This window comes from Pseudomonas sp. BBP2017 (genome assembly GCF_003024385.1).
GTDB lineage: Bacteria > Pseudomonadota > Gammaproteobacteria > Pseudomonadales > Pseudomonadaceae > Aquipseudomonas.
In genome coordinates this window covers 509,201-564,868 of record NZ_PVZN01000002.1, presented here as the reverse complement: position 1 = coordinate 564,868, position 55,668 = coordinate 509,201, and the positions used below count along the sequence as shown (strand labels likewise).

The window sequence follows — 55,668 nt, the reverse complement described above, 5'->3', positions numbered from 1 at the left end:
CGTCGTACAGCACTCCGCCCGCAGTTGCACCAATCGTGATAGCCAACTGGATCACCGCGACCATCAAGCCACCACCGGCTTCCGCATCTTGCGGCAACGCTTTGGCCAACCAGGTGAACCAACCCACTGGAGCGCAGGTGGCGACCAGCCCCCAGACTCCAAGTAGAACGGCTACAGAAACAACCCAAGTGCCAGCCGCGATCACTGCAAAGGCGATGGCAGCCATTATCAGCGGAATAACCACCAGAGTCCGGTCAAGATTTCGGGTGGCCAGCGAGCCAACCAGCATTGTTCCCACCAGCCCAGCAGCGCCGATGATCAGCAACAGCAGCGAGAGCGTTGACACATCGACATGCGTCACCGTTTCCAGAAAAGGCCGTAGATACGTGAACAGCGTGAACTGCCCCATGAAGAGGAATGCAACCGCTGCCATGCCGAGAGCGACATAGCCGTTCGCTAGCAAGCGCAGCGAGCCTGTCGCAGAAACCGAGGTGCGCTCGCTCGGCATCGCCGGCAGAGTGAACACCTGCCAGATGAGCGCTATTGCGGCCAGCGGCACGACGCAGAAGAAGGCCCCCCTCCAGCCAATTGTGCCGCCTAGATAGCTTCCAACAGGTGCCGCGATTGCCGTGGCCAAGGCAGTGCCGCCCTGCATCACGGCAATGGCCTTCGGTACGAGCGCTTCAGGGGCAATGCGCATCATCACTGCAGTGGACATCGACCAGTAACCTCCAATGGCAATTCCAAGCACTGCTCGGCCCACCATCATCGTCGGGTAGTTCGGGGCAAACGCCACCAGCCCAGCGGATACCAGCATGAGTGCAGTGGTGGCTAACAGGACAGGTTTACGGTCAATCCCCTGCGTCATGGAGAACAACAAGAGACTGGTCACAACGGCGAAGAATCCCGAGATGGATATGGCCTGGCCGGCCTGGCCTTCGGTCAACGACAAGTCGGTGGCAATCGGCGTGAGTAGACTCACCGGTAGAAACTCAGAAGCCACCAAGGCGAAGGCACAGAGTGACATCGCAAAGACGGCACTCCAGACCTGTCGGCTTGTATGTTGAAGGGGTATTACAGAGCTGGTCATGGCGTTTCTCGGGTTGCTGTACAAAAGCGCACATGCCCAAGCCCGGCTCGTATGGGCCGGGCTTGGGCAGTTCTGCAGGTGTTACTTGAGGTTTTCGCGGAAGAACGTAGTCAGCTTTGAGAAGGGAATCAGGTCGGCGCGGTCGTAAAGATCCACATGGCCGGCCCCCGGCACGATCACCAATTCTTTGGGCTGGCCTGCGAGCCGATTGGCCTCTTCACTGAACTCCCTGGAGTGGGCGTTTTCACCCGCGATGAACAGCATCGGACGTGGGGAGATCGTCCCGATGTCATTGAACGGATAGAAGTTCATGAACCTGACATTGCTGCTCAGCGTCGGGTGCGTAGTCAGGAGCGGTGATTGGCCCTCAGGCGTGAACTCACCTCGGGGAGTACGGTAGAAGTCGTAGAACTCCCGCTCAATGGGACTTGATTTATCAGTCAACTGATCGACCGTGCCGCTGGTGTACCTGGTTTCTCCACCCGCAAACTCGACATCCCGCTGAGCCGCCGCTTCGCCGATGACCTGCTTGCGTTGCTCGACCGTGACGGCATGCCTCAGGCCATTGCGGTTGGCAGCTCCCATGTCATACATACTGACCGTCGCAATCGCTTTCATGCGAGGGTCGATCTTCGCCGCGCTGATGGCGAAACTGCCGCTGCCGCAGATGCCCAGCACGCCGATCCGGTTGCGATCAACAAAGCCTTGAGTGCCGAGATAATCAACAGCCGCACTGAAGTCTTCGGCATAGATGTCCGGCGACACCAAATTGCGTGGACGACCGTCACTTTCGCCCCAGAACGACAGATCGATAGCCAAGGTCACGAAGCCCTGTTCAGCCAGCTTCTGTGCGTAGAGGTTTGAGCTTTGCTCCTTCACGGCGCCCATTGGGTGCCCGACGATGATGGCGGGAAATTTAGTGTTGTGGTTCAAGTTTTTCGGAACAAACAGATTGCCGACCGTATTCATCTGGATCTGGTTTTTGAAGGTGACCCGTTCGAGTGAGACCTGTTCGCTCTTGTAAAAATTGCTGGATCCATGGGACATATCGGCGGCTTCAGCAGTGAGTGAGCTGGCCATCAAGGCCAACGCTACGATCAGAGGCTTCATGGACATCTTCCTGTCTGTTCGGAATGGAAATGGTATGAGGTGCTGTAGAGGCAATGCATCCTAGGCATCTCTTATTGGCGCCCATCTTCCTCGGGGAGACCGGAACATCAGTAGAGCAAACGCGTAGTTTTCTTGCCTGATTCTCCAGAGCCTGCCGGGCAGGCGTGGACAGCTGAGGCGCTCCAGGCGTAGTGTTTTTGACGACATGATCGGAATCCTTCCTATGACCCCAACCTTGCCATCGCTCCCAGTCGCCTCCCCCATGGTCACCCTATGCAGGGTCATCGCCGCCTACGCCTCCACCCCTGGAGACTTCGGGACATCCATCGGAGACCTCGGTGTCTACCGGCGCAATGAGCCTGCCCCACCGATCACTTGCATCGTCGAGCCGAGCATTGTGTTAGTCGTGCAAGGGGCCAAGGAAATGGTCATCGGCGGTGACGTCCATCCCTACGATACGACTCGCTTCTTAGTCACCTCGCTGAACATCCCGGCCAACTCGGCAGTGACAATGGCCAGCGAAGCCGCACCCTGTCTCGGCCTGGTATTCAAACTCGACCTACGCACGCTGGCCGAGCTGATCGCGCAAGATGGTCGTCTACCTATCAGCAGTCAGCCTGTTCATGGAAGCGCTGGAGTGGGTGCATTGAGCCCAAAGCTGCTGGAGAGCTTTACCCGCCTGATTGAGCTCCTGGAGGAGCCCGATGCGATACCGGTACTCTGGCCCCTGATTCAGCGAGAGATCCACTATCGGCTGCTGTTGAGCGACCAGGCGCCGCTTCTCCGGCACATCGCCTCAGTGGGCAGCAAGGGACATCGTATTGCGAAGGCCATCGACTGGATGAAGCTGAACTACGCCGCACCGTTGCGGGTAGACGAATTGGCAAACCAGGTTCAGATGGGACTCTCAACCTTCCATCACCACTTCCGGCAGCTCACCGCAATGAGTCCTCTGCAGTACCAGAAGTGGTTGAGGTTGAATGAGGCAAAACGGTTGATGCTGAACGAGCACCTGGATGCCGCCACTGCTGCATTCAAGGTCGGTTATGAGAGTCCCTCGCAATTCAGCCGAGAGTATGGGCGGCAGTTTGGCACGCCGCCGAAACGTGACATCACCGAATTGCGCCAGGGTGCTGAAAGATCAGAAGCCTCGGCGCGTAGTTTGCCTTGAGCATTAAGTGCCCACCAAAACACCGAAGCCGCCCCGCCTGTTCGCATCAAGACCGGCTCTATCAGTGGGCTGAGTCGCAGCTACGGTTGTCCGCTCGCCCAGGCATTTAGGCGTTTTCTCCTACTGTCAGAGGGCGCGAAGCAGGTGTACCAGCGGGGCTCGAACACATCCTTCTCCATGCGCTGGGTGGCGGGGCGGAAATACTCCTCGCTTTCGACAATCGCTGGCTGTGGGCCGCTATTGCCCTGGGCAATGGCTTGCAAATTGGCCACTCCACAACCGGGCGTTCAGCACTGCACCCCTGACAATCAAGCAATGGCTGATATGCTTCGCCATGAGCAGCCTGGTGCTGTGGTTCAGCGAACTGCGCAAGTTTTTCCTGCGTGCCATAGACCGACGTCAAAAACCGTCAACGCACATTCACTATCATGAACACTCGGCGTCTAACGCTAAGGATTGAGGACTCCCCATGGAACTGGTACTCCAGCTGCTCAATGGCGGGGCCGGCAGTCTGGCCTCATACTTGGCGGCCCACGTGCTGCTCTGTTTACTGCCTGCATTCTTCATCGCCGGCGCCATGGCGGCCCTCATTCCCAAAGCCAGCATCACCCACTGGCTGGGCCGACATGCACCGGTCTACGTTTCTTACCCGGCGGCGGCACTGGCGGGATCACTGATTGCCGTTTGCTCGTGCACCATTGTGCCGTTGTTCGCGGGCGTCTATCGCAAAGGCGCGGGTATCGGCCCGGCGATCACCTTTCTGTTTTTTGCGCCGGCAGGCAACATCATGGCCCTGGCCTATACCGGCAGTATCCTGGGGGCGGACTTTGCAATCGCCCGTTTGATTCTTTGCCTGGTGTTCGGCATCGGCATCGGCTTGCTGATGGTCACCATTTTCTGGAAGGACGACCAGACCCACGACGCACAGTCCGATGCCCTGTTCGCCGAGAAAGCCAGTGTTTCTCGGCCTGCATTGGGCGTACTCCTGTCTTTGGTGGCCCTGCTGATTGCCGGCACCCTGAAGCTCTGGCCCCTGACCGCAGACCTGTTCAGCATCTACATCCCGCTGTCCTGGGCCCAGGCGTGGCAGGACGCCCTGTTTGGCTGGGTGCCATTCGACGCCAGCAAGGGCGAGGAAGGTGTCAGCTTCCAGGGCTCCGTGCTCATCGCCCTGCTCCTGATGATCGCCGCCACGGCCAAGCGCGGCCTGGATAACATCACCGAAGGGGCCAATAGCTGGACATGGATTGCGCTGGGCCTGGCCGCCAGTACCTTGCTGATTGCCTCGATGCGCCTGACGCCAGAGCCCGGCACCTTGACCTTTACCTTCACTGGCCGTGTATTTGCCGTTGCAACGACCATACTTTTTGTCTGGTACTTTGCCCGCCAGCTGCCCGCCGAAGATTGGCAAGGTTGGCTGTGGGAAGCCTGGCGCTTCGTTAAGCAGATTTTCGTGGTACTGGTGCTGGGTGTATTCATCGTCGGCATGGTGCGCCAGGTCATTCAGCCTGAGTGGATTGAAACCCTTGCAGGCAGCAACTCCGTACTGGCCAATGCCGTGGCCGTTGGCTTCGGTGTTTTCATGTACTTTCCGACCCTGGTGGAAGTACCGGTAGCCAAGATGTTCCTGGATCTGGGCATGCACCCTGGCCCGCTCCTGGCCTACCTGATGGCCGATCCTGAACTGAGCTTGCAGAGCATGCTGATGGTGGCCGCCGTGATTGGTCGCAAGAAGACCGCCGCTTACGTCGGGTTGGTCGCCTCATTCAGCATCGTCGCAGGCCTGCTCTTTGGTGCCTGGGTCAATGGCACCGGCTGGCTAACACTCGGCACAGGGATGGCGGCCTGGCTGGTCGTAATCGCCACCCTCTATCTGTTGATCCGCCGCCTCCGCACACAAACAGCAAGCTGACCAACACACGAAGGAGTTTTACATGCTAAACGTCAAAATCCTCGGATCGGGCTGCGCCAACTGCAAGAAACTGGAAGCCTTAGCCCGCGAAGCCGCCCATAACCTGAACATCCAGGCCGAGGTCGAAAAGATCACCGACATGGGCAAAATGATGACTTACGACATCCTCGCCACGCCTGCTCTGGTGATCAACGAGAAGGTAGTCAGCAGCGGAAAGATTCCGACTGTTGCGGATATCCAGGGCTGGATTTCGGCGGCGCAGTGACGGCTATGGTCAAACCCAAGATGTCCAAGACACCACCATTGCTTGCGCATGCAATCCTTGAGGCTTCTGCGATTGAAGCGCTGAACAACAGGTGTTTTTGCATCAGCCTCAGTGAGCAGGCACTGCGTTCGGCGCTGGAGTCGGAAATCGGCCAACCTGGGTTGCTGGAACTGATACGGCAGCGTTGCCCCTATCTGTTTGCCGCGTTACCGGTGTTTGTCTCCGGAGATCACCTATCGCGTATGGGCAATTTGATTCGGGCCATTGAGTCCGTCATTGCTCTGCCGGTCTATCGAGAACAGGCTTTGGCCTCGGCGCCGGCCATTGCCAGACATGACCCAGGCGGCGCCCGAAGCGTCTTCTTTGGCTACGACTTTCATGTGGCAGAGGACAGTTTCGGGCTTATAGAAATCAACACCAATGCTGGCGGCGCAATGCTGAACGCGGTGCTAGCCAGAGCGCAACGAGCCTGTTGCGCCGCGCTGGAAGGCCTGGTGCCTTCGCCAACCCTGGCGAGTACGCTGGAAGCCAATATCGTGGCGATGTTCCGTCGCGAATGGTCGCTCAGTGGCCAGCAGCAGGCTCTGCGCACAATCGCCATTGTCGATGAGGCTCCTGCACAGCAGTACCTATACCCCGAGTTTTTGCTGTTCCAGCAACTGTTTGAGCGGCACGGCCTGCAAGCAGTCATCGCCGATCCGACTGAATTGAGATTGCGCGACAACCGACTGTGGCACGGTGACCTGGCCATCGATCTGGTCTACAACAGGCTGACCGATTTCTACTTGACGTCCTCATCCTGCGACACCTTGCGCGAAGCCTATTTGACGAATGCAACGGTGATTACCCCCCATCCGCAGGCGCACGCCTTATATGCTGACAAGCGAAACCTGGCGTTGCTCAGCGATGCAGACAGCCTTCAGCAGCTGGGCGTGTCTCAGAGCACTCAGGCTATTTTGCTGGCCGGCATTCCGCGCACGGAAGTGGTTACTGCTGACAGTGCGGAGCGCTTATGGAGTGAACGGCGCACGCGATTCTTTAAACCGTTCGCTGGGTTTGGCAGTCGCGCAGCGTACCGAGGGGACAAGCTCACTAAACGTGTTTGGCAGGACACTCTTGCGGGCGGGTATGTGGCGCAGGCGCTGGTGCTACCTGGTGAACGAGTGATCTCAGCTGACGCACCTGCGCAGGCACTAAAATTCGACCTGCGCGACTATGTGTACGACGGCGATGTGCAATGGGTGGCGGCACGTCTTTATCAAGGGCAGACCACTAACTTTCGAACCCCGGGTGGAGGTTTCGCCCCAGTCTACAAGTGGCCAATGGCACTCTAGATTTCAACTCGAAATCCTAAACTGTCAGAATGCTTCACCCTCCTCCTCTTTTGCGGGTTATTTGTTCCAAGGGCCGGCCCAGGTTGCAATTGTTCGAAAAGCTATTTCATTGGCTTGGTTCGATGACTGCCCTGAGAGCGACGGCGAAGGCCGTTCAGCCTCTTAGCCCTCAAGTATCTAGGTGACCGTCTACAAACTGCCTGAGTCTGGAGAGCATAAGTCGTGTATCACTGCCTAGGTTGGCAATGGCAGACCCCTTGAGTTGATCTTCGACTAGCTCCGCCCCCACCCCAGCAAGCGCCAGGGGGCAATCGATGGCAAACGCCAGCTGGTTGAGTTCCCGCAAAAAATCACCCGAAAGAGGAGCAGGAGCCAATAGGACCAACGCCTCAGGGTGGATAGCCTGACAGACAAGCGGCAGCTCATTAAGCGGCTGACCAAGAGCCAAAACTTGCACCCATCCGCTATCACGACCAATCAACAGTCCAGTGACAAGCAACTCCAGCTCACGACATTGCCCAGGCATTGCAGCGAGTAACACGCATCCATTCTCACTAGTGTTACTGCGCGGGTTCATCTGCAGCCGCAGTAGCACACGAGCTCGAAGAAAAGCGTCATAGAAAAGCCACTGACTGAGCTTTCCAAAACCGACTTGTTGTAATTGCTGCTGCCACACCGGTAGCAGAATTTCCTCGAATACCAACGACATCGGGTAAACAGAGAGTAGTTGACTGTACAAATGTTCAAGGTGTGGTCCATTGAATGCTGCCACGGCCTCACGGATGCATGCTTGCCACTCGGGCCACTGACCTTGCTGCGCATGGGAAAGCGCTAGATCGTCAGCATTTGAAGCGCTGGCTACTCGACTATCGCAATGGTGCTGAACATTGCTCTCTCGCGATTTACTGTGTGCCAGAAGAGCGCCAACCTTGCTCACTGAGACACCACGTTCGGTCCAAGAAACAATACTTCGAATGGCTGCAACGTCCTCGCATGAATACAGGCGGTGCCCACCTTCGCTCCGCACGGGTCGAATAAGCCCGTAGCGCCGCTCCCAGGCACGTAAAGTCACAGGATTGACTCCAGTCAGACGCACAACCTCGCGAATGGGTAGCACCCCATCACCACTGGACAGTTCGGGCGCGATCAATTCAGGCTTGGTTTGTTCAGTCATATGGGCAAACCGTAGTATATGGATGCCTAGAGTGTACAGGCCGCTAAGGGCCTACCAAGTTATTTGCAGCAGGAGGCCTTGAGAATAATCTAACACCTTGATATCAGTTGGCCATCTCAAGCAGCTAAACGCACCGTGAGTGACTACAATCCAAGCGAAAAGCTCGCCGACCATGGGCCGTACGCTCGAGCGGCTCACGACTCCTAGCGATACCAAATGTACCTTCCTCATGTGCGACGAGCTGTATTTTTTTCTTGATCCGGCTCTGGTGAGCCTGTTTATCCTAGAATGGGGTGAAATTCATTGGGGCTTCAAACATGATCAATTCAAAGCTTTTGCAACTGGTGGTCGAAGCATCCAACGATGGCATAGTAGTCGCCGAGCAAGAAGGCGACGACAACATCCTGATCTACGCTAACCCAGCCTTTGAGCGCCTGACAGGCTATAACGTCGATGACATCCTGTATCAGGACTGTCGTTTTCTCCAAGGCGATGATCGTGACCAACCCGGCCTTGCCCTCATTCGAGAAGCGGTCAGCAACTTTCACCCATGCCGACAAATCATTCGCAATTATCGCAAGGACGGTACCGCTTTCTGGAATGAACTGTCTATTACCCCGGTGTTCAACGACGCTGACCAACTCACCTACTTCATCGGTATCCAAAAGGACGTTAGCGTCGAAGTTCAGGCCGCTGAACGGGTGAAGGAACTAGAAGCAGAAGTCGCAGCATTGAAGGCTCAGCTGGCTCAATTGCAATCCAAGGCCTGAAACTGACAGTTTAGAGTTCCAATGGTGCGCGTTTGCATAAAGCTACCAGCGCATCAACCCACGCGGGGTGATGATTCAAGCAAGGAACAAGCACCAAGTCCTGGCCACCAGCTGCCAGAAATTGCTCCCGCCCGCGATCGCCGATCTCTTCCAGGGTTTCAAGGCAATCCGCGACAAAAGCCGGGCACATTACCAGAAGTTTTTTTACGCCTTGCCTCGCCAATTGATCCAATCGCGCCTCGGTATACGGTTCGATCCACTTCGCCCTGCCTAAGCGCGACTGGAAAGCCAGCGACCATTGTCCGTCCTCTAAACCAGCATTGGCCGCCAGTCCTTGCGCAGTTTTCAAGCACTGTGCACGGTAGCAACCAGCAAGCACTTCGCCTTCGGCTCGCTGGCAGCAATCATCACCTCTCAGGCAGTGTTGAGCGCTGCCGTCTCGCTTGTGCAGGTGTCGCTCCGGAAGGCCATGAAAACTCAGCAAGAGATGATCAAAGCCTTTGTCCAGATAGGGTTGCGCGCTGGCAACCAACGCTTGTAAATACTCGGGACTATCGTAAAACGGGGGAACAATCGACAAACGCATCTGCAGCTTGTGCAGACGTATTACTCGACGCACCTCAGCAATCACCGTAGTCACAGTACTGTCGGCGAATTGAGGATATAGCGGCGCCAAGGTAACCTTTTCAATCCCATCGGCGGCCAGTTGCAATATGGCCCGCTCAATACTCGGTTCGCCGTAGCGCATCGCTAGCAACACCGGCCCACATTTCCAGTGCGCGATCACAGCCTTCTGCAGACGACGACTAATCTCCACCAGCGGCGACCCTTCAGGCCACCAGATCGAGGCATAGGCCTCGGCAGATTTAGCCGGCCGACGCGCCAGTATAAGTGACACCAGTAGCCGCCGCAGAGGCCAAGGCAGATCGATAACGTGAGGATCCATCAGAAACTGATTGAGATACTGGCGTACGTCGGCGACCTCTGGTGAGGCCGGGGAGCCAAGGTTCAACAGCAGCAGGGCTTGTCCGGTCATAGGGTGTTCCTAAAGTCAAAAAAGGAAATACAACAGCTAATGGCCAGACGGCATGCGTCTCGCAGGATGTTGTGACACCTCGCAAGATTCTTGTACATAATTGAATTGTTGTACAGCTTTTGAGGTCGGAGTAGCCTATCATCACAATGCCATTATCGGCTCCAGCAACGCTGCTTCAGCAGGCGCCCATCTCGGACGGGAAGACGTGAAAGCCTACGGGTGGAGAACGCATGAACAGATACAACCCACGAAAACTGGGGCTGTCCAAGTGGACTGCCTGTCAGCCAGTAAACCGGGAAAAGCATTTCCTCGTAACTGAATTGATATGCGACGAAGACGGCACGCCTCTGCAAATTGAACTGCAGGCAGTGCACAACGGGCGCAAACAATTGCTCGACTGGCGAGAGCTCAGGAATAGCCAGCGCTGGAAAATCGGATGGTGCTGAGCACCTCTGCGTCCAGCCTGATAAATAGAAAGCGACCTGCTCGATAGCTATACACAATTTATATCTGTACAGGCTTGAGATCGATAATCGCTCAGTGACCACGCTTGATTAGCGCGCAAGTTTTTTGCGCGTTGCTTACAGCATTCATCCTTCCATCAACACACAACGCCTCATGGAGCCCCAAGAATGTTCATGCGCACCCGCAAACTTAATACCGCGCTGCGCGAGAGCCAGGAGCAGAGGGCTATGCTCGCCGCCGAGCACGACGCCCTGCACAGCGCCATGGCGATCATCGAATTTAGCCCAACAGGCGAAGTGCTCGACGCAAGTCCACTGTTTCTGAAAATGTTGGGCTACTCGTTGAACGAGATTCGTGGCCAGCACCACCGCATGTTCTGCGAGCCGCATTATGTGCAAAGCCGTGAGTACAACGAGTTATGGCAGCGACTGAGGCAGGGGCAGAGTTTCAGCGCTCACCTTCTGCGCTTGGCGCGCGAAGGACACCGGCTCTGGCTGGAAGCAAGCTATGTACCAGTGCGTGACTCTGCCGGCAATGTGCAACGTATTATCAAAGTAGCTTTCGACGTCAACGAGCGCACGCTACGCTCGCAGACTGAATCAAGCTTCATGCAGGCAGTCGATCGCTCAATGGCCGTCATTGAGTTCGACCTGCACGGCCAAGTCGTCAATGCCAATTCCAATTTCCTGAACGTAATGGGTTTTTGTTTGGAAGAAATTCGCGGCCGACACCATCAAAAGTTCTGCCGACCAAACGAGGTACTTAGCGAAGGGTATCGTGCTTTCTGGTCTGGTTTGAACCGCGGCGAATTCAGCGCTGGGGTATTTCAACGCGTCAATAAACAGGGCGATATCGTCTGGCTTCAAGCGACCTACAACCCGCTCTTTGACGCCCAGGGCCAGCTTTACGGCGTAGTCAAGTTCGCCACCGATATCACCCGTCAGGTTGAACAGCGCAAAATCGAATCAAAAGCAGCGCAGCTGGCATTCAACACTTCCCGCCAAACCGACGAGCACGCCAGACTTGGATCTGGCGTGGTACAGCAAACCGTCACAGTGGTACAAAGCATCGCCGATGAACTCGAGCAGGTAGCCCAAGGGATCAACGCACTCAGCGTGCAGTCCGAGGAGATCGGCGCCATCGTTGATGCTATCCGTGGCATCGCTGAGCAAACCAACTTGCTCGCACTCAATGCCGCCATCGAAGCAGCCCGGGCAGGCGATCAAGGTCGCGGGTTCGCGGTGGTAGCCGATGAAGTACGCAGCCTCGCACGGCGTACTAGCCAGGCGACAGTTGCGATCACCGAAGTGGTTGGCAAGAACCGCGAACTGGCTAGGCAAGCGGTTATCAGCATGCAATCCGGTACGCTTAAAGCAGAACACGGCGTGAGTCTTGCTAATCAGGCCGGCACGGTAATCATGGACATACAGCTAGGTGCGCAGCAGGTCGTGGAAGTCATAAGCACATTTGCCCAAACACTGGACCAGAGCCGCTGATCTGGGCTGAAGAACTCGAATTCAGGGCTCCGGCCAGGTTACATCCGGCAGGGCTTCGAACGCGGGACGGGCAAAGAGATATCCCTGTATCCGAAGAACTGCTGGAGCCGTTGGCCTGTCAGTACCCCGGTGCTCAAAAGCCCTTTCGGACGATTTGGGTTCAAGTGCCATTCCTGTCTTGTACAACCCAGATCAACTGCGAAACATCGATGCCTAGCTTTAGCGCTTGCGCAAGCAATTGCTCACGCACCTCATCAGACAATTGCTTATCGCGAGCCAGGATCCACAAGTAGTCGCGACTCGGACCTACTACCATCGCCCAGCGATAGTCCCGTTGGTCCAGTGCGACCAAGTGGTACCCCCCGTAAAAGGGACCGAAGAACAAAACTTTGAGTGAACCCACATCAGACGCGCCTGTGAACTTCGCGTTGCCAGCCACCTCCTTCCACCGCCCAGTATCAGCGTTGTACCCCCTGTTGACCACCTCGAGATCGCCATCTGGCTTCAGCCTGTAGTGTGCTTGAACGTTGCTAAGGTTGCGCTCAAAGGAATGATCCAAGCGGGCAATCTCATACCAAGTGCCTAGGTAGCGTTCAATCTCGAATGGGGTAACCACCTCGACCCCTTTGGGCGGGGCTACGGAGCAAGCGCCCGTGCCCAGCAACGTCAGCACTACAAGCAGACCGATAGCTTTGCGCGACCAATCACTTGCAATCCGAAATGCCATGTTTTTTCTCCCTTTGAAAAGGAATGAAGCAACCTGCTAGGACCTTCATGCCGTCCACACACTTCACACAAACCTATACAGAAAGGTTGACTTGTACAACATTAGTCTTATTCTTGGGAAAAGCTGTACAAAACGTGCAGGCCGTACAAGAGTGAGGTTTCTATGGCCGTCACCACCAACACCATCAAGATAGGCATAAGCGCTTGCCTGATCGGCCAGCCCGTGCGCTTCAACGGCGGGCACAAGGCGTCTGCGCTATGCACCGAAATTCTATCTAGCCACTTTGAGTTCAAAGCCGTCTGCCCAGAGCAAGCTATTGGCCTTGGCACACCACGCCAACCCATTCGCTTGGTCGGCGATCCAAAAAAACCGCGGGCGATCGGCACGGTTAATCGTGAGTTGGATGTGAGCGAGGCGCTAACCGCTTTTGGACAGCATACAGCTGAGCAAATTGACGATATCTGTGGCTACATCCTGATGCAGAAATCGCCTTCCTGCGGCATGGAGCGGGTCAAGGTCTATCAAGACAACGGTTATCCTGCAGCCGAAGGAGGGAGTGGCTTGTTCGCAGCTGCGCTAATGCGTGCACGCCCGAACCTGCCGGTAGAGGAAGATGGCCGACTCAACGACCCGGTGATACGCGAGAACTTCATCACCCGCGTCTTCGCCTATGCCGAATGGCGACGTTTGCAGCGTGCCGGTTTAACGCGCAAAGCACTTATTTGCTTCCACGAACGCTACAAGTACCAGCTTATGGCCACTTGCCGTGAGCAATATCAGCTACTCGGCCGGGAGCTGGCACAAAGTGCTGCTAAGCCCCTTGACCTGTTCGCCGTTGAGTACTTCAGCGCATTTATGAGCGCCCTCAAAAAGCCAGCCAGCCGTGGTAGCCATAGCAACGTTTTGCAGCATCTGATGGGTTATCTGAAGCGCGCCTTGAGTTCGCCGGAAAAACAGGAACTGCAAGAGCTGATCCAGCAATACCGCTTGGGCATCGTACCGCTGGTGGTGCCCCTTACATTGATAAAGCATCACTTGCGTCGTCATCCTCATGCCTACATCGAACGCCAAGCCTACATGCAACCACATCCGGAGAACCTCAGCCTGCGAAACGCCTTATGAACACCTTGGACCCTACAACTTCGCCGATTGACTGCGACATGCATACGGTCGAAGGTCTCCTGCCAATCCGCGAAGTGGCGCGTCAGACTGGCGTGAACCCGGTCACATTGCGCGCCTGGGAACGGCGCTACGGGTTGATCAAGCCGCAGCGCACGCCTAAAGGCCACCGCCTGTACTGCGACAAGGACATCGTGCAAATTCGTGAAGTGCTTAGCTGGCTAGAGCGGGGGGTAGCAGTTAGCCAGGTCAAGCGTTTGCTTGAAGATGCACAAAAATCAGCGGAACCGGCGAACTCGCAGTGGGGCGTGCAGCAACTGCAATGGCTCGGCTACATCGAACAACTTTCCGAGCGTCCGCTGGATGAAGACTTCAACCGCACGCTGGCACTTTACCCTGCAGAAACCCTCTGTAGGCACCTTTTGATGCCGCTGCTGCTGCAACTGAAACTGCGCTGGAGCGGCCATGCCAAAGCACGCGTCGAACAGGTGTTCTTCCTGTCCTGGCTACGCACTAAGTTGGCCGCGCGCATTTATCACGACAACCGCGAGCTGGGAGACGCGCCCCTTCTGCTGCTGAATCTATCTGAGAGCGGCATGGAGCCTGGACTGTGGCTGTGCGCCTGGCTGGCGAGCAGTTCTGGCTGTCCCGTACGCGTGCTTGAATGGGCAATTCCCGCAGGTGACCTTGCCCTGGCTACACGCCACATAAACCCGCGCGCCGTCTTGCTTCACAGCAATCAGAGCATCGAACCCCGGCATCTGCAGTGCCTGCTAGCTGCAGGCGGCTCTCCATTCCTGCTATGTGGCCATGTCGTGAGCATCCACCAGGAGTCTCTGGCAGAACTCCCCAACCTACACCTTGCTGGCGACCCGCTGATCGCCCTGCACTGCCTGCAGCGGCTTGGCCTGCTTGCCGGTCGCTGAGGAAAGACTCATGCAGCAGTTGATGTGGTTTCGCAATGATCTACGGGTTCAGGACAACACCGCACTGACAGCGGCCATGCAGGCCGGCTCTACCCTGGCGGTGTTCCTTATAAGCCCTGGCCAGTGGCGGGCGCACGACGACGCGCCGTGCAAAGTCGACTTCTGGCTCCGTAACTTGGTGGCACTTAGAGCCCAACTGCAGGCTTTGAACGTACCGTTGCTGATACGCCAAGCAGAACACTGGCGTGATGCGCCCGCCGTGCTGGCCACGCTCTGCCGCGAGCAGTCCATCGCCAGCGTTCAAGTCAACCAGGAATATGGGGTTCATGAAACGCTACGTGACCGCGAGGTGGCGAATCAACTGGCCGAGCTTGGCGTGGGATTCCATAGCCACCTGGATCAGTTGCTGTTTCAACCCGGCAGCATACTCACCCGCTCGGGTAGCTATTTTCAGGTCTTCAGCCAGTTTCGCAAGGTTTGCTATCAGCGCCTGCACACTGCCCTACCCGCCCAGGTGGCGCGGCCACATGTGCAAGCCCGGCTCACTATAGACAGTGACACGATCCCCACGAGCCTATCCGACTTTACTACACCGAACCTTGGCATTCCGTCCTTGTGGCCAGCTGGCGAGGCCGTGGCACAGGAACGTCTGCAGCGCTTCGCCGAAGAGCAGTTGCATGCTTACGACCGACAGCGCGACTTCCCTGTTCAACCTGGTACCAGCCAGCTGTCGCCCTATCTTGCCGCCGGCGTGCTCTCGCCACGCCAGTGCCTGCACGCTGCGCTGAGCTGCAACCAGGGTGAATTTGAAGCTGGCAGCGCAGGCGCCGTCACCTGGATCAACGAGCTACTGTGGCGCGAATTCTATAAGCACATCCTGGTTGGTTTTTCACGGGTATCCCGGCACAGAGCGTTTCGCCCCACCACAGAAGCGTTGCCCTGGCGCCATGCGCCACAAGAGTTGGCCGCCTGGCAACAGGGGCGTACCGGTTTTCCACTGATCGACGCTGCCATGCGCCAGTTGCTCGCCACAGGCTGGATGCACAACCGACTGCGCATGGTGGTGGCGATGTTCCTGACCAAGAACCTATTAATCGACTGGCGCGAAGGCGAACGTTTCTTCATGCGCCATCTGATCGACGGCGATCTGGCAGCCAACAACGGGGGCTGGCAATGGAGTGCCTCTACCGGAACCGATGCTGTGCCCTGGTTCCGTCTGTTCAACCCGATCAACCAATCACGACGCTTCGACCCGGACGGTCGTTTTATCCGTCACTGGCTGCCGGAATTGGCCGACCTGGACAACAGGAGTATCCACGCCCCTGCTGCGCTCGGCGGGCTGTTCAGTGTGGCCAATTATCCGCAGCCAATCGTAGATCTGGTCGGCAGCCGCCAGCGGGCGCTGCAAGCCTTCAGAGACTTACCCTTACTGGAGAGGCTTGATGACTGACTTCCTGCAACGTTTCGCCGAGGACTTCTCGGCACTGAAAGTCAGCAACCTGCACAGGCTCGGCGAACTGTACAGCGACGACGTGCATTTTCGCGATCCGCTGCACACCATTCAGGGGCTGGCGGCACTACACGAGTATTTCGCCGAGTTGTACACCAATGTCAGCCAGCTCAGTTTCAGCTTCCATGGCTACGACCAGTTGCGAGACGGCGCCGGCTACCTTCGTTGGAAATTGACTTACCGCCACCCTCGACTGCGCCGTGGCCAACCGATAGCGGTAGAGGGCTGTTCGCATCTGCTATGGCGCGACAAGGTGTACCAGCACCACGACTACTTCGATGCTGGTGCGTTGCTCTACGAACACTTACCGCTGATGGGGCCTGCGATTGGCTGGCTGAAAGGGAGGCTGGCATGAAGCATATCTGGCTGACCGGCGCCAGCAGTGGCATCGGTGCCGCTCTAGCGCAGCGTTTTCTGAGCCAGGGCCACCAATTGGCCGTCAGCGCGCGCAATGTCCAGGCGCTGAAAAACCTGCACCTGCAATACCCCGAACAGGTATTGGTGCTGCCCGGCGACCTGACCGACCCCCAACAAGTGCAAGCCATGGGAAAGCAAATCGAACTCGCATGGGGCGCCTTGGATCAAGTCGTCCTCAACGCAGGCACCTGCGAATATCTAGACGCTGCTTGCTTCGAAGCCAACATGATCGAGCGCGTGATGCGCGCCAATTTCTTCTCCGCCACCTATTGTGTGCAAGCCGCCCTGCCACTGCTACGCCAAGCCCAGCGACCACACCTGGTGGCAGTATGTAGCTCTGTGACCTATCTGGCGTTGCCGCGCGCCGAAGCCTATGGCGCCTCCAAAGCTGCTATGCGCTACCTGTTCCAGTCACTGCGCATAGATTTGGCGCAAGAGGATATCGACGTCACCCTGGTCAGTCCGGGCTTTGTTGATACGCCGCTGACGCAACAGAACGATTTCCCTATGCCGATGCGCTGGACAGCCAACAAGGCCGCCGCCCATATCGTCGCCCGCCTGGAAAAACGGCCGATGGAAATAGCCTTTCCCTGGCCCTTCATTGGCGCATTGCGCCTGCTGGCGCTATTGCCTCAGCGCCTTCAACTGGCGCTGGTAAAGCGCATGGCTCGCACCGCCACGGAACAACCCTCATGAAAATAGCCATTGTCGGCAGCGGCATCTCGGGCCTGACGAGCGCCTACCTGCTCAGCCGTCAACACGAGGTGACGGTATTCGAAGCCAGCGACTGGATCGGTGGTCACACCCATACTCTGGACGTTGAGGTGAATGGCGAACATCATGCCATCGACACCGGTTTCATCGTTTTCAACGACAGGACCTATCCGAACTTCATCAGCCTGCTGGATCAGCTTGGTGTCGCCTCGCAACCTACCGAGATGAGCTTCTCGGTTCAGGATCCACGCACTGGCACCGAGTACAACGGTAACAATCTCAACAGCCTGTTCGCCCAGCGCAGCAACCTCCTATCCCCCGCGTTCTGGCGCATGCTTCGCGACATTCTGCGCTTCAATCGCCAAGCCCTGCGTGATTTGGACGAGCAGCGTATCGCCGCCAACACTACCCTTGGCAGCTACCTGCGCCAAAATGGCTACAGTCAACGCTTTGTCGAGCACTACATCGTACCCATGGGCTCAGCGATCTGGTCGATGTCACTGGCCGACATGCAGGATTTTCCACTGCAGTTCTTCGTGCGCTTTTGTAAAAATCACGGTTTGTTGTCGGTCAGTCATCGGCCGCAGTGGCGTGTGGTCAGTGGCGGCTCTCGCAGTTACCTGGCACCGCTGTGCGCCAGCTTCGCAGAGCGCATTCGCCTAAGTTGTCCGGTATATCGGGTAGAGCGCGACATCGCAGGCGTAACCCTCATAAGCGCCGCCGGCAGCGAGCGTTTCGACAGTGTGGTGTTTGCCTGTCACAGCGATCAGGCATTACGCCTGCTGGCTACACCCAGCCAGCACGAGCAGGAGGTGCTTGGCGCACTGCCCTATGCAGAGAACGACGTGGTGTTGCACACCGATGCTCGACTGCTCCCTAGCCGTCGCCTGGCCTGGGCGAGCTGGAACTACCGCCTCGGTGGCTCGATAAAGCAACCTGCCGCCGTCACCTACAACATGAATATCCTGCAAGGAATCCAAAGCGGGACCACCTTCTGCGTCAGCCTGAACCAGACCGCCTCGATTGACCCAAGCAAAATACTAGGCCGATTCCGTTACGCACATCCGCAGTACAGCCTTGCCGGCCTGGCCGCCCAAGCCCGCTGGCGCGACCTCCAGGGCGCTCAACACAGCTACTACTGTGGCGCCTATTGGGCCAACGGTTTTCACGAAGACGGTGTAGTGAGTGCCTTACGTGTGGCCGCCGCGTTCGGAGAACACCTATGAACAGTGCACTGTACCAGGGCTGGGTTAGCCACCGTCGTTTGCTACCGCGCGCTCATGCGTTTCGCTACCGCATTGGTATGCTCTACCTGGACCTGGCCGAACAACCGCAGGTGTTGGGCCTCTCGTGGCTGGCCGGATGTTCGCGCTGGGCCGCCTTCGCTTTCCGCGAAACTGACTACCTGCCGCACGCCACGCGCCAGGGTATGACGCTGAGCGATGCTGTGCGCGAGCGCGTCGAGCAAGCCATCGGGCACGCACCGCAGGGACGAATCTGCCTGCTCACCCAGCCTCGCAGTTGGGGGTTGTCCTTCAACCCGATCAGCCTGTTTTACTGCTTCGAACCCGACGGAAGACTGGCCGCCATCCTCTGCGAAGTCAGCAATACCCCTTGGCACGAGAGATACCACTACGTGCTGCCGACCCACCCCACAGGTGAGTCACGCCATCGGGTACCCAAGCGTTTTCACGTATCGCCCTTTCTGCCCCGCGATCTGGAATACCGCATGCGTTTTTCCGCCCCTCAACACAAGCTGCAGGTGACCATGCAGGACTGGCAAGGTGAGCAAAAAATATTTGAAGCCGGCCTGGGCCTGGAACGCATCGAACTCACACCCCACAGCCTGCACCGCCACCTATTGGCCTTTCCCTGGATGACCGGCAAGACCTTACTGGGCATTTATTGGCAGGCCCTGCGCCTGTTCCTCAAGCGTCTGCCTCTGTTTTCTCATAAAGCCGCCAACGGTAACTACTGCACAGCGAAACTGGAGTCTCGTCATGACAAACCCTAGCCTGGACCCCACCACTACCTGTAGCCCGACTGCCAACGGTGTAGGTGCCCGACTGCTTAAAAAAGCGGTCTTGCATAAGCTTGCACAACTGCGCTATGGGCAGTTGGTACTGATCGTGGAAGGTGAGCGTTTGTGCTTCGGGCAGCTTGGCGCAGCGCTGCATGGCGAAATTGAGGTACACAACCCAGCGCTCTGGACGATGGTGGCGGCCAATGGCTCGATTGGCGCCGGCGAGGCCTATATCCAAGGTTATTGGAGCAGCCCCGACCTGACTGCGGTAATCCGCATTTTCGTCGCCAATCTGCAGGTATTGGATGGGATTGAGCGTGGTCTGGCACGACTGCGACGCCCTTTGGTAAAAGCCCTCCACTGGTTTAACCGAAATACGCGCCAAGGTTCGCGGCGCAATATCTCGGCGCACTACGACCTAGGTAACGCGTTGTTTGAGCAACTGCTGGACCCCACAATGATGTACTCCGCAGCCATGTTTCGCACCGACAGCGATAGCCTGGAGCAGGCACAGTTGTACAAGCTGGAACGAATCTGCCAGAAACTTGAGCTCAAGCCCGAAGACCACCTGCTGGAGATTGGCACGGGTTGGGGCAGCATGGCGCTCTATGCTGCAAGCCGTCATGGCTGCAAGGTGACCACTACCACCTTATCGCGTGAGCAGTTCGCCTACACCCAGTGCCGAATTGAAGCGCAGGGCCTGCAGGATCGTGTCACCCTGTTGCTGCAGGACTACAGAGACCTGGCAGGTGTCTACGACAAGCTGGTGTCGATCGAGATGATCGAGGCCGTTGGCTTGCGCTTCATTCCTACCTATTTCAAACAGTGTGCTCATCTGCTTAAGGACGATGGCCTAATGCTGCTGCAAGCCATCACCATTCGCGATCAGCGTTATGAGCAGGCGAAAAACTCGGTCGACTTCATCCAGCGTTATATCTTCCCAGGCGGTGCTTTGCCCTCGGTTAGCGCCATGCTGCAGACCATCAGTCGCGATACCGATTTGAACCTGCAGCACATGGAAGACTTCGGTCAGCACTATGCCCGCACGCTGAGACTTTGGCACGACAACCTACGCCGCAACCGACACCGCCTAGAAGCACTAGGGTACGACCAGACATTCTTTCGCCTGTGGGAGTTCTACCTATGCTACTGCGAGGGAGGCTTCCTTGAGCGCAGCATCGGTACTGCGCATCTGTTGCTGGCCAAACCAGGGGCACGGCCAGCTCACTTCGGTCTATCAGCGTGAAAAACCGAGCACGGCTACTGCTCAATGGTGGGTTGTTCCAGATCGGCTGGTTGGCCTGCGTATTCGGCGCACAACGCCCGTGGCTACTGATGGTGGCGCTTGCTTGCCTGGCCGTGCACCTGCGATGGGTCGCTCAAGACAGCCGTGAGTGGCGCGTGTTGTTACGCGTGGCAGCCTGCGGGTGGGTTCTGGATACCACTCTGTTGCACCTTGGGCTGTTTGACTTCCTCGGCGCCCGATTGGTGCTGCCACTGTGGTTGGCATTGCTCTGGCTGCTGTTCGCCAGCACTTTACGCTACAGCCTTGGTTGGACTGCCCGGTCTTGGTGGCTCAGCAGTCTTCTTGGAGCCTTTGGCGGTCCGCTGTCTTACCTGGGGGGCGCCAAATTGGCTGACGTCAGCTTACCGTTGGGCCCCTGGCCCAGCATGTTCCTGCTTGCATTGATATGGGCGCTATTGCTGCCAGCGCTGCACCTCGTAGCCAGATGTCGCTCTATGTGAGTCACCGCTGCTTACGGAAGAACAAGGTGACCTGACCAACCTCTATGCCAAACTTAGTCATGAAAGAGCGGTTCACTAGGATGTCTTCATCCAGCAGGTACATCCAATCGTCTAAATGAACTTCATACACCTTGCCATCAACTGGCAGGCTCAACACGTAACGCCAACGCAAAGCATTTCCCGCCGCCTCGCCGTGGGCCTCTCCTACCACGTCACCAGCAGTACCCAGCCACACGCCTGCCTCTTGTGGACTCAGGGTCCACACCCGTCTTTGCTTGGTGCCATCGCTGTAAGTGAAGAATTCATCAAGAACCAGCTTGTTGCCTTCAGAATGACCAACGATTTGTACGTGAAAGCGCTTGACCACTTCGCCCGAACGTTTTTGAAACATCCCCCAAGCTTCCACGCGGCCTTCGAAGAACCTGCGCACGTCCAGCTTTGGCGTCTCCTGAGCGTAGTGATGGACATCGACCTGTCCGCAACTGACCAGGCACATACATAGAAAAACTAATAATGTCTTCAGCATGGTCAATTCCGGGTAAGTATTAGGGCTTGGCGATCCCTAACAGCTGTGCACGCAGCTCGGGATCCCGTGTGCGCGAGTCGAGCCAGATCGCAAAGAACGCTCGGGCAAATGCTTCGCCTTTCACCACGTGCCGTAGTTCCGCTCCGATGTAAAAATGTGTACCTTCGCCGGGTAAGTACAACCCTGTGATACGGTCTCCGGCGCGCACATCCATAAACGCCAACGTCATTTCACGGCGCCAGTGCGCTAGTACTTCTGGGCTCTGGCCGGTGATTGCCAAGCGGCGCATTTCCTTGATACTGGCTGAGACAAGATCATCACGACTGATGGCGCGTTTGTATGCCAACTCTAATGCAAAAGGACTCTGAAAATCGCGAAAGTCTCCCGACATTGCACCTGTGCTCCAGAGCGTCGCGCTATAGATGGAAAAGCCATACACACGAAACTGCCCTTCACCCACCTGTCGACTTTCAGGCATCACCTCTCGCCAACCAGCGTAAAGCCCTGTGCTATGCAGCATTAGTGCAATAGACACACCGTGAAGAAGCTGACGGTAAAGCCGAGTGGTCATCATTGTGTTCACCAGGTCGTTACGACAAATCTATACCATTTTGTTTTTTTGTACAGCTATTGGGGGCTTATTATGAGACCTTTGGATGCGAACAAAATTGGCTTTGCTACACCGAATAGCTTTTTTCCTACATGAATCCCACAGTCTGCTCCGTTAACTACTGATATGGCCCAACCTTAGGGTTCTTTGCGAGAATGTGATGATCTCCCCATAAGCGACACCGTCACTTTCATCGAGACCTTCACAAGTCTTCAACTCATCGACCTCATCCTGCATAGCCCCGGAATTTCAGCGATGTGCCCGTTACGAAGATCCTGCGCTTCATACAATCGGATAATGCTCACAATCAGGTGCCTTTCAGGGGGGGCGCTTGAGACGATGTTACTCGGGTCGTAAAACCAAACCACAGTCGGTACCAAAAGGACCGCTCATCACCATGCCGCTGTAGGGGTAGCGCCCAATCGTACCGAGCAAGTTATCGTTCTGGTCGTACATGTCATCCCCGTCCAATCTATAAATATTCCCACCTCTCAGATAAGAGCGATACTTACCGTTAGCGAACTCTCCGATTGGATTAAGTGAGCCTCGGCGCAAATAGACGTAATTCAGCCCTAAGCTGAAGTCTGTATCGATTTGCCTTCTCATACATTCCTCCAGATGATTCTTGAGCCTCCATTGTACCTTGTTCTCGACATATATTTCGGGGTCAATCCTTGGACTCGCCCTGTGTTGAAAAAGTTAAAGCCCTGCTATTTTGTTATAACCTGCTGATTAATATTCGATTATTCGTGCCGCCAAATTTTTCCGGCATCGGCTCAAACGCCGGACTCTTGGCGGCGTTTACGCAAATATTACCGTCTATCATCAGAATCACTATTCCGACAGCTGCCATGTTTCCGGGACGCTGGCTGAATAAGCGTTTGAGTGCCTTCAAGGCTGACACCCGACCTCAAACCTTACTGGTCGAGGACAAACGCATAGGCATCATCGACCAGGACAGCGGTTGGCCCTACTCCCTATCTCGCGTTGACAGACATCCGGAACACTGCATAGGAGTAGGACTGGGTACCTGCCTGCTGCTCCAGGAACCGAATACTGTTCGATCAAGCCCTGCAAGCCGCTCCAAGGCACCGCCTGATCCAGTGACCGTTCGCGGTGTTTTTGCGCTTGCCGGCATACTCAAAGTCGGAGAAACTCATGTGGAGGCCTCTGGGCAGGTGGTGAAGGCTTATTTCAGTACATTTGAGGACTTGTTCGGAGAATCCCTAAAGTAGCTCATCAACTGCGAAAAAGTTGGTGTTTTCGTTTCGAAAACAATGCATTACGAATAGAATTTACCTATAGCAGTCAATTTCTCTGAGGGTGCCATATGAGACGTGACAACGAGCTGATATTTAGAGTTTTGTCGTGCATTGAGTCCGGCCTGGACCCGCTAGGGTCGTCGTATTCGGAAATTCTGCAACAGCTTGAGCACGACTATGGTGTCTCGGGTGATTGTGAACGGGTCGGCGATCTCCAAAAAAGCTTGGAATATCAGCTGGAGGTCCTAGAAGATGCGGCGTTCGTGAAGAAGTACTCAGCCCACTATGATTCGCCGGATAAAATTTTTTATCGTTTGATGTGGTCCGGACACGAATATCTCGACGACAAAAGAAAGTCTTGTGCTTAGTTTTCGCATTTTACCTCCGGTGGCAGGATAGTGTTGCCTCTGCAATTTTTCCTAAAAAAGCAGATTGGACCAGAAATCGACAGTTTCGTGCAGTACTATTCAGTATTGGCCATCAGATAATGCGCATACTCCTGAGGCAGGATCAAATCCATCTGACTGATATCGACATCGACCATCGCCTCGGGCGCTTGGGTCCTTTTCAGCTGTTCTTCGGCCGCCTCAAGCCGCACATGATCCGCCCCACTGACGTGGAAATGGATTTGCATGGGTCGCCTCGCTACTGGTCTTATACCAGCCTTCTATGGTCAAGATCTTCATGGGCATTGCTCCTGAGATGAACGCCCCGACATTGATCGGGGCGCTGGGCTAGCGCTTGATGAGCGAAATCTTGGAGCCCTCAATGCTGATGCCCGCCATCAATCCTTGCTGATCAAAGACAAACGCATAAGCATCCTGTTGCAACGACGAACTCGATAAATTTTTCGCCACACCCTGATCGACAACCACGACAGTGGGCCCTACACCGACCTCCCAGCCTTTCGTATCACGTACATACTGAAGGGCTTTGTCGGTCATCAAGAACACTGCATAAGCGTAGGATTGCGCACCTGCCTGCAGCCCCCAGGAGCCAGTCACAGAGTTGTAGTAGCCGTCGACTTTAGAACCTATCAACAACTCACCCTCACCATAACTGCCACCAAACACTAGGCCCGCCTTAACGATGTTAGGGAATACGAGCACAGCCTTGGCGGTGCGCGACATGGTTTCGGCCAATGGGTGTGCCTTGTAGAGCATCTGTAAGGCCTGTTGCGAGTCTTTGTCTAGGTCAGCGGCCGTTGCAGCACTAGCGTTGTTAATGAGCCCTGCTGATGCCAATGACAAAACGACAAAAAACATCGAAAACAACAATCGCAATGAATGTTTCATTGTTGAACTCCAGTGCCAGCAATAGAAAGGAAGTCATCGTTGGTTGTGCGACTGACACCTGTCAGTCGGCTATATCCGCCCCATCAGCAGCAACACGATGATAATGATCACCACGATGCCCAACCCGCCAGTCGGTCCGTATCCCCAGCTCCTGCTGTGCGGCCAGCTCGGAAGCACACCGATCAATAGCAGGATTAAGATGATTAATAGGATTGTGCCCACGCTCATGACTATTTCCTCAAGCGCGCGAAAGAACAGGCTTGATCGCTGCCGCGCATGCCCAGCGATTTTACGACACCAGAGTGAACTCTTTGCTGGCGGCGTTCTGTACGGTACCGCACACAATCCACATCGCTGGAAACGGTGAGTGCCATAAATAAGCGAGCACAACAACAGTTCCGGACCGCTGGTATGCAGGTATGTGTGTTGCCGTACAGACTTGAAACTCTTTTGCACCGAACCTCTTGAGCGTGGTCGCTATAAACGTGCGACAACAAGCACAATTTATTGCAAACAGACACTGGAGAACACCATGAACAAGAATCAAGTAAAAGGCAGGGTTAAAGAAATTGAAGGCACGATCAAGGAAGTCGCAGGCAAAGCCGTTGGCAACAAACGCCTGGAGGAAAGAGGAAAGATCGAGAAAACCGTTGGCACTATTCAAGCAGGTCTCGGGGACCTGAAGGAAGATTTGAAACGCTGATCCAACTCAATAGTCTGGTGAGATTAGGAAGCACAAACAGCGAAGCCGGTGGACAGAGTGCTGAACTCACTCTCGCAAACCCACGAGAGCGTGCTGCAGCGAACAGACTATCAGGCGAACGTCGTCCAAGCTTTCTGCACGAGACCATACAGTACCACTCTCGCCACCGTCACAGTGCTGCAGGACAAACGCGTGCTAGCCAAAACACCACGGCAGGTGGAAAACCGCCTGCTCCAGGGCCTGCCTAAAAAGGACCTCAACTCAATACTGGATCAGTGCGAGCGCGTCGACCTGGCCTTTGGTACGGTTTTGTATCAGCCCGGCCAGACCATGCTGCATGTATACTTCCCAGGTACTGCATTTATTTCCCTGATGACGGGGCTGCGCGGCCATCCACCCCTTGAGATAGGTCTAATCGGCTATGAAGGCATGCTCGGTGCGACCCTTGCCCTAGGGGTCAACACTGCCCCCATGCACGCGATCGTACAAGGGGCCGGCAGCAGCCTGCGAATGAACTGTATGCAGTTGCAGGTCGCGCTCCGCGATCATCCCTTGCTGTTGCATCGGCTGAATAAATACCTGTATGTGTTGCTCAAGCAACTGGCGCAAACGGCAGCCTGCATCCATTTCCATGAGATCGAGCCGCGCCTTGCACGTTGGCTACTGATGGCCCATGACCGTGCGCACTACAACCATTTTTATCTAACTCACGCGCTCCTGGCCAACATGCTTGGCGTAAGGCGCAGTGGGGTGACCTTGGCTGCCGGTGCGCTGCAACAGCGCAACTTGATTCGATACACTCGCGGTAACATTACCATCCTTGACCGCAAGGGATTGGAGGCTGCGTCATGCGAATGCTATCGCGCGATCAACACCGAAGCCTGAAAATCACGCCCGGGTTACTCTGTGCGATGGCGTTCATATCATGTCCCTCTTCAGAAACAGAATGAAGCTATGGAAGAGCAGTATTCGCTGCAACAGGCTTAATCATGAACACCATGACTGATCCAATCGCAGTAATTCCATAGCAAAGGCGTAACGCCCGACTGGGCCAAGCAATACACCAAGACGGTCGAAACAGGAAAGTTCTTCTTTTACAAGCCTCACGATGGAACAGCACGATAGCGACAGGTACAGAGGCGCACTGTGAGTCTGGCTGTTGAGCCTACTCAGTGCGAAGTGGTATGGCTAAAGACTGTATGCGCAAGAAGACGATCGGTTTCTTTCTTTACAACGGCATAACACTCGCAACTCAGCGCCTCAAGCTTCGCGCGATCTAACACCTCAATATGACCACGGCTGTATTCGATCACACCAAGTTTCTGCAGTTTGCCCGCAGCTTCCGTTACGCCCTCGCGACGAACGCCAAGCATGTTGGCGATCAGTTCCTGGGTCATGATCAACTGATTACTCGGCAAGCGATCCAGTGATAGCAGCAACCAACGACAAAGCTGCTGGTCGATTGAGTGATGGCGGTTGCACACTGCCGTTTGTGCCATTTGAGTAATTAACGCCTGGGTGTAGCGCAGCAACATCTGCATCATTTCGCCATGCCGATTGAACTCACTTTTCAGGCGCTGCCCCGCCAGCCGGTAGGCGTGCCCGGCGCTCTGCACAATGGCCCGGCTTGGGGTGCTTTCGCCGCCCATGAACACGGCTATACCAACGAGTCCTTCGTTGCCTACCACGGATATTTCCGCCGAGGCCCCGTCTTCCATCACGTAAAGCAGGGAAATAATGGCGTCGGTAGGGAAATAGACGTACTGCAGAGAATCACCTGACTCATACACGACCTTGCCCAGGGGCAAGACCACCAACTCTAACTGGGGAATCAGCCGCTCTTGAACCTCAATGGGCAAGGCCGCCAGCAGACAGTTCTGCAGCGGGTGGGGAAGCTCAGACATGATTTCACCAACGGTGCCAATGGCCTGAAACCACATTTGTTTTCACAATGATAGACCCGCAGGGGAATTTCCACCTCCCGGAGACTCGGGCACAAAGATTCAGTTTTCTGTAGTACCTGGCCCTACGGTAGAGGATGCTAGACAAGGTTACGACGCGCCCCAGGTTAACTGACTGTCATGTCTATTGCCCTATGGTCACTACTCCTCGGGGTTTTACTCATCACCATGGTGCTGGGTGGAACCCTACTCGCTCGGTTGCTGTTGAGCAGCGCCATGGTCTACCTTTTCGTCGGCTACACGCTAGGGCCTGCGGTGCTCGCGGTGATCACACTGGACCCTGCGGATCATGCCGATGTGCTGGAATGGGTCGCCGAGGTCGCAGTGCTTATCTCACTGTTCAATGTGGGATTGAAGATGGGTGCCGTTCCATTCTCCGACAGACGCTGGAGGCTGCCGCTACGCTTGGCGCTCATATCCATGGTGCTCACGGTAGGGCTTATCACAGCAGTCGGTTTCTGGGGACTGGGGCTTCCACTGGGGGCAGCTGTGTTGCTGGGAGGCATCCTTGCTCCAACAGACCCTGTGCTGGCCTCTGGGGTGCAAACTAACAGTGAAGTACATCCAGATCGCCTGCGTTTCAGCCTTTCCGGGGAAGGTGGCTTGAACGACGGGACGGCGTTTCCCTTCGTGATGCTCGGCCTCGGGCTCCTGGGGCTGCACGACCTCGGCAGGGGGGGCTGGCGTTGGTGGACAATAGACCTGATCTGGGCCACAGCAGGAGGCCTGCTGATCGGCGCTACGTTAGGTGCAATCATCGGTAGCCTCGTTGTTCACCTGCGTACGCGCTATAAACAGGCCGTAGGTCTGGACGAATTCCTCTCACTCGGTCTGCTGGCGATGGCTTATGGCGCTGCGCAACTGAGCCTGGCATCCGGCTTCCTGGCAGTATTCGCCGCGGGTCTGGCGCTACAAAGGGTCAAGGAACAACCGCAGCCCGACGCGGCATCACTGAGCACAAGACCTGGCGTGAGCGGCCACACCTACAAGGCATTGGCCACGCACTCCCACCATGCCAGCGCAACCATGACGAGCGCAGTGATCGGCTTCAATGAACAACTCGAAAAGTTGGCCGAACTTGGAATGGTACTGTTCGTAGGGGCATTACTGCCCTACGTGGTGTATTGGCCAGCTTTGTGGTGGTTCATACCCTTGTTGTTTGTGCCCCTGCGCTCGCTAGCCGTTGCGATTGGGATGTTGGGTGAACACATGCCCAAACCACAACGCACGATGATCTGCTGGTTCGGGATACGAGGAATAGGTTCCATCTTTTACCTGATGTTCGCCATTCGCCATGGCCTGAACCCCCACTTGGCTCAACAATTGATAACGTTGACGTTGGTGACCGTCACTGTCTCTATCGTGGTACACGGCATGTCGGTTCTGCCGCTGATGAAGTGGTATGAGCAGCAAGACCAATGAACGAGCCCCATGAAAGACAGGACACCGTTTCCCCCTTACGATAAGGGATAGGCAAACGGTTATTTTTATGACTAACAGCAACGATATAGAGTGGGGAGCTTTTGGGCCAGGAGCGGCGCCGCCGCTGGAGCCCAGAGCAAAAACTGGCCATGGTTCGCGAGAGCCTTGAGCCAGGACAAAGTGTGTCGGTCGTCGCTCGGCGCAACGGCATCAATGCCAACCAGCTGTTCCTGTGGCGCAAGCTGTACCAAGACGGCAGCGTGTCGGCGGTCAGTGCTGGCGAAGCCGTGGTGCCGGCCTCCGAGCTGAGCGATGCGCTCAAGCAGACTCGTGAACTGCAACGCATGCTGGGCAAGAAAACGATGGAAGCGGAAATCCTCAAAGAGGCCGTGGAAATCGCCCGGTCGCGAAAATGGATTGCGCACTCACCCTTGTTGCCGGGGGACGACCAGTGAAACTGGTCAGCGAATGTCTCGGTGTGGCGCGCTCGCAATTAACGGTTCGAATCAAGCAATCGGTATCGCCCAAAGCTCGGCGAAACAGACCTGTTAACGATGCGGATCTGGTCGCTGAAATCCAGCATCAGGTCAGCGAACTGCCCAGCTATGGCTACCGCCGTGTCTGGGGTTTGCTGCGTCGCACCCGTGAAACCCAGTCGCTGCCGGCAATCAATGTGAAGCGGGTTTACCGAGTGATGCGTGATCACAAACTACTGCTTGAGCGCCGAATCAAACAGCCCGGCGTGCCGTGTCGGCACGAAGGCCGTATTGCCGTGCAAACCAGCGATACGCGCTGGTGCTCGGACGGCTTTGAGTTCCGCTGCGAAGACGGCGCCAAACTGAGCGTGACCTTCGCCCTGGATTGCTGTGATCGCGAAGCCATTGGCTGGGTCGCCATCCCGACCAGGTACAGCGGCGATGACATCCGCGACTTGATGCTGGAAAGCGTGGAGAAGCGCTTTGGTGATCAACTGCCCACCACGCCGGTGCAATGGCTAAGCGACAACGGTTCGGCCTACACCGCCGAACAGATGCGCCTGTTTGCTCGGCAGATCGGCCTGCAGCCGGTAACCACGCCAGTGCGCAGCCCACAGAGCAACGGCATGGCCGAGAGTTTCGTGAAGACGATCAAGCGCGATTACGTGGCGCACATGCCCAAGCCGGATCGAGAAACGGCGCTGCGCAACCTGGCCATTGCCTTTGAGCATTACAACGAGCAGCATCCGCACAGCGCTTTGAACTATCGCTCGCCGAGGGAGTTCAGGCGCTTGGCCGCAGCATCAATTTAACGGGGAGTTGGTGTCCGGTTTTGTAGGGGCAAGTCCAACCAAGACGTGCAATAACTCAGCGTTAGGGACGATCACATTGAGCGCTATCTTGTGAGGTATCGTCACTCTCTCCCCTGACCTCACCACAGGAAAGATGAGCCAGGCCATGTCGAGCGGGACGGTGATAGGCAGGAGGAACATTACTCCAAATGCAGGTGAACAATTTCGCCCGATGCAAAAAACCTGCAGCCCATGCGTCGGTAAAGATCCCGTGAGTCAGGCGAGCGAGTAAAAATACACTTTCACTCCCCCTAAGATCTGTAAGAGTTATCCGGAAAGCACACAATGCTTCCAGTCTTCTGGCGGGCAGAGAGCGGCCGAAATAGTCGCTCATGTAAAAAATCAAAACATGATGCGCAGGTGAAGGCGAGCTACTGGTCGTTAGCGGTCTTATGGTTCCACCACCACCCTATTCAAGCGGCGAAACAACGACACAAAGCTGCTTCAGCGTCGAGGTCGACCGACCTTGATGACCTTGGAGAAAACCAGCACGTCTTTGACGCTACGTGACATGTGTAGAGGGCCGAGCACGGTTCTTTCCTGGCCGGCCAGCACCGGCTCAGTCCGCTATCTGCTGTAGATATGTGCTTCAGCGAACAGAACATCGGCCCACTATCGGTCAGACTTGAAAAACTGGATTACTGGGGGCGCTCCCGCGCTACGTATCGGATTGCTCCCTGCACCGCACTCATCACGAGGAGGCTCACCAATGATCACTCACTTTAAGGTCGCCGGACATCTCGCCTGCGGCCATCATGGCGATAATCTAATCTCAACCACTGAGCTGACGCGCGTGAAATGCCGCAGCTGTCGCAGCACCGACGCATTCAAAGATGCCCGTAAAGATGCACGCAACGCAGCGCGCAGAGCCAAGGGCCTTCACATCGCCAATAATTGGCGCGAAACCTGGAAGGACAAGCTCACCGCCATGCCGGGGCTGCAGCGACTCCCGAGGGGATTTGGTGGTCAACCCTACGTCTAGCTGGGTTCAGCTCAAGAAAACCCACTTAGAGTTGAACGCCATTTCCGTAGCCTTGCGGTCATTACTGCTTGGCGCCTTGCTTATCACCATGGTGTTTGTACCGGATGCCACCTTTCTTCAAAGGCCACAAAAAATTCACGAGCCTGGACCACGGATCAAAATCCGCCCCGCTTGAGGTGTTCCGACACCGACCATGACTGACCCGGTTCCAGGCTGATACGCCGACATAGTGCGTCTGCCGCAAATGACACTTTGGCCCTCGATCTTCTAGACTGAAAAGCTGGTCGCAAATAGAACTCAAAGGGTCGTCTGGGTACATATCAATCAAAGGCAGCGTGGCAAGCTGCCTTTATATGCCCTGAAGCGGTGCAGCAGAGATCGCAGCGGGCCCAACAAGATGCCCGCTCAGGGTGCCCTGGCCAACGGCCTGAAAGTACCACGACACTGTGACGTGGTGTAAACGCCGCAGCCGACACTTGCGGACGACCGACAACTGCCAGGTTTGTCCGTGACCGTGAGGAATGCCATATGCCTAATGAGATGTTGCACCTGCCAAAGGTCGATTGTCTGCTCAAGCGCTACAAGGGCTCCCCCGGCGCGCTGCTGCCCATTCTTCATGAGATTCAGGAAACCATCGGTTACATCCCGGATGCCGTCATCCCCGAGATTGCCCACGCCCTCAATCAGAGTCAGGCCGAGTTGCGTGGAATAATCAGCTTTTACCATGATTTTCGCACCACGCCGCCGGCGCGGCATATTCTGCGTCTGTGTCGGGCCGAGTCCTGTAAGAGCCGCGGCGCCGAGCAGCTTGCCGCGCAGTTGCGCGAACGTCTGCAACTGGACGACCACGGCAGCAGTGCCGACGGCAACATCAGTCTGCGCCCGGTGTATTGCCTCGGCGCCTGCGCCTGCTCGCCCGCCCTGGAACTGGATGGTCAGGTGCATGCGCGGCTCAACGCCGAGCGTCTGGATGCCCTGCTCGATGCTTGCCGGGAGGACGCATGATGCCGACGCTTTATCTGCCCTGTGATTCTCTTGCCCGTGCCGTGGGCGCCGATGAGGTGGCCGTGGCCCTTGCCACTCAGGCCCGGGAGCGCAATCTGCCGCTGGACTTGCAACGCACCAGCTCGCGCGGCCTGTACTGGCTGGAACCGCTTCTGGAAATGGACAGCCCACAAGGTCGTATCGGCTTCGGCCCGCTGACCGCTGCCGATGTGACGTCCTTGCTTGATGCGCTGCAAGGCGAGCCACCCGCTCATCCGTTGGCCTTGGGGCTGGTAGAGGCGTTGCCTTATCTAAAGACTCAACAACGCCTGTTGTTTGCCCGCGCCGGCATTACCCGGCCACTGTCCCTCGAGGATTACCGGGCTCACGGTGGTTTCGAAGGCTTGAGCCGGGCCATCGCCCTGGGCGGCGAGCACACCGCAACCAGCGTATTCGAATCGGGTCTGCGGGGCCGTGGCGGCGCGGCATTCCCGGCCGGAATCAAATGGCGCACGGTCCGCGACACTCAGGCTGCGCAGAAATACATTGTCTGCAACGCCGACGAAGGCGATTCCGGCACCTTCGCCGACCGCATGTTGATGGAAGGCGACCCCTTCTTGCTGATCGAAGGCATGACCATAGCCGGTATCACCGTCGGCGCCAGCTACGGCTACATCTATGTACGCTCGGAATATCCACAAGCCGTGGCCACCCTGCGCGAGGCGCTGGACATTGCCCGGTCCGCCGGTTGCCTCGGCGCCAATGTCGGTGGCAGCGGACTGGCCTTCGATATGGAAGTGCGGGTCGGTGCCGGCGCTTACATCTGCGGTGAGGAAACCGCGCTGCTGGACTCCCTCGAAGGCAAGCGCGGGATCGTCCGCGCCAAGCCGCCGATCCCCGCGTTGCAGGGGCTGTTCGGAATGCCGACCCTGGTGCACAACGTATTGACGCTGGCCTCGGTGCCACTGATTCTGGCCAAGGGTGCGCAGTTCTACCGCGACTACGGCATGGGCCGCTCCCTCGGCACCATGCCCTTCCAGCTGGCGGGCAATATTCGTCACGGCGGCCTGGTGGAACGGGCCTTTGGCCTGACCCTGCGGGAACTGGTGGAAGTCTACGGTGGTGGTACCGCCAGTGGCCGGCCGCTGAAGGCCGCGCAGGTTGGCGGCCCTCTCGGCACCTGGGTACCGCCGTCGCAGTTCGACACGCCGCTGGATTACGAAGCCTTCGCCGCCCTCGGCGCCATGCTCGGTCACGGTGGTGTGGTGGTGGCTGACGACAGCCTGGACATGGCCCGCATGGCGCGTTTTGCCATGCAGTTCTGCGCCGAGGAATCCTGTGGCAAATGCACCCCATGCCGCATTGGCTCGACCCGTGGCGTTGAGGTGATCGACCGTCTGCTGGCCGCGCCTGAGCAGAGCGGTCGCGATGAGCAGGCAATCATCCTCAAGGACCTGTGCGACACAATGCAATACGGTTCGCTGTGCGCGTTGGGCGGCATGACCTCCTATCCGGTCCTCAGCGCCCTCAAGCACTTCCCCGCCGACTTCGGTCTGCAAGCTTCGGAGGCCGACCAATGATCACCCTCTTCGACCCGAAAACCGATATCGATCTCGGCACTCCAGCCCGCGACAGCCAGGTGCAAATCACCCTGAACATCGACGGCCGCAGCATCAGCGTGCCCGAAGGCACCTCAGTGATGCGCGCTGCCGCGCTGCTGGGCACCACCATTCCCAAACTGTGCGCCACCGACAGCCTGGAAGCCTTCGGCTCCTGCCGCATGTGCCTGGTGGAGATCGACGGCATGCGCGGCTACCCGGCGTCCTGCACCACGCCGGTCAGCGAAGGCATGAGCGTGCACACCCAGACGCCGAAGCTTGCGACCCTGCGCCGCAACGTCATGGAGCTGTACATCTCCGATCACCCGCTCGATTGCCTGACCTGCTCGGCCAACGGCAACTGCGAGCTGCAAACCGTCGCCGGCCAGGTCGGCCTGCGTGAAGTGCGCTACGGCTATGAAGGCGCCAACCATCTGGCCGACAATAAAGACACCTCCAACCCCTACTTCGAATTCGACCCGAGCAAGTGCATCGTCTGCAACCGCTGCGTACGCGCGTGCGAAGAAATTCAAGGCACTTTTGCCCTGACAATTACCGGGCGCGGTTTCGCATCCCGGGTAGCCGCCGCCGGTGGCGACAACTTCCTCGACTCAGAATGCGTGTCCTGCGGTGCCTGTGTGCAAGCCTGCCCGACCGCGACGCTGATGGAGAAAAGCGTGGTCGAACTGGGTCAGCCCGAACATGGCGTGATCACCACCTGCGCCTACTGCGGTGTGGGCTGTTCGTTCCGTGCCGAGATGCAAGGCGACCAGCTGGTACGCATGGTTCCGGACAAGAACGGCCAGGCCAACCACGGCCATTCCTGCGTCAAAGGGCGCTTTGCCTGGGGGTACGCCACCCATCCGGATCGCATCACCAAACCGATGATCCGCACGTCCATTCACGACCCTTGGCAGGAAGTCAGCTGGGATGAAGCAGTAACCTACGCCGCCAGTGAATTGCGCCGGCTGCAGAAAAAATACGGTCGCGACGCCATTGGCGGCATTACCTCCAGCCGCTGCACCAACGAAGAAACCTACCTGGTGCAAAAACTGGTGCGTGCCGCGTTTGGCAACAACAACGTCGACACCTGTGCGCGGGTCTGCCACTCACCGACCGGCTATGGCCTGAAGCAAACCCTGGGCGAGTCTGCCGGCACTCAGAGTTTCGACTCGGTGATGCAGGCCGACGTGATCCTGGTGATGGGCGCCAACCCCAGCGACGCTCACCCGGTGTTCGCCTCCCTGCTCAAACGCCGCCTGCGTGAAGGCGCACGGCTGATCGTCATCGACCCACGTCGCATTGATCTGGTGGACTCGGTGCATGCCCGCGCCGAACTGCACCTGGCCCTGCGCCCGGGCACCAACGTCGCCATGCTCAACACCCTGGCCCACGTCATCGTCACCGAAGGTCTGCTCAACCAGGGCTTTATCGACGCCCGTTGCGAGGGCAGCGATTTCGTTCGTTGGAAAGCGTTCGTCAGCCGCGCGGAAAACTCACCAGAAGCCCTTGGCCCTGTCTGCGGCGTAGAGCCTGCCAACATCCGTGCCGCTGCGCGCTTGTATGCCACCGGCGGCAACGCGGCGATCTACTACGGCCTGGGCGTCACCGAGCACAGCCAGGGCAGTACCGCAGTCATGGGCATCGCCAACCTGGCCATGGCTACTGGCAACATCGGCCGCGAAGGCGTGGGGGTGAACCCGCTACGTGGGCAGAACAACGTTCAGGGTTCCTGCGACATGGGCTCCTTCCCCCACGAACTGCCCGGTTACCGACACGTCTCCAACGAGGGGGTACGGACGCAGTTCGAAAAGGCCTGGAACGTCACTCTGCAGCCCGATCCGGGCCTGCGCATCCCCAACATGTTCGAGTCTGCACTGGCCGGCAGCTTCAAGGGCCTGTACTGCCAGGGCGAAGACATCGCCCAGAGCGACCCTAATACCCAGCACGTCACCGCGGCGCTGTCGGCCATGGAATGCGTGGTGGTTCAGGACATCTTCCTCAACGAAACCGCCAAGTTCGCCCATGTGTTCCTGCCGGGTGCCTCGTTCCTGGAAAAAGACGGCACCTTCACCAACGCCGAGCGACGCATCTCCCGGGTACGCAAAGTCATGGAGCCTCTGAGCGGCAAGGCCGACTGGGAAGGCACGGTGGCCCTGGCTAACGCCTTGGGCTATCCGATGAACTACCAGCATCCATCGCAAATCATGGATGAAATCGCCAGCCTGACGCCGACGTTCAGCAACGTCAGCTACGCCTCACTGGAACGCCATGGCAGCCTGCAGTGGCCATGCAACGCTGCGGCACCGGACGGCACGCCGATCATGCACGTCGAAGAATTCGTGCGTGGCAAGGGACGCTTCATGCTCACCGGCTACGTACCCACCGATGAAAAGGTTAACAGTCGCTATCCGTTGCTGTTGACCACCGGGCGCATTCTCAGCCAGTACAACGTCGGCGCCCAGACCCGGCGTACCGACAACGTCGCCTGGCACGCCGAAGACCGCCTGGAAATTCACCCGAGCGACGCCGAGAACCGCGGCATCAACGAAGGCGACTGGGTCGGCATCGGCAGCCGCGCCGGACAGACCGTACTGCGGGCGCGGGTCACCGAGCGGGTTGCCCCAGGCGTGGTGTACACTACCTTCCACTTCCCTGAATCGGGTGCCAACGTGATCACCACCGACAACTCCGATTGGGCCACCAACTGTCCGGAGTACAAGGTAACCGCCGTGCAGGTCAGCCGCGTTTACCATCCTTCCGAGTGGCAAAAACGCCATCAGGCGTTCAGCGACGAACAACAACGCCTGCTCGACGAACGTCGCCATGAGCGTAGCGCCGGGACAAAAGCGCAGGTACGGCGATGAGTACCGACAACCTGATCAAGATGGCCAACCAGATCGCCCAGTACTTCGCCAGCGAACCAGATCAGCAACAGGCCGTGCTCGGTGTGCGCAATCATCTACAGATGTACTGGACGCCCGGTATGCGTAAGGAGTTGCTGACCTGGCAGATGGCGCATAAGGGAGCAGAGCTGCACCCCTTGGCGCAGGCTGCGCTGAGTGGGGCTGGCTGGGAAGCGTAGATTCACGAGATCACATTGCGTGCAGGGCTCGTTCCTGATGCGGATGCACCCCCAGGGTGCTTCTACTCCCCTGCACTCCCCACCTACAGCCAGTCGAGTCAATCCATTATAAAAGCAATCCATTGCCACCAAGGCAAGATCGCACATTCGCTGTCGAGCTTTAGATCGATGTTCCTCGCGCCAGGCGTGGGGTTGCGTGTATTAGTGTGAGAATGACTTTGATAATACAGTCGATAAAACGCCAAGGGCTCACAAAGGGCCTCGCGATTGCTGCGATGTGCTCCATTTTTACGTATGCCTGGTGGCTCCATCCTGACCAACCGGTAGCCAGCTTTTATACCGGCGAAAAGGCGGGGCCTGAACTCAGTACCTGCGAAGCTCCTTTCTATACGAGTCGTTTCGTATCCTCTGACCTGGACGAGTTCGTCCACGCTTCCTCCGTCACCTCGTTACCCAACGGGGATCTGATGGCAGTGTGGTTCGCTGGCTCGCGCGAAGGTGCCGCCGACGTACAAGTGCGCGGCGCACACTTTATTGCCAGCGCAGGTGAATGGGGCGAGGAACTGGTCCTGGCCACCCGCGAATCCACACAGGCGGCAACGGGCAAACATATTCGCAAGCTGGGTAACCCGGTCATTGCCCTGGCCCCGAACAACCGCCTGTGGCTGTTCTACGTTTCGGTCTCGATCGGCGGTTGGGCTGGTAGCGCCATCAATGCCATGTACTCGGATGATTTCGGCACTAACTGGTCGCGCCCCCAACAGCTCGTGACCACGCCATTTCTCAATATCAGCACCCTGGTCCGTAATTCCCCGGTCTTTCATGCGGACGGCACCATTGGCCTCCCCGTTTATCACGAGTTTCTCGGCAAGTTCGCCGAATATCTCTACATAAGCCCAACAGGTGAGGTGTTGGACAAGTTTCGCATCAGCCGCGGCCAGTATTCGCTCCAGCCGACGATCGTGCCGACGGGCGAAAGGACTGCGTTGGCGATGCTGCGTTATGCTGGTGATACGCACCACAAGGTACTGGCCAGCCGCACGGAAGATGCCGGGCAGACCTGGAGCGCGCCGTATCCCCTGCCGGGTCTGGCCAATCCCAACTCATCGCTGGCGGCTATCGGCACCCCGGATCAGGGCGTGCTGGTAGCACTCAATGACCTTGAAGAGGGCCGTTTTCGCCTGCGCCTGATGGAAGCCGATGCCACCCTGGGTATCTGGTCGCCAGTGAAAGATCTCGACGTGTCGCCGGACCCTGAAGGCGACCCCTTCACCCCCGAGGCCTATCGGGAGATCATCAGCGCAAACTTCCTGCTCTCCTCCGGCCCGCGCCGCCAACCCCTGGTTGAAGGTTTTCTGGCACAACTGGATGACCGGATGTGCAAAAAACATGGCTGTGATTTCGAGTACGAGTACCCGTACTTCATCAAGAGCAGTGAAGGACGTTACCACCTGGTCTATTCCTGGAATAACACGTTCATCAAGCATGTCAGCTTCAATGACGCCTGGCTCAGGGAGCAACCCTAATGCTTGAATATTGGCAAGCCCATCTGACTTTCACCCTGCTGGCGTTCGTTCTGGTGGCTTTTTTCAACCAGCGCACCGGCCTTAAGATCGCGCTGCTGGCAGGTTTTCTGGCGGTCAGTTTCCTGCCCGTCGATGGGTTACCGCTGGCGGCCTACTTGCGCGGCGTCACCGATGATGTGGCGACCACGACCCTGGTGGGGCTGCTGTATGCCGCACTCGTGCGCATGGGGGTGACCAACCGCCTGCAGCCGGTGTCCAGGGTGCAATTGCTCTTGCTGTTTTCCGGGCTGGCCCTGGTGCTTTACCCCTCTACCCTGGGCCTGACCTACTTTGACCCCTATCGCCTTGGCTATAATCCGCGGCCCCTGCTCCTGGGGATCGGGCTGCTGACGCTTGTATTTATCCTGGTGCGCAACGGCCTGGTCGTCTGCATGCTCGGGCTGGCCACACTTGCGTTCAGCCTGCAACTCAAACCCTCGCCCAACTACTGGGACTACCTGCTCGACCCCTTCATCGCTGTTTACTGCTGGACGGCGCTGATTGTCACGGGCCTGAAGACGGCCTGGTTTAGCGCCATGGCACGGCGCAAGTTGAAGCTCGAAGCCGAGCTTTGACGGGCATGTATGACTAACCGAACTGTTCGATTTACTGAGGTTGCAACAATGGATTGGCTTTACTCTCGACGCTTGCATTACTGGTTCGGCGCAATTGCGATCCTGTTTCTGACGCTCGCCGCGCTGCGCGGTTTGTTCTTTTTCGGCTTCTCCGGCTTCGATGTCAGTTCCCTGCAGAAAGTCGATGCGGTGCCGCAAACCCTGGGCATCGGTCTGCGTTTCGACCTGCGCCTGGCCATTTTGCTGATGCTGCCGGTGGCGTTGCTGACCTGGTTGCCGGCCTGGAACCTGACCCGCTCACGGCTGCTGCGCTGGCTGGTCCGCGTCTACCTGGCCGCGGCACTGGCGACTGTGCTGCTGATCTACATTGTCGACTTCGGCCATTACGCCTACCTCGGCTTGCGCATTAACGCCACCGTTTTCCGCTTCCTTGAAGATGCGCAGATCTCCGCCGGCATGGTCTGGCAGACCTACCCGGTGATCTGGATCACTCTCGGCTGGCTGGCGGCTACTGCGTTGGTCTGGTGGCTGCTGGTGCGTCTGGAGCGCATTACCCTTGATCGTCCAGCCAAGGCCATCAGCCGTTGGAAGTTGGCCTGGGGTAGCGCATTGATGGTGGTCGTGGTGTTCCTGGGGCTGCTGGGCCGCGTCGAAAACATCAACCTGAAGAACCCGGTGCCCTTGCGCTGGAGCGATGCGTTCTACTCCGGAGACAACCAGATCGCCGCACTGGGCCTGAACCCGGTGATTTTCCTATACGACACGCTGAAGGTCCCACAAAAGCCCTACGATCTGGATCAGGTCAGGAGCCATTACGGCGTCGTCAGCAGATACCTGGGTGTTGATCAGCCAGATGCCACCAACCTGAACTTCAGCCGTACCCAAGGCCCGCAACCCTACGCCATCCAGGGCGAGCGTCGGCCCAATGTCGTCTTCATCATGCTCGAATCACTGGGCACCACTGCTGTGGGCGCGTACGGCAACCCACTCAACCCGACGCCGAACCTCGACCGTCTGGCCAAAGAGAGCTGGTTTTTCAAGAACTTCTACGTACCGGTGACGGGCACGGCGAAAACCGTGTGGGCGAGCATTTCCGGGGTACCTGACGTATCACGCAAGGAAACTGCTACTCGCAACCCATTGATTACCAAGCAAAACAGTTTGGTCAATTCACTGCAGGGCTACGAAAAGTACTACATGATCGGCGGTAACTCCGGCTGGGCCAACATGAATGCCCTGATCCGCCAAAGTATCGACGACATTCACTTGCTGGAGGAGCAGCACTGGACTTCGCCGATGGTCGATGTTTGGGGTGTTTCGGACCTGGACCTGTTCAAGGAAAGCGATCGGATCCTGAGTCAACAGGACAAACCCTTCTTCGCCTACATCCAGACTGCGGGCAACCACCGCCCCTTCACCATTCCCAAGCAAAACGACGGCTTCGAAGTCCTCGACCTGCCGCTCGAAACCGTGCAGAACGCCGGCTCACGTACCGTGGCGCAATACAATGCCGTGCGCCTGCTGGACTTCAACATCGGCCGCCTGATGGAAATCGCCAAGAAAGGCGGTTGGTACGACAACACCATCTTCGTCATGTTCGGCGACCACAACACCCGTATCAGTCAGATTCCGCACATGCTGCCTGCCTACGAAAAGCTGGGGATCGAGAGCAACAACGTGCCCATGCTGATTCATGCGCCGAAATTGCTGGGTACACGGGTGATCGATGAGGCGGTCGGCCTCACGGACTTGTTGCCGACGGTACTGGGCATGATCGGCATGGAGTTCCGCACCCGAGCCATGGGCCGCGATATCCAACAGCCAGCGGCGGAAGGCGAACGTGTGGTACCACTGGTCCTTCGCGAAGGCACCTTCCCGCTGATCGGAGGGATAACCAAGGACTACCTGCTGCAGATGGAGCATGACGGCAGCAACCCGACCCTACATGACCTGTCCTCGCTGACCCCGTTGGACAACGTTGCCGAGCAGCATCCCGAGGAGTTTATCCGTCTACGCGACCTGACCCGTGGCCTGCACGAAACCTCACGGCTGATGCTTTATCAGAACGTGCGAGAAGATTGAAAAAACCACTGCACTGAACTCAGTAGGGCCAGGATTGGCACGTGAACCGGTTATATATCCGCATCATGTAGCGGTCCTACTGCCTGCCCCCCCTCAGGCCGGGCTACTTTACGTCGTACCCCTGCATGCGGCCTGAGGCGTAGTGAAGTGTTCCTTCTCTGCGCCTCGCCTCACACCCGGCTGCGCTCAGCCTCCTGAACGGACGCTCGGTTCACCAGCCGACGGCTACGACAGCGTCCATCTTTGGATGTACATCCACCTTTCCCCGCTTTTTTCATAATAGTTATCGCAAATTTGCTCGACTGACTTGCGGGGTAACAATTCACAGCTTTAATCAGGCAGACGCTACGGAGACTCCGTCCCCGGCGCCTGTATTTTTCCGTATTCGGGTCCGGGGGACTCTTTTCAGGAGCATTACCATGCGCAAGCTGCTTTTCTCTGTTTTGGGCTCGACGCTCGCATTGTCCGCTCAAGCCTATGACAAGATCCCAAAGGAAGAAGGATTCTCCGGTTACGTATTTTTTGGCGCTAGCGCAAACTCGCTGGAGAGCAACACCCTGGCCAAGGTCGGCGGCACTGAAGTCAGCGACGAGTCCATCGATTCCCTGACCAGCTCGCCCGACAACAAGGACTACTCGCGAGTACTGCTGGACTTTGGCCTGTCCTATACCTTCTCCGCCAGCCGTACACAGATCTTCGGCGGTACGGAGCTTGAAGACTTCCTCACCCAGGACAGCACCTTCGGCATCGGCGTGCGTCAAGGCGTCGGCAGCCTGGGTAACCTGCGGGCCAGCGTCATTGCTTCCAGCCCCACCGAAGTCTGGGAAGACCCCTATGTGGTGGGCTTTGACCGTGACGAGACCGACCAAATGAGCAGTGGCGTTCGCCTGGGCTGGGAACACATTCTGGAATCGGACTTTGATGTCACCTACACCCAGCGCACGATTGAACTGGATGACGAACGCAGCGGTACCTTCCTGGGCCTGAACGCGGCGCAACGCGACCTGCTCGACCGGGAAGGCGACCTCAAGAAATTCGATGTCAGCTACCGCTGGAGCCCTTCTAACGATCACATCCTGATCCCGACGCTGAGCTATATCAATCACGATCTGGACGGGGATGCCATGGCCATGGACGGCTATCAGTTCCAGCTCAACTATGCCTACCTCGGCCTGCAGAACTGGGAACTGGCGGTCAACGCTCTGGTCGGCAAGCTGGAAAGCGACGACACCAACCCGATCTACCGCAAGACTGAAGATGTCGACCGCTATGGCGTTTCCCTGGCCGCGACCCTCAAGGAGCCGTTCGGCCTCAAGGACTGGAAACTGCGCACTGCGGTCAATTATGGCGAAGAGGACAGCAACATCGACTTCTACGACACCAGTATCAAGAGCGTTGCGCTGGGCATGATGTACAGCTTCTGACCTGCGTCCTGCAACACGAAACGGGCGGCCTGCGAAGGCCGCCGTTTGATTCAGTCATTCTTCAGCTGGCACTGCGGCTCATTCATCCGTGGCCATGCCCAGGCACTTGCGCATCTGGGGAGTGATGCTTTGCCGGATTTTTCCATAGGCTTGCCTGGGATCTTCGCCTAACTCGGCCAACCGTTCGAACACGGTATGAGTGTTCCACTGATTGGCGCCCTTGATTTCCCCTGCTTCTTCTCGATAGATCGGCACCGATAAGGTCGTCAATCAATCCGCCCGATGTTGATCGACAAGTCACCACCCAGGCCCTCCACCCGCTCCAGCACTCGTTGCGGCGTCTGCCTGGAGAACTGCACCACGTACCCCATGCCGCTGCCGTCCTCTTCGATCGACGCCACCCAACGTTCTACTTCGTCGGCATTCAGGCCCAGGGCATTGCCCACCAAGCGATTGCGGCGTTCGGTAGGGCTTTCATCCAGCGGAATTTCCATGGCGGTCTCCCAATTTACGCAAAGAGTACAAATGTACTCTCCCGAATTTTTGCCACAAAACCAATGTGCTTGCGACCTTGCCCAGTGCCCGATGTTCTTTGATGCATGGGGCGATGGTGCTGTGGGCATTGACGTACACCGAACCTGCCTGCAAGCAATACTGCGATGGACGTAGGCGCGGGTACCGGCATCGCAAACCTGATCAGAATTGAAGACCACTCCGTTGGCAATGGCCCGCGTCGCAATCGCCATTTGCTGGCGCAATGGTCAAAATACACCGATTTTTCATAACTTCGTTGCGTCAGCTTGGAACTCCCGGCAGATCAGCGTCTATGCTGCCTAAGCGTACCCCGATCCTGGTGACGAACCTCGAGGAGCTAGACAATGTTACGCACGAACATTTCTGCAAGGGCGCTGTCCGGTGGGTTGCTCGATGTTTTGATTCGCGCCGGACTGATCACGGTACTGGTGCTGTTCTGCTTCCAGATCTTTCATCCCTTCCTCAATCTGATGCTCTGGGCAGTGATCCTGGCCATTACCATGTACCCGCTGCACAACATGCTCAAGGGCAAGCTGGGTAACAAGGACGGTCGCACCGCTACCCTGATCGTAGTAGTCGCCCTGGCCTTGCTGATGGTACCGATTTACCTGCTGGGCACTTCGATCAGTGATTCGATCCAAGGCACCCTGGCCTTGCTCAAGTCCGACAGCCTGGAAATTCCGCAGCCGGACGAAAAAATCGCCACCCTGCCGCTCATTGGCAAACCGCTCTACACCTACTGGATGCAGTCGGCGACCGACATGAGCAGCGTGCTGATGAAGTTGATGCCCTACATCAAGACGGTCGGCTTGACCTTACTGGGCAAGATGGCCGGTGTTGGCGTGGGCTTTCTGTTGTTCATTGGTGCCCTGATCATTGCCGGTGTGCTCATGGCCTACGGCGAAAACGGCGAACGCAGCGCCATTGCCATCGCCACCCGCCTTTCCGGCCCCGAGCGCGGCCCGCGCATTACCGAACTGAGCACCGCGACCATCCGCGCAGTTGCCCAGGGTGTGGTGGGTATCGCCTTTATCCAGATGCTGCTGGTCGGGGTCGGCTTCGTGCTCATGGGGGTGCCCGGTGCCGGGCTGCTGGCCATGGTCGCGTTGTTGATGGGAATCATGCAGTTGCCGGTGATTCTCGTGAGTTTGCCGGTAATCGCCTATGTCTTTGCCACTGAAGGCACCACGCTTGCCACCATCGTGTTCGGCATCTACAGCCTGATTGCCGGCATGGCCGACAACATCCTCAAGCCATTGATGCTGGGCCGCGGCGTCGATGTGCCTATGCCGGTGATCCTGATTGGCGCCTTGGGCGGTATGGTCAGCGGCGGTTTCATCGGCCTGTTCATCGGGCCAGTGGCACTGGCGGTCGCCTATCAACTGTTCTGGCAATGGGTCGAGGACCAACCGCAGATCGACGTACTGGATGAACAACCGCGCGATGAGCAACCGCGACTTGATGCAACGAACGAGCATCCACCGGTCTGAGGAGAGTGCGCTTGATGTCGTGTCCTGCTCGCATGAGCCGGCTGCTGCTGTGTGGCGCTCTGGGCCTGGGCGGCTGTGTGCGCCTGGGCCCGGACTTCCAGTCACCGACCCAGGCCTGGGTCGAGCACTGGAACACTCCGGCCCTGGAGCTTGCCAGCCAGCAACGTACGCAACCCGATAGCCGGCAGTGGTGGCAAGTATTTACCGACCCGGTGCTCGACCATCTGATCGCCGAGGCCGATGCCCACAACGCCGACCTGGAAATCGCCGGCCTGCGGGTGATGGAAGCCCGCGCACAATTGGGCATCGCGTTAAGTAGTCGCTACCCGCAATTCCAACAGGTCAGCGCCGACAGCTTCTACCTCAAGCGTCGCCAATGGGGCGGTGACAATCCGCAGGACAGTCATCTGTGGCAACACAGCGCGGGTTTCGACATCGGCTGGGAACTGGATTTCTGGGGCCGATTCAGCCGCGCCATCGAGTCGGCCGATGCGTCCTGGTTCGCCGCCCAGAGCAACTATGAAAACGTTCTGGTGCTGCTTCACGCTCAGGTGGCGCAAACCTACTACGCTCTGCGTACCGCCGAGGCGCGCCTGCTCATCGCCAAGAACAACGCCAAACTGCAGAAGCGCAGCTATGAGATCACCGAGCGCCTGTTCTCCAGCGGTGATAATGCCGAGCTCGATCTGCAACAGGCCAAGACCCAGTACCTGGGAACCCTGAGCACCATCCCCGATTTCGAGGCGCAGGTCGCAAGCACACGCAATGCTTTGTCCACCTTGATAGGTCGCCCGCCCGGCGCGATACCGGAACTCCATACCAACACCGGTGTGGTGCCCTTGGTCGACCGTGCCGTGCTGCAGGGTGTACCGGTCGACCTGCTGTTGCGCCGCCCGGATGTCCGTACCGCAGAAGCGCAAGTCGCGGCCCAGTCGGCGCTGATCGGTGTCGCCGAGGCCGACCTCTACCCCTCCATCAGCCTGTTGGGCAGCATCGTCTGGTCCGCGAGCTCCCTCGACGGCACGTCCAACACCCTCGACCTGATCGGCGGGCCGAGCTTGCGCTGGGACGTGTTCGACCATGGCCGAATCACCAACAACGTGCGCATCCAGGATGCCCGCCTGCAGCAATTGATAGTCGTCTACCAGGACAGCGTTCGCCAGGCGGCGCGTGAGGCCGACGATGCGGCGACCGGTCTGGTCAAGGCCCTGGAACGCGAGCGTATCCTCAGCGAAGCATCGATTGCAGCCGAGCGCTCGGTGTCTCTGGCCAATACCCAGTACCGTGAAGGCTATTCGGATTTCCAGCGGGTACTCGATGCCCAGGCTTCCCTGTTCGCCCAGCAGGATACCTACCTGGTCAATCGCAACACGGCCGTCAACAGCCTGATCGCTCTGTACAAGGCCCTCGGCGGCGGTTGGTACAGTAACCGTCCGCTGATCGATCCCGCCACCCGCCAACAGATGCAGCAACGCACCGACTGGGGCAACCTGCTCGATGAAGCGAAGGAAGGTGTCAATTGAGTGACCGCCAACAAGAGATGGAAGAAACCGCGCCGTCGCCTGCGGCCGACCCGGCAAAAAAAGCGGTGAATTGGGTTGCCGTGCTGATCCTCCTGAGCCTGGGCTGGTACCTGCTGGCCGACCGTTATACCCCCTACACGCAACAGGCACGGGTGCAGACGTTTGTCGTTCCGGTGGCGGCGGAGGTCGCAGGCAGGGTCACCAAAGTCAACGTGCGCAACAACCAAGACGTCAAGGCCGGTGAGGTGCTGTTTGAAGTGAACCCGCAGCAGTACCAGATTGCTGTCGACCGCGCTCGTGCCGACCTGCAGACCACCCGCAAGCAGATCGGCGCCAACACCGCAGGCATCGACTCCAAGCTGGCGTCCCTGAAAGCGGCCCAGGCCAACGAAGTCATGTCCCGCCAGGACCTCCAACGCCTTGAACGCCTGTACAAGGAAGACCCCGGGACCATCTCCCTGCGTCGGCTGGAAGTTTCCCGCTCCACCCTCGATGCGGCCGTCGCCCACGTCGCCGCAGCGCGGGCAGAAGTAGAACGCGCCCGCGAAACCCAAGGTGGCAGCGACGAGAACAATGCCCAGTTGCTAAGCGCGATCGCCAATCTCGACAAGGCCGAACTGGACCTGGCCAACAGCATCGTTCGTGCCCGCTCGGCCGGCCTGATCACCGACCTGCGCACCGATGTCGGCCAGTTCGCCGCAGCCGGTGCGCCATTGATGACCTTGATCGCCATCCACGATGTGTGGGTCACGGCCGACATGACGGAGAACAACCTGGGCAAGGTCAGGCCCGGGACCCCGGTCCGCATCGTGCTGGATACCCTGCCCGGCACGATACTCGAAGGCCATGTGCGTAGTATCGGCTACGGCGTCAGTACCGGCCAGAGCACGCCAGCCGGGACCTTGCCCACGGTGCAGAACAGCCGTGACTGGCTGCGCCCGGCCCAGCGCTTTCCAGTGATCATCGAGCTTGCGCCCGGCCAGCTGACCGACATCAGTGGCATCCGTGTCGGTGGCCAGGCCGAGGTCATGGCGTTCCCCAGCGATGGCAACCCGCTGAACCTGCTCGGCCGGTTGTTCCTGCGGGTGATGAGCTGGATGTCGTATGCCTACTGAGCAACAAGTCCGTGCCAGGCGAGCGCTGCGCCTGGCCACTGGCACGGCGCTGTGTCTGGCCGCGAGCTTCGGCCTGGCCCTGCCGATCCCCTTCCTCGCACCGATGCTGGCGCTGACGATGCTGGCGGCGATGAATCGACCGCTGCCGTTCAAGGCCAGCCTGGGCCTGGCCGTGGTGCTGATGGTCACCACCGGCAGCGGCTTGCTGCTGATACCGCTGTTGCACTACTACGCGGCAACCGGCGTGATGCTGGTCGGCCTGTGCCTGTTTCTGGTCTTCCGCTATGGCATGAGTGGCGGCAACTCGCTGGTCGCCACCTTCATGGTGGTTGGCTTGACGATGATCAGCGCCGCCGGCGCTACCGAATTCGACCTGGCGCTGCAGGTGATCGTATCGCTGGTCAAGGGCTTGCTCCTGGCCGTCACGGCGGTGTCGATCAGCCACTGGCTGTTGCCTGACCCGATCGGCACCAAGCCACCCGCCCCTGCACCTGCCCTGTCGACCGATGAAATCAGCTGGCTGGCATTGCGCGCAGCGCTGGTGGTGATGCCCGCCTTCCTGTTGGCGCTGATCGATCCGGCCAGCTACATGCCGATCATCATGAAGTCGGTCAACCTCGGCCAGCAAAGCACCGCCACCAGTGCGCGCACTGCCGGGCGGGAACTGCTCGGCTCGACCCTGCTTGGCGGCCTGATGGCGATTCTCTTCTGGTTCGCCCTGGGCCTGTTCGTCAACCTGTGGATGTTCTTCCTGTGGATGCTGCTGTTCGGGCTGGTGCTGGCCCGAAAGCTCTACGGGTTGAGCCCTGGCAACTACAAGCCGGGCTTCTGGCTCAACAGCCTGACGACCATGATCATTCTGCTTGGCCAGTCGGTGCAGGACAGCGCCGCCGGTAAGGATGTCTACACCGCCTTCGCCATCCGCATGGGGCTGTTCATTCTGGTCACCCTGTATGCCTGTGCGATGGTTTATCTGCTCGATAAGCGCCGGCAACGTCGAAATACTTCCAACCCAACCGCTGAAGAGGGTCACCCATGCTGATCAATTTTCTGGTAGGCCTACCGGTGATCGTGCTCTGTGTAATGTTGCAGGCGTTATTCTTAGCCCTGTGTGCGCGTCGCTATGTGTCGCTGCGACGCAAGATGAAATCGAGCCCTTCCTGGGGCGATGACGTGCGCTTGCTGTCGATGGTCATGGTGGTGATGCTCATCGGCAACTATGTGCAAATGGCCCTGTGGGCCCTGCTGTTCCTGCTGCTGGGTGAATTCGAGGACTTCATCACCGCGCTGTACTTTTCCGGCGTGACCTTCGCCACCCTGGGCTATGGCGATGTAGTCCTGAGCCAGCAATGGCGCCTGCTCAGTCCCCTGGAGGCGGCCAATGGCATTCTCATGTTCGGCGTTTCCACCGCAATCATGACCGCTGCAGTAATGGACATCATCAAACATCACGCGTCTGGCGAGCATGAAAACCGATAACGGCAAGCGTTCAACACGTAGTTTGCAACCTGGCAATCATTGCTCCAGTACAGGATCCGCCCCGCGCTCAAGGCTGAGAGACGATGGCGCTCTTTCATCTTTAACGAGCACGCAAGCTTTCCAGCAGGCTGAAGAGTGCCATTCCCGTCAACATCGCAAGTACGAAAACCAGTATTTGCCAGTGGCCGCTTAACACCAGGGCGAGTGCGGGCCCCGGGCAGATGCCGGCGATGCCCCAACCGACGCCAAATACCAGGCTGCCCCCCACCAACCGCCGATCCAGTGCCCGCACCCCAGGCATTTGCATCGGCAAACCAATGATTGAGCGTGTTTGCTTGCTGCTCCACTGCATGGGCAACAGAGCCACCCCGATAGCACCTACCATTACCAGCCCGAGCGATGGATCCCAGCGCCCAGCCAGATCCAGGAAGCCGAGTACCTTGGTTGGGTTAACCATGCCCGCCAATAGCAAGCCAAGGCCGAACACTAAGCCGCAGATAAAAGCCATTGCCCATCGCATGTTCATACTCCTGCCAGGTGACGGCTAACGAACACAACTGCAAATCCCGCGCACATAAAGCACAGTGTTGCGACAAGCGAACGAGGCGACAGCCGCGCCAGTCCACAGACACCGTGCCCGCTGGTGCAACCTGCGGCGTAGCGTGTTCCCAGGCCAACCAGCAGACCGGCGACAAGCAACCCTACCCAATCTGTCTGAAACTGTACGACCGGCCGCCCCGCAAACAACCACCACACGAGGGGCGCTACCATCACGCCCAAGAGAAACAGCGATTTCTCCCCTCTGCCCTCTGCCTTCTTTTGCAGCAAACTGCCCAGCAGTCCGCTAATGCCGGCAATACGACCATTCACGAGTGCAAACAGGCTCACGGCAAGCCCGATCAGCGCGCCGCCGAGTAAGGCTGACCAAGGGGTGAAACTGGCCCAGTCGATAGTCATTTCCGCTCCTTCGCACAGAACAGCTGATACAAGGTTTTGATGACCGCCAGGGCTGCTGGACTATCGATGCGATAGAAGATCTGTTTGCCCTCACGCCTTGTGGCCACCAGGCCTTCGCGCCTCAAAACCCCTAATTGCTGGGACAGGGTTGGCTGCTGAATGCCGAGCAAAAGCTCCAGTTCACTGACACTGCGCTCCCCTTCAGACAACTGGCATAGCAACAGCAACCGCTCTGGATTTCCCAGGGTTTTAAGCAACTGCCCTGCTGCTTCGGCGTTGCCGCGCAACTGCTGAACATCCATCGCCAGTCCTTCTATCACCTTCATTTCGGCCACATGATATGCCTAAAAATATTATATAGGATTATATTATATGTGTTTACAGATAAAATGGAAGCCCCAACCCCGGTCAGGTTCCGGGGAAATGCCTCGAAGACGTTGGTGCGATTCACTTGGATTTTTTAGCACAGGGGACATCGGGCGTGAGAAAATCAGCGTCCACCCGATGTGAGCCGATGGCAGTTTACTTCGTGGGTTTAATCCAACTTCCGGGGCATCGAAGGGCTCTATAGATCTCAGAAATCACCTGCATCGTTGCGTCTTCGATCGTTCCTTCATTACGGCATGAAACCCAGCCGTGCTCTGCAATCGCTTGCTCGAACGCCTGGGTACTAGCGATATGTTCTTCCAGCTTATGCATCACCGTACTGCTCAGCCCACGCGTTCGTGCCGCTGCCCTCGCCCATGAAATTTCAGGGGCGGTGACAACCCCGACATGCAGGTCTGGCACGCGCACGTCTCGATCAACGTTCAACTGTAGAATCTCTGCAAACGGGACTATCCGGCGAAACGCGGCATCGGACGGGTACCAGCGATCGATCAGGATGATGCTGCCTGGTGGCTGTTTAGCCAGCACGTGCCGGGAAATCCAGGTACGGCTATCAGCAAAGCGCTCACAAATCCCCAGTTCCAGATCCCGGCTGGGATTTCTGACCAGTTTGTTGACGAGGGCCATTGTTTCAGCCCTATAGGGATCGCTTTTTTTCTCGCAAAGTCGGATCACTTTTTTGTTATCTGCCCTCAGTACTTTCGTAACGGCCTCCAACAGTGTGGTCTTGCCGGTTCCCTTGGGCCCATCTAGTGAAACAAACAGCGGACGATTCATTCTTCACATAACGATTGATATACGGTTTTTTTTGCCCGGTTCGTTCGCTGCAACCGCTTGGCGCGACGTCTCGGATCGAGTGGAGGGTCCTTATGAACAGACACTGATGAACACTCTAACCTAGTTTCTGGAAGATTTTCCCAATCACCCCTGCCCAGCCGGTCGATACCGAAGGAATTGCTCATCGGCTATGATGATTGCCCGTCAGACAGCTGGAAGTCCGATTCTCATGCTCAAGCCCTTGGCCGTCCTGGCCCTCGCCTGTGCTTCTGGCTACGCCAACGCCGCGCCCACCGACCTCGTCGGCGTCTGGAAAGGCACCCTCGGCAAGACCCCGATCACCGCCTGTTTTAACGCCGCCCCCGACAGCAACGGCAGCTACTACTACCAGCGCTTCCTCACGCCGATCCAGCTAACCCAGGAGAAGGCCGGCGACCCCTGGACCGAAGACGGCAAGACGGGGTTCTGGAAACTGGATGCCCTCCAGGGCGATACGCTGACCGGCACCTGGAGCAAGGCCGCAGGTGGCACGCCGTTGCCCTTGGCGCTGACGCGGTCAAGTGCCGAAGGCTGTGGTGGCGACGCTTATAACGCGCCAATGGAGGCAGCACCGCTGCCCGTCAAGGTAGAGAAGGAAACCTTCGGCGAGCACGCCTATCAAGTCAGGACCCAAGGCGCCCAGGTCACCTTCAAGCTGGAGGGGGACAGCCCGGCTATCCACAAGATCAATCAACAACTGGCACGCCTCGCCGTAAGCCCCGAGGGCCAGAAAGCGTTCTTCAGCGAGCGACGTGAATACCTGGGCCGCGACGGCTCCGCCTACACCAGTGAGATCAGCGTTGCCCCCACGTACTGGTCGTCTCAGTGGATCACCGTCAGGTTTTACCGCTGGACCGCAGGCTTTGGTCGCAGCGGCATCAGTTGGGGCTTGCACACCTGGAACCTGCAGACCGGTGAAAGCGTCGATCCCTGGACCTGGGTCGGTACGCGTTTTGAGTGGTACAGCCCCTTCGCCGGGCATGTCAACCTGCCGAGACAATTCGCTACCTGGTTCCAGGCCCAGGCCACGGCGGACAGCGACTGCCCCGGCGTGGCGAGCTACGAGTCCTACGACCTGAGTTTCGACACCCAGGGCATGCGCCTGGCCAACCAGCCCACCGGCGATGGCTGTGACGTAGACGTGAGCTTCAGTTGGAAACAGCTTGAGCCGCTGCTCTCGGCACAGGGCCGGGCAGCGCTGCCGAGCTTGCAGGTGCCGTGAGCAACGCCTGGATGTAACCGGCCAGCCGTTCTTCCCGCGGGCTCTGGGAGCGATCCTGACTGTTACGGGCCAGGCGCACAGCCTGTTCCACATAGTGCGTCATGTCGCTGGCATCCCCTGCAAGAGCAGCACGCAGCGCCAGGCAACGTGGCCGCAAGCTTGGGGTGTACCAGTCGGTTTCTTCGTTGAACAAATAGTCATGCAGCTCGCGGGCATCGCGCTCAAGCATGGCCCGGGAGAAGGTCAGCTCCGCACGCAGAATCGACAGCAGTACCGCGCATTGTTTCAGCACAAGCGGGGGCGACACCAACATTGCCTCTAGTTCATTCCCAAGCGTTACGGCACGCGCCCAATCCGCCCGATTTTGCCAGGCATACAAGCGATAGCCCAGCGCACTCAACGCCGCCGGCATAGGCTGGGCACTCAGGTGTACAAGATCGGCGCCGGGCAAATCCTCGGCCTGCGCACCCGCAACTACCAGGGCCATCAGCCGCACATTGGCCAGTGCCGGCCCCTGTTCATCGGGCTTGAAGAGCCAGGCCAGAACTCCCGCCCCATCACTGACCCGACCCGGCGCAACCGTGGGCACCAAATTGGCCAGCCCGGTGGTCAGATTGCACACCCCTAGCGCCAGCACCAGCGCGGCGAACTCGCCGCCAAGCAGCGCAGAAAGCGCCAGGCACAGACCCGCGACCAACAGGTTGAGCAACGGTCCCATCAGCGTGAAAACCAGCATTGCCCGCCGCAATGGCTGGTGCGGGGCATGCGCCGCCATGACATAGCCGCCCAGTGGCTGGCCTTTGGCGCGGCGCGACCAGCGGGCCTTCCAGCCACGCCGCAGCGGTTGAACCTCCAAGGCCAGCACCCGCACCGACAGCACCGTCATGCCACACCTTTTGGCGCCCAGATAATGCCCGCCTTCGTGCACGCAGAGGCTGACCACCCCGAGGATGAAGGCCATGAACATGGCTGAAAACGGCTGCAAGCCGACATCGATACTTTCGCCCAGAATCAGCGCCGGCAGGAAAAACCCTGCGGCGCCGATGACCAGTTGCAGCAGTACCAACAGCCGATGTATCCCTCTGAACAGCATCATCTAGTCCTTAATGAACGGCCTGTGCTGGCGTGCCTGGCAAAGCGCTCCGCCAAGCCGGACGCTTGTCGATGTTCGACTGAACTAGTACCTCCAGAAAACCGGCGTAACAAGCACCAGCACGGTCAGGATTTCCAATCGTCCGAGTAGCATGCCAACGGTCAGTAGCCATTTTGCAGCATCAGGTAAAGTTGAAAAGTTACCGGCAGGTCCAATGATTGAGCCCAACCCCGGACCAACGTTACATACCGCAGTGGCGGCTCCGCTCAACGCCGTCGTCCAATCCAGGCCGATCAACGCCAACCCCAAGGCTATCGCCGCGATGGTGATGCTGAAGAAAAACGAGAAGGTCAGCATTGAGCGCACAATCTCCTCGTCAATAGGGTGCCCGTTGTACTTTTTCTGGATCACCGCGCGGGGATGAATCAACTGCTTCAGACTACTCACAAGCAAAGCGATGGCGACCTGGAAGCGAAAAATTTTAAGCCCCCCTGCCGTCGAACCAGAGCATCCCCCGACAAAGGTCAGATAGAAAAACAACAACGCGGCAAAACTGCCCCATAGTGTGTAGTCACCTACGGCAATCCCGGTGGTCGTAACCACAGACGTCACGTTGACCGCCACGATCCGAAAAGCATCCCACCAACTGTAATCGCTGTTAAGCGATAGCCAGGTCCCTACAGCGAACCAGGTGACCACCAGAAACCCGATAAATCCACGTACCTGGTGATCGCTCAGTAGCGCACGCCGGTGGCCACGCACTGTTGCAACGTACAAGGTAAAAGGCAGGCTACCCATAATCATGACGGCCACGGCCACCCAATGAATGGCCGGCTGAGTCCAGTGCCCGAGTGAGGCGTCAGAGGTTGAGAATCCGCCCGTGGAAATCAACGACATTGCGTGGTTGACGGCTTCAAACGGCGTCATCCCGGCGACCCACAGTGCCAGGGTTCCGATCGCGGTAAGTCCCAAATAGAAAAACAGTATGTACTTGGCTGCCACATGGGAACGCGGCGTTACTTTCTCCGACCAGTCTGAGGACTCTGTCTGGAACAGTTTCATCCCGCCCACTCGTAACAGCGGGAGGATGGCCACCGCCATACCGATAAATCCAATGCCGCCCAACCAGTGAAGCATAGAGCGCCAGATCAACAACCCCGGAGATGCTGCATCCAGACCGGTCAAGACGGTTGAACCGGTGGTGGTAATGCCGGACATCGTTTCAAAGAAGGCATCGGTATAACTGATATGGCTGATCAGCACCATCGGCAATGCGGCGAAGGAACACACCGCCACCCAACTGCACGTCGTCAGCAGGTACATATCCCTTGGACGAAGTTGAGCCGCTTGCGGGCGCCCTCGCGCGATCAGCAGCAGCCCGCTCACGAAAGTAATCAAGCTCGACCAGAGAAATGCGGAAAGATCATCGCTACGCTCGTAGACCACCAGCGTGATCATGGGAATAGCCATGCTCACAGCCAGCGTGATCAGAAAAATGCCCAGTATGAAGCCGATAAGGCGCATTGCTGCGAGAGACATAACCGTAGCCTGTGAAATAAGCGCTGCGCAGTATCAGGGGTTCGCCTCCTGATGCACATAAATTTTACGTAAAATTTCTATTAAGGCTATCAGAGTCAGGCAGCAACCTCGCCGTGCGCTCCACCTTCAGACTGCGTTAAGAAATACCCCGGATACTCCTCCTCACTTTATACAGGGAGGCGATCTGCCCATGCCCAACTTCGACTGGAACATCCCCCTGCCCCTGCGCTTTGGCCAGAGTGAAATGTCTCAGATGACACTGGCAAGCGCCACACCAGGTGACGCCCAGCGATCGATTTTCGAAGCGTTCATCGCGCAACGCTTTCGCAAGGCCCATGGCGCCGAGATCCGTCATTTCATGCCGCAGTTGTTTGGCATGTCCAACGCCGGCGGCGAACTCTGTGCGGTCGCCGGGGTGCGCCTGGCGCATGACGAAACGCTGTTTCTGGAACGTTATCTGGACGAGCCCATCGATCCGTTGATCAGCGCCACGGCTCAATGCCAGGTGAATCGCGCCAACATCGTCGAGGTCGGCAATCTCGCCGCCAGTGACACAGGCAGTGCGCGGCTGAGCATCATTGCCATCACCTATCTGCTGGCCATGGGCGGCCTGGAATGGGTGGCGTTCACCGGCAATGTCGGGTTGGTCAACAGCTTTCACCGGCTCGGACTCAAGCCGGTAACACTGTGCGAAGCCGATCCAGCCCGGCTGGGTGACGAACGTGACAGCTGGGGTAGTTACTACCAGAGCAAACCCTGGGTGCACGTTGGCAACATTCGTGCGGGCTTCATTCACTTGCGCAACGTCGGCCTGTTCACCCGGCTGGGCCTGCCGTTTTCCCTGGAGGGCGCCAGCCATGTCGCCTGAGCTACACGAATTCCAGCGGACCCTGCGTCGTCATGGTGAGCGCAATCCACACACGATCGCGCTCTGGGATGACCAGGTAAAACTCGATTACGCAATGTTGTACAGCGAAGTACTCAAGCGCCAGCAACGCCTGCATGATGAGCACGTGCAGGTCATCGCCCTTGCGCTGGAAAACAGCGCCGAAGCAATCCTCTGGGATCTTGCCGCGCTATTCGAAGGCCTGGTGTGCGTCACCCTGC

General features: G+C 57.8%; 58 protein-coding genes and 1 pseudogene (2 of these 59 only partly in view). 40 read left to right on the top strand and 19 right to left on the bottom strand.

The annotated features are described in order from the left end of the window. Both C6382_RS05450 and C6382_RS05445 read right to left on the bottom strand, forming a co-directional pair. Positions 1-1,090 carry the 5' portion of an MFS transporter gene (locus tag C6382_RS05450; protein ID WP_107023501.1) on the bottom strand. Its footprint begins 86 nt before the window's first position, so the window shows 1,090 of its 1,176 coding nt (coding positions 1-1,090); it begins with the start codon at positions 1,088-1,090; its stop codon lies off the left edge, out of view. Between the two features lie 81 nt (positions 1,091-1,171). Next, positions 1,172-2,200: an alpha/beta hydrolase gene (locus C6382_RS05445; RefSeq protein WP_107023500.1), complete on the bottom strand. Its 1,029-nt coding sequence runs from the start codon at positions 2,198-2,200 to the stop codon at positions 1,172-1,174. A 262-nt stretch (positions 2,201-2,462) separates the two neighbouring features. Between C6382_RS05445 and C6382_RS05440 the strand changes: the two genes are divergently transcribed. The 5 genes from C6382_RS05440 to C6382_RS05420 all read left to right on the top strand — a co-directional run bounded on the left by C6382_RS05440 (position 2,463) and on the right by C6382_RS05420 (position 6,882). Then, the gene (locus tag C6382_RS05440) at positions 2,463-3,371 is read left to right on the top strand and encodes an AraC family transcriptional regulator (protein WP_256588995.1); all 909 of its coding nucleotides are present in this window, start codon (positions 2,463-2,465) and stop codon (positions 3,369-3,371) included. Between the two features lie 229 nt (positions 3,372-3,600). Continuing rightward, entirely contained in the window at positions 3,601-3,831 is a 231-nt protein-coding gene (locus tag C6382_RS05435) for a cation transporting ATPase C-terminal domain-containing protein (RefSeq protein ID WP_256588994.1), read from the top strand. 9 nt (positions 3,832-3,840) lie between these two features. Next, entirely contained in the window at positions 3,841-5,283 is a 1,443-nt protein-coding gene (locus C6382_RS05430) for a permease (RefSeq protein ID WP_107023498.1), read from the top strand. A 22-nt stretch (positions 5,284-5,305) separates the two neighbouring features. Further along, entirely contained in the window at positions 5,306-5,548 is a 243-nt protein-coding gene (locus tag C6382_RS05425) for a thioredoxin family protein (RefSeq protein ID WP_107023497.1), read from the top strand. A 5-nt stretch (positions 5,549-5,553) separates the two neighbouring features. Beyond that, positions 5,554-6,882: a hypothetical protein gene (locus C6382_RS05420; protein WP_256588993.1), complete on the top strand. Its 1,329-nt coding sequence runs from the start codon at positions 5,554-5,556 to the stop codon at positions 6,880-6,882. 169 nt (positions 6,883-7,051) lie between these two features. On the opposite strand, the gene C6382_RS05415 is transcribed toward C6382_RS05420, so the two are convergent. Further along, positions 7,052-8,056, bottom strand: coding sequence for a MerR family transcriptional regulator (locus C6382_RS05415; protein ID WP_107023495.1), 1,005 nt, complete (start codon positions 8,054-8,056; stop codon positions 7,052-7,054). A gap of 317 nt (positions 8,057-8,373) precedes the next feature. On the opposite strand from C6382_RS05415, the gene C6382_RS05410 reads away from it, so the two are divergent. Then, positions 8,374-8,826 carry a PAS domain-containing protein gene (locus tag C6382_RS05410; protein WP_107023494.1) on the top strand — a complete coding sequence of 151 codons (453 nt, stop codon included), beginning with the start codon at positions 8,374-8,376 and terminating at the stop codon, positions 8,824-8,826. Between the two features lie 10 nt (positions 8,827-8,836). Here C6382_RS05410 and hemH read toward each other — a convergent pair whose 3' ends face one another. Then, on the bottom strand, positions 8,837-9,862 hold the full coding sequence (gene hemH / locus C6382_RS05405) for a ferrochelatase (protein ID WP_107023493.1): 1,026 nt from the start codon (positions 9,860-9,862) through the stop codon (positions 8,837-8,839). 230 nt (positions 9,863-10,092) lie between these two features. On the opposite strand from hemH, the gene C6382_RS05400 reads away from it, so the two are divergent. The 3 genes and pseudogenes from C6382_RS05400 (at position 10,093) to C6382_RS24580 (ending at position 11,823) form a co-directional block, all read left to right on the top strand. After that, on the top strand, positions 10,093-10,308 hold the full coding sequence (locus C6382_RS05400; RefSeq protein ID WP_107023492.1) for a TIGR02450 family Trp-rich protein: 216 nt from the start codon (positions 10,093-10,095) through the stop codon (positions 10,306-10,308). 186 nt (positions 10,309-10,494) lie between these two features. Continuing rightward, positions 10,495-11,268 (top strand): annotated as a pseudogene (locus C6382_RS24585) (PAS domain-containing protein); the annotation flags it as partial. 93 nt (positions 11,269-11,361) lie between these two features. Then, on the top strand, positions 11,362-11,823 hold the full coding sequence (locus C6382_RS24580) for a methyl-accepting chemotaxis protein (protein WP_371919565.1): 462 nt from the start codon (positions 11,362-11,364) through the stop codon (positions 11,821-11,823). Positions 11,824-11,983: 160 nt separating this feature from the next. On the opposite strand, the gene C6382_RS05390 is transcribed toward C6382_RS24580, so the two are convergent. Beyond that, positions 11,984-12,550, bottom strand: a complete 567-nt coding sequence (locus C6382_RS05390; RefSeq protein WP_107023490.1) for a lipocalin family protein — start codon at positions 12,548-12,550, stop codon at positions 11,984-11,986. Between the two features lie 162 nt (positions 12,551-12,712). On the opposite strand from C6382_RS05390, the gene C6382_RS05385 reads away from it, so the two are divergent. Genes C6382_RS05385 through C6382_RS05345 form a run of 9 tightly spaced genes read left to right on the top strand, consistent with a single transcriptional unit; the run spans position 12,713 to position 21,005 of the window. Continuing rightward, positions 12,713-13,672 carry a DUF523 and DUF1722 domain-containing protein gene (locus tag C6382_RS05385; protein ID WP_107023489.1) on the top strand — a complete coding sequence of 320 codons (960 nt, stop codon included), beginning with the start codon at positions 12,713-12,715 and terminating at the stop codon, positions 13,670-13,672. Beyond that, complete coding sequence (locus C6382_RS05380; protein ID WP_107023488.1) at positions 13,669-14,595, top strand: MerR family transcriptional regulator; 927 nt, start codon at positions 13,669-13,671, stop codon at positions 14,593-14,595. The genes C6382_RS05385 and C6382_RS05380 overlap by 4 nt, the downstream gene beginning before the upstream one ends. A 10-nt stretch (positions 14,596-14,605) precedes the next feature. Then, positions 14,606-16,045, top strand: a complete 1,440-nt coding sequence (gene phrB, locus C6382_RS05375; protein WP_107023487.1) for a deoxyribodipyrimidine photo-lyase — start codon at positions 14,606-14,608, stop codon at positions 16,043-16,045. Beyond that, entirely contained in the window at positions 16,038-16,460 is a 423-nt protein-coding gene (locus C6382_RS05370; RefSeq protein WP_107023486.1) for a nuclear transport factor 2 family protein, read from the top strand. The genes phrB and C6382_RS05370 overlap by 8 nt, the downstream gene beginning before the upstream one ends. Next, positions 16,457-17,218, top strand: a complete 762-nt coding sequence (locus C6382_RS05365; protein WP_107023485.1) for an SDR family oxidoreductase — start codon at positions 16,457-16,459, stop codon at positions 17,216-17,218. The genes C6382_RS05370 and C6382_RS05365 overlap by 4 nt, the downstream gene beginning before the upstream one ends. Beyond that, positions 17,215-18,462, top strand: coding sequence for an NAD(P)/FAD-dependent oxidoreductase (locus C6382_RS05360; protein WP_107023484.1), 1,248 nt, complete (start codon positions 17,215-17,217; stop codon positions 18,460-18,462). Before C6382_RS05365 ends, C6382_RS05360 begins: the two co-directional genes overlap by 4 nt. Beyond that, on the top strand, positions 18,459-19,250 hold the full coding sequence (locus C6382_RS05355; protein WP_107023483.1) for a DUF1365 domain-containing protein: 792 nt from the start codon (positions 18,459-18,461) through the stop codon (positions 19,248-19,250). The genes C6382_RS05360 and C6382_RS05355 overlap by 4 nt, the downstream gene beginning before the upstream one ends. Continuing rightward, positions 19,237-20,505: a cyclopropane-fatty-acyl-phospholipid synthase family protein gene (locus C6382_RS05350; protein ID WP_107023482.1), complete on the top strand. Its 1,269-nt coding sequence runs from the start codon at positions 19,237-19,239 to the stop codon at positions 20,503-20,505. The genes C6382_RS05355 and C6382_RS05350 overlap by 14 nt, the downstream gene beginning before the upstream one ends. Next, on the top strand, positions 20,502-21,005 hold the full coding sequence (locus C6382_RS05345) for a DUF2878 domain-containing protein (protein WP_107023481.1): 504 nt from the start codon (positions 20,502-20,504) through the stop codon (positions 21,003-21,005). The genes C6382_RS05350 and C6382_RS05345 overlap by 4 nt, the downstream gene beginning before the upstream one ends. A gap of 1 nt (position 21,006) precedes the next feature. On the opposite strand, the gene C6382_RS05340 is transcribed toward C6382_RS05345, so the two are convergent. Both C6382_RS05340 and C6382_RS05335 read right to left on the bottom strand, forming a co-directional pair. Next, the gene (locus tag C6382_RS05340; protein ID WP_107023480.1) at positions 21,007-21,531 is read right to left on the bottom strand and encodes a DUF3833 domain-containing protein; all 525 of its coding nucleotides are present in this window, start codon (positions 21,529-21,531) and stop codon (positions 21,007-21,009) included. A 19-nt stretch (positions 21,532-21,550) separates the two neighbouring features. Beyond that, complete coding sequence (locus tag C6382_RS05335) at positions 21,551-22,105, bottom strand: chalcone isomerase family protein (RefSeq protein ID WP_371919559.1); 555 nt, start codon at positions 22,103-22,105, stop codon at positions 21,551-21,553. A 710-nt stretch (positions 22,106-22,815) separates the two neighbouring features. Here C6382_RS05335 and C6382_RS23855 point away from each other — a divergent pair. Continuing rightward, the gene (locus C6382_RS23855) at positions 22,816-23,376 is read left to right on the top strand and encodes a hypothetical protein (protein WP_146146891.1); all 561 of its coding nucleotides are present in this window, start codon (positions 22,816-22,818) and stop codon (positions 23,374-23,376) included. Between the two features lie 490 nt (positions 23,377-23,866). On the opposite strand, the gene C6382_RS24005 is transcribed toward C6382_RS23855, so the two are convergent. From C6382_RS24005 to C6382_RS05315, 3 genes are all read right to left on the bottom strand, one after another. After that, a complete protein-coding gene (locus C6382_RS24005; RefSeq protein WP_158262099.1) occupies positions 23,867-24,037 on the bottom strand; it encodes a hypothetical protein in 171 nt (56 codons plus the stop codon). 100 nt (positions 24,038-24,137) lie between these two features. Further along, positions 24,138-24,698, bottom strand: coding sequence for a YSC84-related protein (locus C6382_RS05320; protein ID WP_103400296.1), 561 nt, complete (start codon positions 24,696-24,698; stop codon positions 24,138-24,140). Between the two features lie 69 nt (positions 24,699-24,767). Continuing rightward, complete coding sequence (locus C6382_RS05315) at positions 24,768-24,926, bottom strand: DUF3309 family protein (RefSeq protein WP_107023477.1); 159 nt, start codon at positions 24,924-24,926, stop codon at positions 24,768-24,770. A 304-nt stretch (positions 24,927-25,230) separates the two neighbouring features. Between C6382_RS05315 and C6382_RS05310 the strand changes: the two genes are divergently transcribed. Both C6382_RS05310 and C6382_RS05305 read left to right on the top strand, forming a co-directional pair. Next, positions 25,231-25,401: a CsbD family protein gene (locus C6382_RS05310; RefSeq protein ID WP_107023476.1), complete on the top strand. Its 171-nt coding sequence runs from the start codon at positions 25,231-25,233 to the stop codon at positions 25,399-25,401. Between the two features lie 57 nt (positions 25,402-25,458). Then, a complete protein-coding gene (locus C6382_RS05305; RefSeq protein WP_256588991.1) occupies positions 25,459-26,286 on the top strand; it encodes a Crp/Fnr family transcriptional regulator in 828 nt (275 codons plus the stop codon). A 284-nt stretch (positions 26,287-26,570) separates the two neighbouring features. On the opposite strand, the gene C6382_RS05295 is transcribed toward C6382_RS05305, so the two are convergent. Next, on the bottom strand, positions 26,571-27,305 hold the full coding sequence (locus C6382_RS05295; RefSeq protein WP_107023523.1) for a Crp/Fnr family transcriptional regulator: 735 nt from the start codon (positions 27,303-27,305) through the stop codon (positions 26,571-26,573). Between the two features lie 177 nt (positions 27,306-27,482). Here C6382_RS05295 and C6382_RS05290 point away from each other — a divergent pair, with 177 nt between their 5' ends. From C6382_RS05290 to C6382_RS05235, 11 genes are all read left to right on the top strand, one after another. Next, entirely contained in the window at positions 27,483-28,784 is a 1,302-nt protein-coding gene (locus C6382_RS05290; protein ID WP_107023475.1) for a sodium:proton antiporter, read from the top strand. Positions 28,785-28,933: 149 nt separating this feature from the next. Continuing rightward, a protein-coding gene (locus C6382_RS05285; RefSeq protein ID WP_256588990.1) for an IS3 family transposase occupies positions 28,934-30,072 on the top strand; the annotation gives its coding sequence in 2 pieces (ribosomal slippage) (positions 28,934-29,198 and positions 29,198-30,072; 1,140 coding nt in all). A gap of 748 nt (positions 30,073-30,820) precedes the next feature. Then, positions 30,821-31,093, top strand: a complete 273-nt coding sequence (locus tag C6382_RS05275) for a hypothetical protein (protein ID WP_107023473.1) — start codon at positions 30,821-30,823, stop codon at positions 31,091-31,093. A gap of 528 nt (positions 31,094-31,621) precedes the next feature. Next, positions 31,622-32,098 (top strand): formate dehydrogenase subunit gamma, encoded by a 477-nt coding sequence (locus C6382_RS05270; RefSeq protein ID WP_107023472.1) that lies wholly within the window; start codon positions 31,622-31,624, stop codon positions 32,096-32,098. After that, entirely contained in the window at positions 32,095-33,657 is a 1,563-nt protein-coding gene (locus C6382_RS05265; RefSeq protein WP_178082745.1) for an NADH-quinone oxidoreductase subunit NuoF, read from the top strand. The genes C6382_RS05270 and C6382_RS05265 overlap by 4 nt, the downstream gene beginning before the upstream one ends. Continuing rightward, positions 33,654-36,542: a formate dehydrogenase subunit alpha gene (fdhF, locus tag C6382_RS05260; protein ID WP_107023471.1), complete on the top strand. Its 2,889-nt coding sequence runs from the start codon at positions 33,654-33,656 to the stop codon at positions 36,540-36,542. The genes C6382_RS05265 and fdhF overlap by 4 nt, the downstream gene beginning before the upstream one ends. After that, entirely contained in the window at positions 36,539-36,760 is a 222-nt protein-coding gene (locus C6382_RS05255) for a formate dehydrogenase subunit delta (protein WP_107023470.1), read from the top strand. Before fdhF ends, C6382_RS05255 begins: the two co-directional genes overlap by 4 nt. Before the next feature lie 212 nt (positions 36,761-36,972). Further along, positions 36,973-38,286 carry an exo-alpha-sialidase gene (locus C6382_RS05250; RefSeq protein WP_178082744.1) on the top strand — a complete coding sequence of 438 codons (1,314 nt, stop codon included), beginning with the start codon at positions 36,973-36,975 and terminating at the stop codon, positions 38,284-38,286. Next, a complete protein-coding gene (locus tag C6382_RS05245) occupies positions 38,286-38,900 on the top strand; it encodes a hypothetical protein (RefSeq protein ID WP_178082743.1) in 615 nt (204 codons plus the stop codon). The genes C6382_RS05250 and C6382_RS05245 overlap by 1 nt, the downstream gene beginning before the upstream one ends. Positions 38,901-38,948: 48 nt before the next feature. Continuing rightward, complete coding sequence (locus C6382_RS05240) at positions 38,949-40,982, top strand: LTA synthase family protein (protein WP_107023468.1); 2,034 nt, start codon at positions 38,949-38,951, stop codon at positions 40,980-40,982. Positions 40,983-41,401: 419 nt separating this feature from the next. After that, on the top strand, positions 41,402-42,406 hold the full coding sequence (locus C6382_RS05235) for a DUF2860 family protein (protein ID WP_107023467.1): 1,005 nt from the start codon (positions 41,402-41,404) through the stop codon (positions 42,404-42,406). A gap of 78 nt (positions 42,407-42,484) precedes the next feature. Here C6382_RS05235 and C6382_RS23850 read toward each other — a convergent pair whose 3' ends face one another. Further along, positions 42,485-42,676 carry a hypothetical protein gene (locus C6382_RS23850; protein ID WP_146146890.1) on the bottom strand — a complete coding sequence of 64 codons (192 nt, stop codon included), beginning with the start codon at positions 42,674-42,676 and terminating at the stop codon, positions 42,485-42,487. Further along, a complete protein-coding gene (locus C6382_RS05230; protein WP_107023520.1) occupies positions 42,673-42,900 on the bottom strand; it encodes a hypothetical protein in 228 nt (75 codons plus the stop codon). The genes C6382_RS23850 and C6382_RS05230 overlap by 4 nt, the downstream gene beginning before the upstream one ends. A gap of 384 nt (positions 42,901-43,284) precedes the next feature. On the opposite strand from C6382_RS05230, the gene C6382_RS05225 reads away from it, so the two are divergent. The 5 genes from C6382_RS05225 to C6382_RS05205 are packed head-to-tail and all read left to right on the top strand — an operon-like array spanning position 43,285 to position 48,547. After that, positions 43,285-44,430 (top strand): AI-2E family transporter, encoded by a 1,146-nt coding sequence (locus C6382_RS05225; protein ID WP_107023466.1) that lies wholly within the window; start codon positions 43,285-43,287, stop codon positions 44,428-44,430. Between the two features lie 14 nt (positions 44,431-44,444). Next, the gene (locus tag C6382_RS05220) at positions 44,445-45,953 is read left to right on the top strand and encodes an efflux transporter outer membrane subunit (RefSeq protein WP_107023465.1); all 1,509 of its coding nucleotides are present in this window, start codon (positions 44,445-44,447) and stop codon (positions 45,951-45,953) included. Positions 45,954-45,970: 17 nt separating this feature from the next. Next, on the top strand, positions 45,971-47,068 hold the full coding sequence (locus C6382_RS05215; protein WP_107023464.1) for an HlyD family secretion protein: 1,098 nt from the start codon (positions 45,971-45,973) through the stop codon (positions 47,066-47,068). After that, positions 47,058-48,110: a DUF2955 domain-containing protein gene (locus C6382_RS05210; RefSeq protein WP_107023463.1), complete on the top strand. Its 1,053-nt coding sequence runs from the start codon at positions 47,058-47,060 to the stop codon at positions 48,108-48,110. Before C6382_RS05215 ends, C6382_RS05210 begins: the two co-directional genes overlap by 11 nt. After that, on the top strand, positions 48,104-48,547 hold the full coding sequence (locus C6382_RS05205) for a potassium channel family protein (RefSeq protein ID WP_107023462.1): 444 nt from the start codon (positions 48,104-48,106) through the stop codon (positions 48,545-48,547). Before C6382_RS05210 ends, C6382_RS05205 begins: the two co-directional genes overlap by 7 nt. Before the next feature lie 100 nt (positions 48,548-48,647). Here C6382_RS05205 and C6382_RS05200 read toward each other — a convergent pair whose 3' ends face one another. The 4 genes from C6382_RS05200 to C6382_RS05185 all read right to left on the bottom strand — a co-directional run bounded on the left by C6382_RS05200 (position 48,648) and on the right by C6382_RS05185 (position 50,668). Further along, positions 48,648-49,067: a DUF6691 family protein gene (locus C6382_RS05200; protein WP_107023461.1), complete on the bottom strand. Its 420-nt coding sequence runs from the start codon at positions 49,065-49,067 to the stop codon at positions 48,648-48,650. A 2-nt stretch (positions 49,068-49,069) separates the two neighbouring features. Beyond that, a complete protein-coding gene (locus tag C6382_RS05195) occupies positions 49,070-49,504 on the bottom strand; it encodes a YeeE/YedE family protein (protein WP_107023460.1) in 435 nt (144 codons plus the stop codon). After that, positions 49,501-49,830, bottom strand: a complete 330-nt coding sequence (locus tag C6382_RS05190; protein ID WP_107023459.1) for a metalloregulator ArsR/SmtB family transcription factor — start codon at positions 49,828-49,830, stop codon at positions 49,501-49,503. The genes C6382_RS05195 and C6382_RS05190 overlap by 4 nt, the downstream gene beginning before the upstream one ends. A 196-nt stretch (positions 49,831-50,026) precedes the next feature. Beyond that, complete coding sequence (locus C6382_RS05185; RefSeq protein ID WP_107023458.1) at positions 50,027-50,668, bottom strand: dTMP kinase; 642 nt, start codon at positions 50,666-50,668, stop codon at positions 50,027-50,029. Between the two features lie 229 nt (positions 50,669-50,897). On the opposite strand from C6382_RS05185, the gene C6382_RS05180 reads away from it, so the two are divergent. Next, positions 50,898-51,929: a hypothetical protein gene (locus C6382_RS05180; RefSeq protein WP_107023457.1), complete on the top strand. Its 1,032-nt coding sequence runs from the start codon at positions 50,898-50,900 to the stop codon at positions 51,927-51,929. On the opposite strand, the gene C6382_RS05175 is transcribed toward C6382_RS05180, so the two are convergent. Further along, a complete protein-coding gene (locus C6382_RS05175; protein WP_146146889.1) occupies positions 51,856-53,025 on the bottom strand; it encodes a M50 family metallopeptidase in 1,170 nt (389 codons plus the stop codon). The genes C6382_RS05180 and C6382_RS05175 overlap by 74 nt on opposite strands. 81 nt (positions 53,026-53,106) lie before the next feature. After that, the gene (locus C6382_RS05170; protein ID WP_107023455.1) at positions 53,107-54,561 is read right to left on the bottom strand and encodes a TrkH family potassium uptake protein; all 1,455 of its coding nucleotides are present in this window, start codon (positions 54,559-54,561) and stop codon (positions 53,107-53,109) included. 190 nt (positions 54,562-54,751) lie between these two features. On the opposite strand from C6382_RS05170, the gene C6382_RS05165 reads away from it, so the two are divergent. Together C6382_RS05165 and C6382_RS05160 are read left to right on the top strand one after the other, a co-directional pair. Continuing rightward, on the top strand, positions 54,752-55,429 hold the full coding sequence (locus C6382_RS05165) for a thermostable hemolysin (protein WP_107023454.1): 678 nt from the start codon (positions 54,752-54,754) through the stop codon (positions 55,427-55,429). Then, positions 55,419-55,668: the beginning of an AMP-binding protein gene (locus C6382_RS05160; RefSeq protein ID WP_107023453.1), read on the top strand. Its footprint extends 1,232 nt past the window's final position; only the first 250 of its 1,482 coding nucleotides appear in the window; it begins with the start codon at positions 55,419-55,421; its stop codon lies off the right edge, out of view. The genes C6382_RS05165 and C6382_RS05160 overlap by 11 nt, the downstream gene beginning before the upstream one ends.

What these genes read in the sequence shown, in the direction of transcription:
- C6382_RS24005 (WP_158262099.1), bottom strand. Translation starts at nt 24,037, where the DNA reads ATGCAAATCCATTTCCACGTCAGTGGGGCGGATCATGTGCGGCTTGAG.
- C6382_RS05445 (WP_107023500.1), bottom strand. Translation starts at nt 2,200, where the DNA reads ATGAAGCCTCTGATCGTAGCGTTGGCCTTGATGGCCAGCTCACTCACT.
- C6382_RS05210 (WP_107023463.1), top strand. Translation starts at nt 47,058, where the DNA reads ATGCCTACTGAGCAACAAGTCCGTGCCAGGCGAGCGCTGCGCCTGGCC.
- C6382_RS05420 (WP_256588993.1), top strand. Translation starts at nt 5,554, where the DNA reads ATGGTCAAACCCAAGATGTCCAAGACACCACCATTGCTTGCGCATGCA.
- C6382_RS05225 (WP_107023466.1), top strand. Translation starts at nt 43,285, where the DNA reads ATGTTACGCACGAACATTTCTGCAAGGGCGCTGTCCGGTGGGTTGCTC.
- fdhF (WP_107023471.1), top strand. Translation starts at nt 33,654, where the DNA reads ATGATCACCCTCTTCGACCCGAAAACCGATATCGATCTCGGCACTCCA.
- C6382_RS05240 (WP_107023468.1), top strand. Translation starts at nt 38,949, where the DNA reads ATGGATTGGCTTTACTCTCGACGCTTGCATTACTGGTTCGGCGCAATT.
- C6382_RS05320 (WP_103400296.1), bottom strand. Translation starts at nt 24,698, where the DNA reads ATGAAACATTCATTGCGATTGTTGTTTTCGATGTTTTTTGTCGTTTTG.
- C6382_RS05430 (WP_107023498.1), top strand. Translation starts at nt 3,841, where the DNA reads ATGGAACTGGTACTCCAGCTGCTCAATGGCGGGGCCGGCAGTCTGGCC.
- C6382_RS05230 (WP_107023520.1), bottom strand. Translation starts at nt 42,900, where the DNA reads ATGGAAATTCCGCTGGATGAAAGCCCTACCGAACGCCGCAATCGCTTG.
- C6382_RS05310 (WP_107023476.1), top strand. Translation starts at nt 25,231, where the DNA reads ATGAACAAGAATCAAGTAAAAGGCAGGGTTAAAGAAATTGAAGGCACG.
- C6382_RS05360 (WP_107023484.1), top strand. Translation starts at nt 17,215, where the DNA reads ATGAAAATAGCCATTGTCGGCAGCGGCATCTCGGGCCTGACGAGCGCC.
- C6382_RS05265 (WP_178082745.1), top strand. Translation starts at nt 32,095, where the DNA reads ATGATGCCGACGCTTTATCTGCCCTGTGATTCTCTTGCCCGTGCCGTG.
- C6382_RS05290 (WP_107023475.1), top strand. Translation starts at nt 27,483, where the DNA reads ATGTCTATTGCCCTATGGTCACTACTCCTCGGGGTTTTACTCATCACC.
- C6382_RS05390 (WP_107023490.1), bottom strand. Translation starts at nt 12,550, where the DNA reads ATGGCATTTCGGATTGCAAGTGATTGGTCGCGCAAAGCTATCGGTCTG.
- C6382_RS05215 (WP_107023464.1), top strand. Translation starts at nt 45,971, where the DNA reads ATGGAAGAAACCGCGCCGTCGCCTGCGGCCGACCCGGCAAAAAAAGCG.
- C6382_RS05220 (WP_107023465.1), top strand. Translation starts at nt 44,445, where the DNA reads ATGTCGTGTCCTGCTCGCATGAGCCGGCTGCTGCTGTGTGGCGCTCTG.
- C6382_RS05315 (WP_107023477.1), bottom strand. Translation starts at nt 24,926, where the DNA reads ATGAGCGTGGGCACAATCCTATTAATCATCTTAATCCTGCTATTGATC.
- C6382_RS05415 (WP_107023495.1), bottom strand. Translation starts at nt 8,056, where the DNA reads ATGACTGAACAAACCAAGCCTGAATTGATCGCGCCCGAACTGTCCAGT.
- C6382_RS05385 (WP_107023489.1), top strand. Translation starts at nt 12,713, where the DNA reads ATGGCCGTCACCACCAACACCATCAAGATAGGCATAAGCGCTTGCCTG.
- C6382_RS05340 (WP_107023480.1), bottom strand. Translation starts at nt 21,531, where the DNA reads ATGCTGAAGACATTATTAGTTTTTCTATGTATGTGCCTGGTCAGTTGC.
- C6382_RS05250 (WP_178082744.1), top strand. Translation starts at nt 36,973, where the DNA reads ATGACTTTGATAATACAGTCGATAAAACGCCAAGGGCTCACAAAGGGC.
- C6382_RS05355 (WP_107023483.1), top strand. Translation starts at nt 18,459, where the DNA reads ATGAACAGTGCACTGTACCAGGGCTGGGTTAGCCACCGTCGTTTGCTA.
- C6382_RS05170 (WP_107023455.1), bottom strand. Translation starts at nt 54,561, where the DNA reads ATGTCTCTCGCAGCAATGCGCCTTATCGGCTTCATACTGGGCATTTTT.
- C6382_RS05440 (WP_256588995.1), top strand. Translation starts at nt 2,463, where the DNA reads ATGGTCACCCTATGCAGGGTCATCGCCGCCTACGCCTCCACCCCTGGA.
- C6382_RS05235 (WP_107023467.1), top strand. Translation starts at nt 41,402, where the DNA reads ATGCGCAAGCTGCTTTTCTCTGTTTTGGGCTCGACGCTCGCATTGTCC.
- C6382_RS05195 (WP_107023460.1), bottom strand. Translation starts at nt 49,504, where the DNA reads ATGACTATCGACTGGGCCAGTTTCACCCCTTGGTCAGCCTTACTCGGC.
- C6382_RS05425 (WP_107023497.1), top strand. Translation starts at nt 5,306, where the DNA reads ATGCTAAACGTCAAAATCCTCGGATCGGGCTGCGCCAACTGCAAGAAA.
- C6382_RS05200 (WP_107023461.1), bottom strand. Translation starts at nt 49,067, where the DNA reads ATGCGATGGGCAATGGCTTTTATCTGCGGCTTAGTGTTCGGCCTTGGC.
- C6382_RS05165 (WP_107023454.1), top strand. Translation starts at nt 54,752, where the DNA reads ATGCCCAACTTCGACTGGAACATCCCCCTGCCCCTGCGCTTTGGCCAG.
- phrB (WP_107023487.1), top strand. Translation starts at nt 14,606, where the DNA reads ATGCAGCAGTTGATGTGGTTTCGCAATGATCTACGGGTTCAGGACAAC.
- C6382_RS05400 (WP_107023492.1), top strand. Translation starts at nt 10,093, where the DNA reads ATGAACAGATACAACCCACGAAAACTGGGGCTGTCCAAGTGGACTGCC.
- C6382_RS05190 (WP_107023459.1), bottom strand. Translation starts at nt 49,830, where the DNA reads ATGAAGGTGATAGAAGGACTGGCGATGGATGTTCAGCAGTTGCGCGGC.
- C6382_RS05295 (WP_107023523.1), bottom strand. Translation starts at nt 27,305, where the DNA reads ATGTCTGAGCTTCCCCACCCGCTGCAGAACTGTCTGCTGGCGGCCTTG.
- C6382_RS05275 (WP_107023473.1), top strand. Translation starts at nt 30,821, where the DNA reads ATGATCACTCACTTTAAGGTCGCCGGACATCTCGCCTGCGGCCATCAT.
- C6382_RS05185 (WP_107023458.1), bottom strand. Translation starts at nt 50,668, where the DNA reads ATGAATCGTCCGCTGTTTGTTTCACTAGATGGGCCCAAGGGAACCGGC.
- C6382_RS05370 (WP_107023486.1), top strand. Translation starts at nt 16,038, where the DNA reads ATGACTGACTTCCTGCAACGTTTCGCCGAGGACTTCTCGGCACTGAAA.
- C6382_RS05365 (WP_107023485.1), top strand. Translation starts at nt 16,457, where the DNA reads ATGAAGCATATCTGGCTGACCGGCGCCAGCAGTGGCATCGGTGCCGCT.
- C6382_RS05255 (WP_107023470.1), top strand. Translation starts at nt 36,539, where the DNA reads ATGAGTACCGACAACCTGATCAAGATGGCCAACCAGATCGCCCAGTAC.
- hemH (WP_107023493.1), bottom strand. Translation starts at nt 9,862, where the DNA reads ATGACCGGACAAGCCCTGCTGCTGTTGAACCTTGGCTCCCCGGCCTCA.
- C6382_RS05175 (WP_146146889.1), bottom strand. Translation starts at nt 53,025, where the DNA reads ATGATGCTGTTCAGAGGGATACATCGGCTGTTGGTACTGCTGCAACTG.
- C6382_RS05410 (WP_107023494.1), top strand. Translation starts at nt 8,374, where the DNA reads ATGATCAATTCAAAGCTTTTGCAACTGGTGGTCGAAGCATCCAACGAT.
- C6382_RS05350 (WP_107023482.1), top strand. Translation starts at nt 19,237, where the DNA reads ATGACAAACCCTAGCCTGGACCCCACCACTACCTGTAGCCCGACTGCC.
- C6382_RS05205 (WP_107023462.1), top strand. Translation starts at nt 48,104, where the DNA reads ATGCTGATCAATTTTCTGGTAGGCCTACCGGTGATCGTGCTCTGTGTA.
- C6382_RS05270 (WP_107023472.1), top strand. Translation starts at nt 31,622, where the DNA reads ATGCCTAATGAGATGTTGCACCTGCCAAAGGTCGATTGTCTGCTCAAG.
- C6382_RS05180 (WP_107023457.1), top strand. Translation starts at nt 50,898, where the DNA reads ATGCTCAAGCCCTTGGCCGTCCTGGCCCTCGCCTGTGCTTCTGGCTAC.
- C6382_RS05335 (WP_371919559.1), bottom strand. Translation starts at nt 22,105, where the DNA reads ATGATGACCACTCGGCTTTACCGTCAGCTTCTTCACGGTGTGTCTATT.
- C6382_RS05245 (WP_178082743.1), top strand. Translation starts at nt 38,286, where the DNA reads ATGCTTGAATATTGGCAAGCCCATCTGACTTTCACCCTGCTGGCGTTC.
- C6382_RS05380 (WP_107023488.1), top strand. Translation starts at nt 13,669, where the DNA reads ATGAACACCTTGGACCCTACAACTTCGCCGATTGACTGCGACATGCAT.